This is a genomic window from Cryobacterium psychrotolerans, from assembly GCF_900101115.1.
Lineage (GTDB): Bacteria > Actinomycetota > Actinomycetes > Actinomycetales > Microbacteriaceae > Cryobacterium > Cryobacterium psychrotolerans.
The window spans coordinates 1-57,671 of record NZ_FNFU01000016.1; the positions used below are offsets into that span (position 1 = coordinate 1).

Annotated in this window: 43 protein-coding genes, 1 tRNA gene, 1 rRNA gene and 1 other RNA gene; 12 read left to right on the plus strand and 34 right to left on the minus strand. The window is 70.2% G+C overall.

Features of this window, described 5'->3' with window-relative positions; genetic code table 11:
- From BLQ39_RS12070 to ffs, 13 genes are all read right to left on the minus strand, one after another.
- A 16S ribosomal RNA gene (locus tag BLQ39_RS12070) occupies positions 1 to 109 on the minus strand; the annotation flags it as partial.
- A 612-nt stretch (positions 110 to 721) separates the two neighbouring features.
- Positions 722 to 2,194, minus strand: coding sequence for an adenosylhomocysteinase (gene ahcY / locus BLQ39_RS12075; RefSeq protein ID WP_092324297.1), 1,473 nt, complete (start codon positions 2,192 to 2,194; stop codon positions 722 to 724).
- A 208-nt stretch (positions 2,195 to 2,402) separates the two neighbouring features.
- Complete coding sequence (locus BLQ39_RS12080; RefSeq protein ID WP_092324298.1) at positions 2,403 to 3,482, minus strand: aspartate-semialdehyde dehydrogenase; 1,080 nt, start codon at positions 3,480 to 3,482, stop codon at positions 2,403 to 2,405.
- Between the two features lie 185 nt (positions 3,483 to 3,667).
- A complete protein-coding gene (locus BLQ39_RS12085; RefSeq protein ID WP_092324300.1) occupies positions 3,668 to 4,945 on the minus strand; it encodes an aspartate kinase in 1,278 nt (425 codons plus the stop codon).
- A gap of 143 nt (positions 4,946 to 5,088) precedes the next feature.
- The gene (gene recR, locus BLQ39_RS12090; RefSeq protein ID WP_092324301.1) at positions 5,089 to 5,688 is read right to left on the minus strand and encodes a recombination mediator RecR; all 600 of its coding nucleotides are present in this window, start codon (positions 5,686 to 5,688) and stop codon (positions 5,089 to 5,091) included.
- Positions 5,689 to 5,691: 3 nt separating this feature from the next.
- On the minus strand, positions 5,692 to 8,157 hold the full coding sequence (locus BLQ39_RS12095; protein WP_241986988.1) for a DNA polymerase III subunit gamma and tau: 2,466 nt from the start codon (positions 8,155 to 8,157) through the stop codon (positions 5,692 to 5,694).
- Positions 8,158 to 8,470: 313 nt separating this feature from the next.
- Positions 8,471 to 9,688, minus strand: a complete 1,218-nt coding sequence (gene fdhA / locus BLQ39_RS12100; RefSeq protein WP_092324304.1) for a formaldehyde dehydrogenase, glutathione-independent — start codon at positions 9,686 to 9,688, stop codon at positions 8,471 to 8,473.
- A 462-nt stretch (positions 9,689 to 10,150) separates the two neighbouring features.
- Positions 10,151 to 11,401: an acetate/propionate family kinase gene (locus BLQ39_RS12105; protein WP_092324306.1), complete on the minus strand. Its 1,251-nt coding sequence runs from the start codon at positions 11,399 to 11,401 to the stop codon at positions 10,151 to 10,153.
- A complete protein-coding gene (gene pta, locus BLQ39_RS12110) occupies positions 11,398 to 13,749 on the minus strand; it encodes a phosphate acetyltransferase (protein ID WP_092324307.1) in 2,352 nt (783 codons plus the stop codon). The genes BLQ39_RS12105 and pta overlap by 4 nt, the downstream gene beginning before the upstream one ends.
- Positions 13,750 to 13,942: 193 nt before the next feature.
- Positions 13,943 to 16,474, minus strand: coding sequence for a phosphoketolase family protein (locus BLQ39_RS12115; protein ID WP_092324309.1), 2,532 nt, complete (start codon positions 16,472 to 16,474; stop codon positions 13,943 to 13,945).
- A gap of 87 nt (positions 16,475 to 16,561) precedes the next feature.
- The gene (locus BLQ39_RS12120; protein ID WP_092324311.1) at positions 16,562 to 17,359 is read right to left on the minus strand and encodes an efflux permease Rv1217c-related protein; all 798 of its coding nucleotides are present in this window, start codon (positions 17,357 to 17,359) and stop codon (positions 16,562 to 16,564) included.
- The gene (locus BLQ39_RS12125) at positions 17,352 to 18,431 is read right to left on the minus strand and encodes an ABC transporter ATP-binding protein (RefSeq protein ID WP_092324312.1); all 1,080 of its coding nucleotides are present in this window, start codon (positions 18,429 to 18,431) and stop codon (positions 17,352 to 17,354) included. Before BLQ39_RS12125 ends, BLQ39_RS12120 begins: the two co-directional genes overlap by 8 nt.
- 41 nt (positions 18,432 to 18,472) lie before the next feature.
- Positions 18,473 to 18,569, minus strand: an RNA gene (gene ffs, locus BLQ39_RS12130) — signal recognition particle sRNA small type.
- Between the two features lie 312 nt (positions 18,570 to 18,881).
- Here ffs and BLQ39_RS12135 point away from each other — a divergent pair.
- The 5 genes from BLQ39_RS12135 (at position 18,882) to BLQ39_RS12155 (ending at position 24,751) form a co-directional block, all read left to right on the plus strand.
- Positions 18,882 to 18,969: transfer RNA gene (locus BLQ39_RS12135), tRNA-Ser, on the plus strand.
- 421 nt (positions 18,970 to 19,390) lie between these two features.
- The gene (locus BLQ39_RS12140; protein WP_092324314.1) at positions 19,391 to 20,905 is read left to right on the plus strand and encodes a ThiF family adenylyltransferase; all 1,515 of its coding nucleotides are present in this window, start codon (positions 19,391 to 19,393) and stop codon (positions 20,903 to 20,905) included.
- Between the two features lie 3 nt (positions 20,906 to 20,908).
- On the plus strand, positions 20,909 to 22,273 hold the full coding sequence (locus tag BLQ39_RS12145; RefSeq protein ID WP_092324315.1) for a molybdopterin molybdotransferase MoeA: 1,365 nt from the start codon (positions 20,909 to 20,911) through the stop codon (positions 22,271 to 22,273).
- Complete coding sequence (gene mobA, locus BLQ39_RS12150; protein ID WP_241986980.1) at positions 22,270 to 23,043, plus strand: molybdenum cofactor guanylyltransferase; 774 nt, start codon at positions 22,270 to 22,272, stop codon at positions 23,041 to 23,043. The genes BLQ39_RS12145 and mobA overlap by 4 nt, the downstream gene beginning before the upstream one ends.
- A 394-nt stretch (positions 23,044 to 23,437) precedes the next feature.
- Positions 23,438 to 24,751: an MFS transporter gene (locus tag BLQ39_RS12155; protein ID WP_092324317.1), complete on the plus strand. Its 1,314-nt coding sequence runs from the start codon at positions 23,438 to 23,440 to the stop codon at positions 24,749 to 24,751.
- 600 nt (positions 24,752 to 25,351) lie between these two features.
- Here the strand turns inward: BLQ39_RS12155 and narI are convergent.
- From narI to BLQ39_RS12195, 8 genes are all read right to left on the minus strand, one after another.
- On the minus strand, positions 25,352 to 26,131 hold the full coding sequence (gene narI / locus BLQ39_RS12160; RefSeq protein ID WP_092324318.1) for a respiratory nitrate reductase subunit gamma: 780 nt from the start codon (positions 26,129 to 26,131) through the stop codon (positions 25,352 to 25,354).
- Positions 26,128 to 26,811: a nitrate reductase molybdenum cofactor assembly chaperone gene (gene narJ / locus BLQ39_RS12165; protein WP_241982957.1), complete on the minus strand. Its 684-nt coding sequence runs from the start codon at positions 26,809 to 26,811 to the stop codon at positions 26,128 to 26,130. The genes narI and narJ overlap by 4 nt, the downstream gene beginning before the upstream one ends.
- A complete protein-coding gene (narH, locus tag BLQ39_RS12170; RefSeq protein ID WP_092324320.1) occupies positions 26,808 to 28,481 on the minus strand; it encodes a nitrate reductase subunit beta in 1,674 nt (557 codons plus the stop codon). Before narH ends, narJ begins: the two co-directional genes overlap by 4 nt.
- Complete coding sequence (locus tag BLQ39_RS12175; RefSeq protein WP_241982956.1) at positions 28,481 to 32,251, minus strand: nitrate reductase subunit alpha; 3,771 nt, start codon at positions 32,249 to 32,251, stop codon at positions 28,481 to 28,483. The genes narH and BLQ39_RS12175 overlap by 1 nt, the downstream gene beginning before the upstream one ends.
- Positions 32,252 to 32,516: 265 nt before the next feature.
- The gene (locus BLQ39_RS12180; protein WP_166784499.1) at positions 32,517 to 33,152 is read right to left on the minus strand and encodes a helix-turn-helix transcriptional regulator; all 636 of its coding nucleotides are present in this window, start codon (positions 33,150 to 33,152) and stop codon (positions 32,517 to 32,519) included.
- A gap of 55 nt (positions 33,153 to 33,207) precedes the next feature.
- Positions 33,208 to 33,447 (minus strand): ferrous iron transport protein A, encoded by a 240-nt coding sequence (locus BLQ39_RS12185; RefSeq protein WP_092324323.1) that lies wholly within the window; start codon positions 33,445 to 33,447, stop codon positions 33,208 to 33,210.
- The gene (locus BLQ39_RS12190; RefSeq protein ID WP_092324324.1) at positions 33,447 to 34,103 is read right to left on the minus strand and encodes a potassium channel family protein; all 657 of its coding nucleotides are present in this window, start codon (positions 34,101 to 34,103) and stop codon (positions 33,447 to 33,449) included. The genes BLQ39_RS12185 and BLQ39_RS12190 overlap by 1 nt, the downstream gene beginning before the upstream one ends.
- Positions 34,104 to 34,137: 34 nt before the next feature.
- Complete coding sequence (locus tag BLQ39_RS12195) at positions 34,138 to 35,502, minus strand: TrkH family potassium uptake protein (RefSeq protein WP_241982954.1); 1,365 nt, start codon at positions 35,500 to 35,502, stop codon at positions 34,138 to 34,140.
- A 255-nt stretch (positions 35,503 to 35,757) separates the two neighbouring features.
- On the opposite strand from BLQ39_RS12195, the gene BLQ39_RS12200 reads away from it, so the two are divergent.
- The 3 genes from BLQ39_RS12200 (at position 35,758) to BLQ39_RS12210 (ending at position 37,672) form a co-directional block, all read left to right on the plus strand.
- Positions 35,758 to 36,297, plus strand: a complete 540-nt coding sequence (locus tag BLQ39_RS12200) for a hypothetical protein (protein WP_092324326.1) — start codon at positions 35,758 to 35,760, stop codon at positions 36,295 to 36,297.
- A 152-nt stretch (positions 36,298 to 36,449) separates the two neighbouring features.
- Positions 36,450 to 37,013, plus strand: a complete 564-nt coding sequence (locus tag BLQ39_RS12205) for a hypothetical protein (RefSeq protein ID WP_092324327.1) — start codon at positions 36,450 to 36,452, stop codon at positions 37,011 to 37,013.
- A 182-nt stretch (positions 37,014 to 37,195) separates the two neighbouring features.
- Positions 37,196 to 37,672, plus strand: coding sequence for a hypothetical protein (locus tag BLQ39_RS12210; protein WP_092324329.1), 477 nt, complete (start codon positions 37,196 to 37,198; stop codon positions 37,670 to 37,672).
- A gap of 9 nt (positions 37,673 to 37,681) precedes the next feature.
- Here BLQ39_RS12210 and BLQ39_RS12215 read toward each other — a convergent pair whose 3' ends face one another.
- Positions 37,682 to 39,508, minus strand: coding sequence for a helicase HerA-like domain-containing protein (locus BLQ39_RS12215; RefSeq protein ID WP_092324330.1), 1,827 nt, complete (start codon positions 39,506 to 39,508; stop codon positions 37,682 to 37,684).
- 120 nt (positions 39,509 to 39,628) lie between these two features.
- Between BLQ39_RS12215 and BLQ39_RS12220 the strand changes: the two genes are divergently transcribed.
- Positions 39,629 to 39,922 (plus strand): hypothetical protein, encoded by a 294-nt coding sequence (locus BLQ39_RS12220; protein WP_092324332.1) that lies wholly within the window; start codon positions 39,629 to 39,631, stop codon positions 39,920 to 39,922.
- On the opposite strand, the gene menC is transcribed toward BLQ39_RS12220, so the two are convergent.
- The 7 genes from menC to BLQ39_RS12255 all read right to left on the minus strand — a co-directional run bounded on the left by menC (position 39,919) and on the right by BLQ39_RS12255 (position 48,306).
- Positions 39,919 to 41,043, minus strand: coding sequence for an o-succinylbenzoate synthase (gene menC / locus BLQ39_RS12225; protein WP_092324333.1), 1,125 nt, complete (start codon positions 41,041 to 41,043; stop codon positions 39,919 to 39,921). The two genes, BLQ39_RS12220 and menC, sit on opposite strands and share 4 nt — an antisense overlap.
- The gene (locus BLQ39_RS12230) at positions 41,040 to 41,834 is read right to left on the minus strand and encodes a hypothetical protein (protein ID WP_092324335.1); all 795 of its coding nucleotides are present in this window, start codon (positions 41,832 to 41,834) and stop codon (positions 41,040 to 41,042) included. Before BLQ39_RS12230 ends, menC begins: the two co-directional genes overlap by 4 nt.
- A gap of 77 nt (positions 41,835 to 41,911) precedes the next feature.
- Positions 41,912 to 43,285 (minus strand): NAD(P)/FAD-dependent oxidoreductase, encoded by a 1,374-nt coding sequence (locus BLQ39_RS12235; RefSeq protein WP_092324336.1) that lies wholly within the window; start codon positions 43,283 to 43,285, stop codon positions 41,912 to 41,914.
- A gap of 112 nt (positions 43,286 to 43,397) precedes the next feature.
- Entirely contained in the window at positions 43,398 to 44,669 is a 1,272-nt protein-coding gene (locus BLQ39_RS12240) for a saccharopine dehydrogenase family protein (RefSeq protein ID WP_092324338.1), read from the minus strand.
- 101 nt (positions 44,670 to 44,770) lie between these two features.
- Complete coding sequence (locus tag BLQ39_RS12245) at positions 44,771 to 45,523, minus strand: phosphatase PAP2 family protein (protein ID WP_092324339.1); 753 nt, start codon at positions 45,521 to 45,523, stop codon at positions 44,771 to 44,773.
- A 160-nt stretch (positions 45,524 to 45,683) separates the two neighbouring features.
- A complete protein-coding gene (locus BLQ39_RS12250; RefSeq protein ID WP_422386377.1) occupies positions 45,684 to 46,946 on the minus strand; it encodes a multidrug effflux MFS transporter in 1,263 nt (420 codons plus the stop codon).
- Positions 46,947 to 47,067: 121 nt separating this feature from the next.
- Positions 47,068 to 48,306, minus strand: a complete 1,239-nt coding sequence (locus BLQ39_RS12255) for an ROK family transcriptional regulator (protein WP_092324341.1) — start codon at positions 48,304 to 48,306, stop codon at positions 47,068 to 47,070.
- A 39-nt stretch (positions 48,307 to 48,345) separates the two neighbouring features.
- Here BLQ39_RS12255 and BLQ39_RS12260 point away from each other — a divergent pair, with 39 nt between their 5' ends.
- Positions 48,346 to 49,203, plus strand: coding sequence for an NAD-dependent epimerase/dehydratase family protein (locus BLQ39_RS12260; protein WP_092324342.1), 858 nt, complete (start codon positions 48,346 to 48,348; stop codon positions 49,201 to 49,203).
- A gap of 14 nt (positions 49,204 to 49,217) precedes the next feature.
- Here BLQ39_RS12260 and BLQ39_RS12265 read toward each other — a convergent pair whose 3' ends face one another.
- On the minus strand, positions 49,218 to 50,480 hold the full coding sequence (locus tag BLQ39_RS12265) for an FAD-binding protein (RefSeq protein WP_422386376.1): 1,263 nt from the start codon (positions 50,478 to 50,480) through the stop codon (positions 49,218 to 49,220).
- 374 nt (positions 50,481 to 50,854) lie between these two features.
- Between BLQ39_RS12265 and xylA the strand changes: the two genes are divergently transcribed.
- On the plus strand, positions 50,855 to 52,045 hold the full coding sequence (xylA, locus tag BLQ39_RS12270) for a xylose isomerase (protein ID WP_092324345.1): 1,191 nt from the start codon (positions 50,855 to 50,857) through the stop codon (positions 52,043 to 52,045).
- A gap of 311 nt (positions 52,046 to 52,356) precedes the next feature.
- Positions 52,357 to 53,922 carry an FGGY family carbohydrate kinase gene (locus tag BLQ39_RS12275; RefSeq protein ID WP_092324347.1) on the plus strand — a complete coding sequence of 522 codons (1,566 nt, stop codon included), beginning with the start codon at positions 52,357 to 52,359 and terminating at the stop codon, positions 53,920 to 53,922.
- 122 nt (positions 53,923 to 54,044) lie between these two features.
- Here the strand turns inward: BLQ39_RS12275 and BLQ39_RS12280 are convergent, their stop codons facing one another.
- The 4 genes from BLQ39_RS12280 to BLQ39_RS12295 form a co-directional block, all read right to left on the minus strand.
- Entirely contained in the window at positions 54,045 to 55,295 is a 1,251-nt protein-coding gene (locus BLQ39_RS12280; RefSeq protein ID WP_135109403.1) for a Dyp-type peroxidase, read from the minus strand.
- Positions 55,295 to 55,822 carry a copper chaperone PCu(A)C gene (locus BLQ39_RS12285; protein WP_092324349.1) on the minus strand — a complete coding sequence of 176 codons (528 nt, stop codon included), beginning with the start codon at positions 55,820 to 55,822 and terminating at the stop codon, positions 55,295 to 55,297. The genes BLQ39_RS12280 and BLQ39_RS12285 overlap by 1 nt, the downstream gene beginning before the upstream one ends.
- Before the next feature lie 92 nt (positions 55,823 to 55,914).
- Positions 55,915 to 56,574, minus strand: coding sequence for a copper resistance CopC family protein (locus tag BLQ39_RS12290; RefSeq protein WP_092324350.1), 660 nt, complete (start codon positions 56,572 to 56,574; stop codon positions 55,915 to 55,917).
- 362 nt (positions 56,575 to 56,936) lie between these two features.
- Positions 56,937 to 57,557 (minus strand): hypothetical protein, encoded by a 621-nt coding sequence (locus tag BLQ39_RS12295; protein WP_134474288.1) that lies wholly within the window; start codon positions 57,555 to 57,557, stop codon positions 56,937 to 56,939.
- Positions 57,558 to 57,671: the final 114 nt, after the last annotated feature.

Consider the following 57,671-nt stretch of genomic DNA (forward strand, 5'->3'; position numbering starts at 1 on the left):
CACCCGTTCGCCACTGATCCAAGAAGCAAGCTTCTCTTCACCGTTCGACTTGCATGTGTTAAGCACGCCGCCAGCGTTCGTCCTGAGCCAGGATCAAACTCTCCGTAAATGTTTGATTGCACGAAACCCGAAGGTAACGGCACATCTAGTGCAGAAAGCCGCCGGAATGGGCGAACAATCTGCAAGTTTGAAACTGACAGAACAAATCATTACTGACTTGCTTTGTTGTTTAAATGTTTTCCAAAGGAATCTCTTGGCATTCACCCGCTAGAAACGGGATCCAACCACGAGGTTTTTGGCATTTGACATTGTGCACGCTGTTGAGTTCTCAAGGATCGGACGCACCCAGGTTCAGGCCACGCTGTTTGACCAGCACTGCGGCTTTCGTTTTGGGGCAACCTGTCTAACTTATCTCACCGTTTTGACCCTGTCAAATCGAGCATTTCGCGTTCCTGGCGGTTGAAAAACACACGCAAAAACACGACTCGAACCTGTTAGGTCAGCTTGGTGAGCCGAAATCATCTTAGGCTTCCACGCACGTTCCTACAAGAGGAATCTGTGTGTGTAATGGCTGAGAGTTGGTCCCACTTGAGGCCGGGAAGCGCTGCGGCTTTCCGCACCTTTGGGGTACGTATAGATACATTACGGCGACGCGGAGCAGCCGTCAAAAGCACCGTCTTCTCGGGCGTGTCCGGCCCTTCGGGCCTTTTCCTGTCGCGGATCAGTAGCGGTAGTGGTCGACCTTGTACGGGCCCTCGATGGGCACGCCGATGTAGGCCGACTGCTCGGGGGTGAGCACGGTGAGCTCGACGCCGAGCGCGTCGAGGTGCAGCCGCGCGACCTTCTCGTCGAGGTGCTTGGGCAGCACGTACACGCCGACCGGGTAGTTCTCCGGGTAGCAGTAGAGCTCGATCTGCGCGAGCACCTGATTGGTGAACGAATTGCTCATCACGAAAGACGGGTGCCCGGTGGCGTTGCCCAGGTTCATCAGACGCCCTTCGGAGAGCACCAGTACGCTGCGTCCGCTGGGCAGGCGCCACTCGTGCACCTGCGGCTTGATCTCGACTCGCACGGCGCCGGCGAGCGTCTCGAGGGCGGCCATGTCGATCTCGTTGTCGAAGTGGCCGACGTTCGCGATGATCGCGAGGTGCTTCATCCGCAGCATGTGGTCGGTCGTGATGACGTTGAAGTTGCCGGTGCCGCTGACGAAGATGTCGACCTGGTCGACGACCGATTCGATCCGGGCGACCTGGAAGCCGTCCATGGCGGCCTGCAAGGCATTGATCGGGTCGATCTCGCTCACGATCACGCGAGCCCCCTGCCCGCGGAGCGCTTCGGCGGCGCCCTTGCCGACGTCCCCGTAGCCGGCGACGAAGACGACTTTGCCGCCGATCAGCACGTCGGTGGCGCGGTTGAGTCCGTCGGGCAGGGAGTGGCGGATGCCGTACTTGTTGTCGAACTTCGACTTGGTGACCGAGTCGTTCACGTTGATCGCCGGGAACAGCAGCTGCGAAGCGGCCGCCAGCTCGTAGAGCCGGTGCACTCCGGTGGTGGTTTCCTCGGTGACGCCGGCGATCGCCTCAGCGATCCCGGTCCAGCGGTCCGAGGACTCGGCCACTGACCGGCGGAGCGTCTCGAGCACCACCTTGTACTCGTGGCTGTCGGAGTCGGACGGCGTCGGCACCGCGCCGGCCAGCTCGAACTCCCGGCCCTTGTGCACGAGCATCGTGGCGTCCCCGCCGTCGTCGAGGATCATGTTCGGGCCGGTCCAGGACTCCCCCGCCGCGGCGGCTTCCGCGCTCCAGTCGAAGATCCGGTCGGTGCACCACCAGTATTCGTCGAGCGTCTCGCCCTTCCAGGCGAAGACGGGAACGCCGGCCGGGGCATCCGGGGTGCCGGTGGGACCGACGGCGATCGCGGCGGCCGCGTCATCCTGGGTGGAGAAGATGTTGCAGCTCGCCCAGCGCACCTGGGCGCCGAGCGCGACGAGGGTTTCGATCAGCACGGCGGTCTGCACGGTCATGTGCAGCGATCCGGCGATGCGGGCCCCGGCGAGAGGCTTCGTTTCGCCGAATTCGGTGCGCAGGGCCATCAGGCCGGGCATCTCGTTTTCGGCGAGGCGTAGCTGGTGGCGGCCCGCCTCCGCCAGGGAGAGGTCGGCGATCTTGAACGCGGGGGCGGTGGTCGAAGTCATGCGACCATCTTGCCATCCCGGGCCGAGACGGGCCGTCAGTTACTGGCCGCTCTGGTTTCTCGCTGGTATCTGGCTGGTATCTAGCTGAGTTGCGGAGAAAGTACCTTCGTTTTGCGATTGAGGGTACTTTTTCCGCAACTCAACTTGAACAGGAGCGCAGGAGCACAGGAGCGCAGGTGGCGCCAGGAGACTGCGGGGGCCGTCGCGGCTAGGAGGCTGCGGGGGTCCTCGCGGCAAGGAGGTCGACGGCGACGAGCTCTGCGATCTGCACCGCGTTCAGGGCGGCGCCCTTGCGCAGGTTGTCGTTGCTGATGAAGAGGGCGAGGCCCCGCCCGTTCGGCACGCCCGGGTCCTGGCGGATCCGGCCGACGAAGCTGGCATCCTGTCCCGCTGCCTGGAGCGGGGTGGGGATATCCGTCAGCTCGACGCCGGGAGCGTTCGCGAGCAGTGCCCGGGCGCGCGCGACGCTCAGCGGCTTGCCGAACTCGGCGTTGATGGAGAGCGAGTGGCCGGTGAAGACCGGCACGCGCACGCAGGTGCCGGAGACCAGCAGGTCAGGCAGTTCGAGGATCTTGCGGCTCTCGTTGCGGAGCTTCTTCTCCTCGTCGGTCTCGAATTCGCCGTCGTCGACGATGGAGCCGGCGAGCGGGATGACGTCGAAGGCGATGGGGCGGGCATAAACGACGGGTTCCGGCATGGTCACGGCCGACCCGTCGTGCACGAGCTGGAGCAGGTTCGCATCCTGGGCGGCGACGCGCACCTGGGTCGCCAGCTCGCGGGCGCCGGCGAGGCCGCTGCCCGAGACGGCCTGGAACGTGCTCACGATGAGGCGTTCGAGGCCGGCCTCGTCGTGCAACACCTTGAGAACGGGCATGGCCGCCATCGTGGTGCAGTTCGGGTTGGCGATGATGCCCTTGCCGGCCCGCTTGATCGCGCCGGGGTTGACCTCGCTTACAACCAGCGGCACGTCGGGGTCCATCCGCCAGCCGGAGGAGTTGTCGATCACGGTGACGCCGGCCGCTGCGAACCGGGGCGCCTGCGCCCTCGACAGCGTGGCGCCGGCGGAGAAGATCGCGACGTCCAGCCCGGTCGGATCGGCGGTCGCGGCATCCTCGACGACGATGTCCTCGCCGCGCCAGGGCAGGGTGGTGCCGGCGGACCGGGACGAGGCGAAGAAACGGATGCCGGCCACCGGGAAGTCGCGCTCCTCGAGCAGGCGGCGCACAACGGCCCCGACCTGGCCGGTTGCCCCCACGACGCCGATCTGGATGCCTGTGCTGCTGGTCACTGTGTCTTCCTAACGTGCTCGCCGGTCTTGTAGGCTGGGTTCGGGGGCTAACTCAGGACATTCTCTCAAATCCACCCTGATTCCGGCCGAATCTGCCCGATTCGGCCGGAATCTCCTGAGTTGGCCACAAGGGCGGCCGGGTAAGGAGGGTGCGGGCGGGTTGGGGGCCGGGGGCCGGGTTCGGGCTAGCGGCCGGTGCCGCCGTGGACGACGGCCTCGTCGTCGGTGTCGAGGCCGAAGGCGGTGTGCACGACGCGCAGGGCCTCCTGGATGGTGTCGGCCCGGGTGACGACGGAGATCCGAATCTCACTGGTGGAGATCATCTCGATGTTGATGCCGGCCAGGAAGAGCGCCTCGAACAGCTTCGCCGAGACCCCGGTGTTGGTGCGCATGCCGCCGCCGACGAGCGTGAGCTTACCGATCTGGTCGTCGTACTGCAGGCTCGAGAAGCCGACGAGCTCCTTGTCGTTGGTCAGCGCGGTCAGCGTCTGCTGGCCCTCCGACTTCGGCAGGGTGAACGAGATGTCGGTGACGCCGGTGGCGACGCCGGAGACGTTCTGCACGATCATGTCCACGTTCGCGTTGGCGCCGGCGACGATCTTGAAGATCTGGGCCGCCTTGCCCGGCACGTCGGGCACGCCGACGACCGTGATTTTGGCTTCGCTCAGGTCGGCGGCAATCCCGGCGATGATCGGCTCTTCCACTATCTCTCCATTCGGATCCACGAACTCGGTGTTGTAGACGATCGTGCCCTGGTTGTTGTTGAAGGACGACCGGACGTGCAGGGTCACGCCGTGACGACGTGCATATTCCACGGCTCGTATGTAGAGCACCTTGGCGCCGCCGGCCGCGAGCTCGAGCATTTCCTCGCTCGAGATGCGGTCGAGTTTTCGGGCCTGGGGCACGACTCGGGGGTCAGCCGTGAAGACCCCGTCGACGTCGGTGTAGATCTCGCAGATGTCGGCCGCGAGGGCTGCCGCGAGGGCGACGGCGGTGGTGTCCGAGCCGCCCCGGCCGAGCGTGGTGATGTCCATGGTGTCGCGGTTGAAACCCTGGAAGCCGGCGACGATGGCGACGGCGCCTCCGTCGAGGGCGTCACGGATGCGCCCGGGAGTCACGTCGACGATCCGGGCCGAGCCGTGGCGGGCATCCGTGATCATGCCGGCCTGGCTGCCGGTGAAGGAGAGCGCGTCGTAGCCCATGCTCTTGATGGCCATCGCGAGCAGCGCCATCGAGATTCGCTCCCCGGCGGTGAGGAGCATGTCGAGCTCGCGCGGGGCGGGGATCGGCGCGACCTCGTGGGCCAGATCGAGCAGCTCGTCGGTCGAATCGCCCATGGCCGAGACCACGACGACGACGTCGTTGCCCGCCTTGCGGGTGTCGACGATGCGCTTGGCCACGCGCTTGATGCTTTCCGCGTCGGCGACGGATGATCCGCCGAACTTCTGCACGATCAAGCTCACGTGGCACTCCTGAGGTTGGGTTCGCGGGCGTTGAGCCCAAACATCCATCATAAATGGACTTATATTCGCGGCCCGCCATGTGACGTTGCGGTGCTGCGGGGCGACGGGGCGGCGACCGCTTGGAGCCGTGGCTGGCCGGGCGGTCAGCTCGTAACGACGCGGCGACCCTCGAACGCGCGGCCGAGGGTGACCTCGTCGGCGTACTCGAGGTCCCCGCCGACGGGCAGGCCCGAGGCGAGGCGAGTGACGCGGATCTCGAGGGTGGTGAGCAGGCGCGACAGGTAGGTCGCCGTGGCCTCGCCCTCGAGGTTCGGGTCTGTGGCGATGATGACTTCCTGCACGGTGTTGTCGGCCAGGCGCTGCATCAGCTGGCGGATGCGCAGGTCGTCGGGGCCGATGCCGTCGATCGGGCTGATCGCCCCGCCGAGCACGTGGTACAGCCCGCGGAATTCGCGGGTGCGCTCGATCGCGACGACGTCCTTGGCCTCTTCGACCACGCAGATGATCGCGGGGTTGCGGCGGGGGTCACGGCAGATCATGCAGGTCTGTTGTTCGGACACATTGCCGCAGATGTCGCAGAAGCGCACCTTCTCACGCACCTCGAGCAGCACGTGTGCGAGGCGGCTCACGTCGAAGTTCTGGGTCTGCAGGATGTGGAAAGCGATGCGCTGGGCGGACTTCGGCCCGATTCCGGGCAGGCGGTTCAGCTCGTCGATGAGCTCCTGGACGATTCCTTCGTACATGGCTTAGTCGTTTCTCGGTCGGACGGCCGGCTCATGCGACTGTTCCTCGAGGAAGGTCGCGCCGAGGATCTCGCGCACCACCGACTCGCCGTAGCGCTGCTTCTCGGAGAAGGAGGGGGCGGATGAGGTCGCCGGGCGCTTGGCGGCGGGGGTGGGTGCGGCTGCGGGGGGTGCGGCGGCCTCGGCCGCTGGTGCGGGTGCGGCGGCGGGAGTGGGAGGTGCGGCGGCGGCAGGTGCGGCGGGGGCAGGTGCGGCGGGGGCCGAGGTTGCCTCGGACGAAGCCTCGGCGGGCGCGGTCGTCACGGCCGATACGGACGCAGCAGGGGCGGCGGATGAGGCGCCGCGGTCGTCGTACATCGGGTCTTCCGGCGGGGCGTCGTCGAACGGCGGCGGCTCCTCGTCGAACGGGGGCTCAGGGGCGGGCGCAGACTCGGGTGCCGGAGCGGACTCCCGTGCGGGCGCGGACCCGGGCGCGGACCCGGCTGCGGGCGCGGACCCGGGGATGGCGACCGTCGCCCAGCCGGTGGCGCCGGCCGGGGAGCCGACCGCCGGGGGCGACGCCGCAGAAGCCTGCGCCGCTGACTGGGCCGACGCTGCCTTCGCCGTCGACGCCGCGGATCGCGCGGGCTGCACGGCCGGCGCAGGTGCAGGTGCGGATGCAGGTGCGGACGCTGATGCAGGTGCGGTCGGCTCAGCGACGGCGGTCGGGGTTGCCGGCCGGCCCTGCTGCCCGGAGTGTCCCGCCGAGCCGGCGGGAGCATCCGCGTCGCCGCGGGCGATGAACTTGACCCGCAGGCCCAGCACGCTCACGATGGCCGCGCGCAGGTAGTCGCTGACGCCCTGGCCGGGGGCCGTCTGCTGTTTGAAGCTGGCGACGTCCGATTCGCTTGGGAAGGACATCACGAGCACGTCGTTCTCGCGCAGTTCGGCCACGCTCGCCGTGAAGACGACGAGCCAGGCGCTGAGTTTGGCCGCCTTGACGGCCTCGAGCACCTCGGGCCAGGCATCCTTCACCTGCTGGAGGGTGACGGGTCCGACCTGCTTGGGAGCGGCGGGGGCGGACGCGGCGGGGGCGGCTGCTGCCGGCGGGGATGCGGCGGCACCGCGGGCGGGCGGAGCGGCCGGCGGGGTCACGGAAGCCTGCCGTTCGGTCTGGGTGTCGGCGGAAACCGGAGTTGCCGTCCGGTTCACGGCGCGCGCGCCGGCGTTCGCGTTCGCGTTCGCTTCGGTGCTCGCGTTAGCTCCGGGGGTCGCGCCCGACGGGGCATCCGTTCGGCTTGCCGCGGGCGTCTGCATCGGCGCGTCGACGGGCACCTGGCCCGTGACTTCCTGTCCAGCAACTTCCTGTCCGGCGACGCCGATGCGCCGCTCGAGCCGCTCGACCCGGGCGAGCGCGCCGCGGTTCGAGTCGTCGCTGGCCGGGATGAGCGAGCGGGCGACCATGAGTTCGAGGTGCAGGCGCGGCGAGGTGGCGCCGGTCATTTCGGTGAGGGCGGCGTTCAGGATGTCCGCGGTGCGGGACAGCTCGGCCGGTCCGAACTTCGCGGCCTGCACGGCCATGTGGTCGAGCTCGTCCTGCGGCACGCCGCGGAGCACGGCCGCAGCGCCGGCCGCCGAGGTCGCGGCGACGACGATGAGGTCGCGCATCCGCTCGAGAAGATCTTCAACGAAGCGGCGTGGGTCCTGGCCGGTCTGGATCACGCGGTCGACGGCGTCGAAGGCAGAGGCGGAGTCGCGCGCGGCGATGGCGTCGATGGCCTCGTCGAGCAGGGCGCCGTGGGTGTAGCCGAGCAGGGCCACGGCGCGTTCGTACTCGATGACTTCCGAGTCGGAGCCGGCCATCAGCTGGTCGAGCAGCGACAGGGTGTCGCGGGGGGATCCGCCGCCGGCGCGCACGACGAGCGGCAGCACGCCGGGTGCGACCTGCATGCCTTCGGCGTCGCACATCTTCTGCACGTATTCGAGCATCGGGGCGGGCGGAACAAGCCGGAACGGGTAGTGGTGGGTGCGCGAGCGGATGGTGCCGATGACCTTCTCGGGCTCGGTCGTCGCGAAGATGAACTTGATGTGCTCCGGCGGCTCCTCGACGATCTTGAGCAGCGCGTTGAAGCCCTGCGGCGTGACCATGTGCGCCTCGTCGAGGATGAAGATCTTGTAGCGGTCGCGGGCCGGCGCGAAGATGGCGCGCTCACGGATGTCGCGGGCATCGTCGACGCCGTTGTGGCTGGCCGCGTCGATCTCGACGACATCGAGCGAGCCGCCGCCGTCGCGGGAGAGCTCGACGCAACTGGGGCAGACGCCGCAGGGCGTGTCGGTGGGGCCTTCGGCGCAGTTCAGGCAGCGGGCGAGGATGCGCGCTGACGTGGTCTTGCCGCAGCCGCGGGGTCCGCTGAACAGGTACGCGTGGTTGACGCGGTTGGTGCGGAGCGCCGTCATGAGCGGATCGGTCACTTGTGACTGGCCGATCATTTCGGCAAACGTCTCTGGCCGGTAACGGCGATACAGTGCGGTGACCACAGGTCAATGGTAGTCGGCGCCGCTGACAAAGAGCCCCGGCTGCGCGCGGCGGGCGGGCGGGGGCGGGGCGCGGGTGGGGGCGGGGCGCCCGGGGCGGATGCGGCGTCGAGAGTCGCCGAATACGCCGAGAATCGCCGGCGCAACGGCGACTCTGGGCGGAAACGGCGATTCTCGGCGGATTCGGCGGGCTGGGGAATCTCCCCGGGCGGACGGACGGCCCGGGCGAGGGGGTTCCCCGGCCGGGCCGCCTGACGTGCCGGTCGGACTAGCCCTTGACGTACTGGTTCGGGTTGAGCACGTACTTCGTCGCCGCTCCGGCGTCGAATTCCGCATAGCCGCGCGGGGCATCCTCGAGGGTGATCGCCTTGGCGTTCACGGCCTTCGCGATCTGCACCTTGTCGTGCAGGATCGCCATCATCAGCTGCCGGTTGTACTTCATCACGGGGCACTGCCCGGTCGTGAAGGAGAGCGACTTCGCCCAGCCGAGGCCGAGCCGCAGCGACAGGTTTCCGGTCTGGGCGGCCGCATCGGCCGCACCCGGGTCGCCCGTGACGTAGAGCCCCGGGATGCCCATCGCGCCGCCGGCCGCGGTCACGGTCATCAGCGAGTTGAGCACGGTCGCGGGAGCCTCGGTGGACGCATCCTTGCCGTGTCCGCGGGCCTCGAACCCGACGGCGTCGACGCCCGCGTCGACCTCCGGCACACCGAGGATCTGCTCGATCTGGTCCTGCGGCTCCCCCTTGGTCAGGTTCACCGTCTCGCAGCCGAAGCTGCGGGCCTGGGCCAGTCGCTCCTCGTTGAGGTCGCCCACGATGACGACGGCTGCGCCGAGCAGCTGTGCGGACACGGCGGCGGCCAGCCCGACCGGGCCCGCCCCGGCCACGTAGACGGTGGAGCCGACGCCGACGCCGGCCGTCACGGCGCCGTGGAAGCCGGTGGGGAAAATGTCGGAGAGCATGGTCAGGTCCATGATCTTCTCGAGGGCCTGGTCGCGGTCGGGGAACTTCAGCAGGTTCCAGTCGGCGTAGGGAACGAGCACGTACTCCGCCTGGCCGCCTACCCAGCCGCCCATGTCGACGTAGCCGTAGGCGCTGCCCGGCCGGTCCGGGTTGACGTTGAGGCAGATTCCGGTCTTTCGTTCCTTACAGTTGCGGCATCGGCCACAGGAAATGTTGAACGGCACGGAGACAATGTCGCCAACCTTGATGAATTCGACGTCCGGGCCAGCCTCGACAACCTCGCCGGTGATCTCGTGGCCGAGCACCAAATCCGCCGGGGCTGTGGTGCGGCCTCGGACCATGTGCTGGTCGGATCCGCAGATGTTGGTGGTTACCGTCCTGAGGATCACCCCGTGCGGTACTTTTCGACCGACGTTCGCCGGATTGACTCCCGGCCCGTCTTTCAATTCAAAGGTGGGATAGTCGATGTCGATGACCTCGACGACTCCCGGGCTCTTGTAGGCAACGGCTCTATTCCCGGTCATGAAAGTACCTTCCTAGTTCGCTCAGCCGACCGGGGGTTATCGCCCGATCCGCGCATGGATTCCTCTAGTTGGTGCCCTTTGACTCCACTACACGTCGGCCGGATGCGCAACCCTTCGGCGATTCGAATCGCGGCCCGGCGGCGTGACATCCGCCGAGATTGACACTTGCGGCCGAGATCGCCTGGTGCGCCGGGCGATCTCGACCGGAACCGGCGAGCTCGGCGGATGCGGCGGCGGTCGGCGTGGCGGCGGGCGGCGAGAGTCGCCGAATACGCCGAGAATCGCCGGTGGACGGGGGACTCTCGGCGGAAACGGCGACTCTCGGCGTGAGCGGGCGCGCGGCGTGGGACGGGCAGGCGGCGGAGGGGCAGCGCGGCCCGCGACGCCGAGCGCGTGGCCGTGGCCGAGTCCGTGGCCGTGGCCGTTGCCGAGCCCGAGCGCGCGGCCGTGAGGAGGTACGCGCTAGAGGGCCGAGAGGGTCTGGCGGGCGATCTCGAGTTCCTCGTTGGTGGGGATGACGAGCACGGCCACGTCCGAGTCATCCGTTGAAATCAGGCGCGGGCCGCGGGCCGGCGACGCGTTACGCCCTGGATCGATCCGGATGCCGAACGCCTCGAGGCCGCCCAGCGAGCGTTCCCGCACCAGCGCATTGTTCTCGCCGACGCCGGCCGTGAACGAGATCACGTCGACCATGCCGAGCTGCGCGAAGTAGTTGCCGACATAGCCCTTGAGCCGGTGCAGATAGACGCCGAGCGCGAGCTCCGCCGGTCCGTCGCCGGCCGAGGCGGCCGTGATCACGTCGCGCATGTCACCGCGCCCGGTCAGGCCCAGCAGCCCGCTCCCCCGGTTCAGCAGCTCGTCGAGCTCGTCGATGCCGATGCCGGCCTTCCGGTGCAGGTGGAACAGCACACCCGGGTCGATGTCGCCCGAGCGCGTGCCCATCACGAGGCCCTCGAGCGGCGTCATCCCCATGCTCGTTTCGACCGAGAGCCCGCCGCGCACAGCGCAGACGGATGCCCCGTTGCCGAGGTGAAGGACGATCTGGTTGAGCTCTCCCAGCGGCCGGCCCAGGAACGCGGCCCCGGCGTGGGCGACGAAGCGGTGCGACGTGCCGTGGAAGCCGTAGCGGCGGATCCGGAAGCGCTCGGCCAGGTCGGCGTTGATCGCGTAGGTGAAGGCTTCGGCCGGAAGCGTCTGGTGGAAGGCGGTGTCGAAGACCGCGACGTGCGGCACGTCGGGGAAGCCCTGCTCCGCGGCCACGATGCCCTGCAGCGCGCCGGGGTTGTGCAGCGGGGCGAGCGCCGAGAGGTCGTCGATGTCGCGCCGCACGCCCGGGGTGATCCGGGTCGGTTCCTGGAACCGGGCGCCGCCGTGCACGACGCGATGGCCGACCGCGACGGGCGCGTGTTCACTGAGCGACGGACCGTGCTGCTCGAACGCGTCGAGCATGACCTGGAAGCCGATCGTGTGATCGGGAATCGGCAGTTCGCGGGTGAAGCGGGCCGAACCGGCGGATGCCGCGGAGCCGGACGAACCGGCGGATGCCGGGGAGCTCGCGGCCGCGTTACCGTCGCCGACCGTGTGCGTCGACTGCCCCATCGTCTCGCCGATGCGCTCGACGAGGCCGCCGGCCAGGACGGACTCCGTGTCCATCTCGATCAGCTGGTATTTGAAGGAGGACGACCCCGAGTTGACGACCAGGACCGCGGTCATGCGCTCGGCGCCGACAGGCCGGTCACCCAGTGGCTCTCGGTCGGCACCGTGGCCGAGTCCGAGTCCGAAGCCGCCGCCGTGGCCGAGTCCGAGTCCGAGAGCGAAACCGGCACCGCGGCCGAGCCAGAACCCGGCGCCGCGGCAGCAGCGGACGTCAGGGCCTGCTCGTCCGACAGCGCGGCGGCCTGGATCGCGGTGATCGCCACCGTGTTGACGATGTCCTGCACGAGCGCGCCACGGGAGAGGTCGTTGACCGGCTTCCGCAGGCCCTGCAACACGGGGCCGATCGCGACGGCTCCGGCGCTGCGCTGCACTGCCTTGTAGGTGTTGTTGCCGGTGTTGAGGTCGGGGAAGATGAAGACGGTGGCGCGGCCGGCCACGGCGGAACCGGGCATCTTCGTGGCCGCGACGGCGGCATCCGCTGCGGCGTCGTACTGGATCGGCCCCTCGACCGGCAGGTCGGGACGGCGTGCCCGCACGAGCGCGGTCGCGGCGCGCACCTTCTCGACGTCGGCGCCCTCACCGGACTCGCCGGTCGAGTACGACAGCATCGCCACGCGCGGGTCGATCCCGAACTGCCTGGCCGTCTCCGACGCGGAGATGGCGATGTCGGCGAGCTGCTCCGCGGTGGGGTCGGGGATGACCGCGCAGTCGCCGTAGACGAGCACCCGGTCGGCGAGCGCCATCAGGAACACGCTCGAGACGACGGATACGTCCGGCCGGGTCTTGATGATCTGCAGGCCGGGCCGGATGGTGTGCGCCGTCGTGTGCCCCGCGCCGGAGACCATGCCGTCGGCCAGGCCGAGCTGCACCATCATGGTGCCGAAGTAGGAGACGTCGGTGACGACATCCCGCGCCTGCTCGAGCGTGACGCCCTTGTGCGCCCGCAACTTCACGTAGGCCTCGGCGAACTTCAGCCGGAGCACGTCGTCGAAGGGGCTCAGCACGTGCGCCTTGGAGATGTCCAGGCCGAGCCCGATCGCGCGGGAGCGCACCTCGAACTCTTCGCCGAGGATGGTCAGTTCCACGACGTCGCGGGCGAGCAGGGTCGCGGCGGCGCGCAGGATCCGGTCGTCGTCGCCCTCCGGCAGCACGATGTGCTTGCGGTTCTGCCGGGCCCGCTCGAGCAGGGTGTACTCGAACATGAGCGGGGTGACGACGTCGGCCCGGCTCACCTTCAGCCGGTCGAGCAGGGCGGATGCGTCCACGTGCTTTTCGAACAGGGCCAACGCGGTGTCGTGCTTGCGCTGCGAGTCGGCGGCCAGCCGCCCGCGAGTGTGCGTGATCCGCAGCGCCGTCTCGTAGGAGCCCATGTCGGTGCGGATGATCGGCACCGAGGGCGCGAGGCCGTCGACGAGCCGCTCGATGACCTCCGGCAGCTCGAAGCCGCCATTCAGCACGACGCCGGCGATCGACGGGAAGGTGGCGGAGGAGTTGGCCAGGAGCACGGCGAGCAGCACGTCGGCGCGGTCGCTCGGGATGACGACGACCGACCCCTCGATCAGGCGCGGCAGCACATTGGCCATCGACATCGCGGCGACGACGACGCCGAGCGCCTCGCGCGAGAGCATCTCCGGTGCCCCGGTGACCAGGGTGCCGTCGATGGCCTCCATGATGCTGCGCATGCTCGGCGCCACGAGGTACGGGTCTTCGGGGATGATCCAGACCGGCACGTCGCTGGCCCCGGTGGGGAGCAGGGCCGGGTCGACGGCGACCGAGCGCACGGCGGCGACGAGTTCGTCACTGCGGTCCGGGTCGGCGCGGTTGACGATCATGGCCAGGAGCGAAACGTGCTCGTCGCGGAGTTCGGCGAGTGCGACATCCGTCAGCTGGCGGATGTCTTCCGGCGAGCGCGGATCGCTCTGGCCGAGCCGTTCACCCTTGGCGAACTGCTCGCCCTGGTTGGGGCCGACGCGGCCGCCGAGCACGAGCAGCACCGGGGCGCCGAGGTTCGCGGCGATGCGGGCGTTGAAGGCGAGTTCGGTGGGGCTGCCGACATCCGTGTAGTCGGAGCCGATCACGACGACGGCGTCGCACTGGGCCTCGACGGCCTTGTAGCGGGCCACGATCCGGGCGAGGGCCACCTCGGGGTTGGCGTGCACATCGTCGTAGGTGACGCCGACGCACTGCTCGTAGCTCAGCCCGGGCGCCGCGCCGGGGGCGGCACCGGCGGCGAGGTGGGCGCGAAGCAGTTCGAGCACGTAGTCGGGCTCGTGGGACGACCGGGCGATCGGCCGGAAGACGGCGACCCGCTCGATCGAGTGCGAGAGCGTGTCGAGCACGCCCAGGGCGATGCTCGACTTGCCGGTGTTCCCCTCCGCGGAGGTGATGTAGATGCTTCGTGCCACCCCTCTACAGTATCCGGCGCACGCGCTCGAGGCTGTCGGGCCCAAGCTCCGCCCGGGGCGCTGCGGTTTGAGTTGCGGAAAAAGTACCTTCAATTCGCCAACGAAGGTACTTTCTCCGCAACTCAGCGCGGGATCAAGAGGGAGGGAGGGAGGGAGGGAGGGAGGGAGGGAGGGAGGGAGGGAGAGCGCCAGGCTAGGTGTTGTCCCCGCCCGTGGCATCGGACGTGCCCGCGGCCTCTGAGCCGGCGCCTTGCCAGGTCCACTCGGTGACTTCGGGGATGTCTTCGCCGAAGTCGCGGGTGTACTGCGTGGCGCGGAGGCGGGCATCCTCCATGTCCTGCCGGAGCATCCCGGCGCGGGCGCCGAGCCCCGGCACCCGGTCGATCACGTCGATGACCAGGTGGTAGCGGTCGAGGTCGTTGAGCATGACCATGTCGAACGGGGTCGTGGTCGTGCCCTTCTCCTTGTACCCGCGCGCATGCAGGTTGTCGTGCCCGGTGCGGCGGTAGGTGAGCCGGTGGATCAGCCACGGGTAGCCGTGGTAGGCGAAGATGATCGGCTTGTCGGTGGTGAAGATGGAGTCGAACTCGCGGTCGCTCATCCCGTGCGGATGCTCGCTCTCCGACTGGAGCACCATCAGGTCGACGACGTTGACGACGCGCACCTTGAGCTCGGGCATCCGTTCGCGCAGGATGGATGCGGCGGCGAGCACCTCGAGGGTCGGCACGTCGCCGGCGGCGGCGAGCACGACATCCGGCTCGGACCCCGGCTCTTCGGTGCCGGCCCAGTCGAAGATGCCGGCGCCGCGGCTGCAGTGCGCGATCGCCTGGTCCATGGTCAGCCAGTTCGGGCCGGGTTGCTTGCCGGCGACGACGACGTTGACGTAGTCGACGCTGCGCAGGCAGTGGTCGTAGGTGGAGAGCAGGGTGTTCGCGTCGAACGGGAAATAGACGCGCACGACATCCGAACTCTTGTTGACTACGTGGTCGACGAAGCCGGGGTCCTGGTGCGAGAAGCCGTTGTGGTCCTGGCGCCAGACGTGCGAGCTGAGCAGGTAGTTCAGGCTCGACACCGGGCGGCGCCACGGGATCTCGCGGCTGACCCCCAGCCACTTCGCGTGCTGGTTGAACATCGAGTCGATGATGTGGATGAAGGCCTCGTAGCAGTTGAACAGGCCGTGGCGCCCGGTGAGCAGGTAGCCCTCGAGCCAGCCCTGGCACTGGTGCTCGCTGAGCATCTCCATCACCCGGCCGGCGCGGGCCAGGTTCGTGTCGCCGGGCAGCAGCTGCGCGCCCCACTGCTTGTCTGTCGCCTCGTAGACCGCCGGCGCGAGACGGTTCGACGCCGTCTCATCCGGCCCGAAGATGCGGAAGTTGTCGGGATTGTCACGGATGACGTCGGCCAGCCAGGTGCCGAGCACCCGGGTGGCCTCGCCGACGGTCGCGCCCGGCGAGGGCACGTCGACGGCGTAGTCGCGGAAGTCCGGCAAGCGCAGGTCGCGGCGGAGCACGCCGCCGTTGGCGACCGGGTTCGCGCTCATCCGCAGGTCGCCGCCGGGAGCATGGGCCGTGATCTCTGCGCTCGGCGCCCCGGACTCGTCGAAGAGTTCCTCCGGGCGGTAGGAGGCCATCCAGTTTTCCAGCAGCGCGGTGTGCGCCTCGGTGTCGCGGGCGTTGGCGAGCGGCACCTGGTGCGCCCGCCACGTGCCCTCGACCTGCACGCCATCGATGACGGGCGGGCAGGTCCAGCCCTTCGGCGTGCGCAGGATGATCATGGGCCAGCGCGGACGTTCGGTGTCGCCGGCCGCGGCGCGAAGCTTGATCGCGGCGATCTCGTTGAGCACCAGGTCGAGGGTCTGCGCCATCCGCTGGTGCACGATCATCGGGTCTTCGCCGTCGAAGCCGCCGGAGACGATGTGCGGCTGGTGCCCGTAGCCGCGCATCAGCTCGAGCAGCTCCGACTCGGGGATGCGGGCGAGCACGGTGGGGTTGGCGATCTTGTAGCCGTTGAGGTGAAGGATCGGCAGCACGACGCCGTCCTGCAGCGGGTTGACGAACTTGTTCGAGTGCCAGCTGGTGGCCAGCGGCCCGGTCTCGGCCTCGCCGTCGCCGACTACGGCGGCGACGAGCAAATCCGGGTTGTCGAAGGCCGCGCCATACGCGTGGCTGAGGGCGTAGCCGAGCTCGCCGCCCTCGTGGATCGAACCCGGCGTCTCCGGCGCGACGTGGCTCGGGATGCCGCCGGGGAAGGAGAACTGCCGGAACAGCCGCCGCATCCCGTCGACGCTCTGGTCGATGTCGGAGTACACCTCGGAGTAGGTGCCGTCGAGCCAGGCGCTCGCGACCAGGCCGGGGCCGCCGTGGCCGGGGCCGGTGACGTAGAGGGTGCTCTGGCTGCGCTCCCGGATGACCCGGTTCAGGTGCGCGTAGAGGAAGTTGAGGCCGGGGGTCGTGCCCCAGTGCCCGACCAGGCGACGTTTGACGTGTGCCGCGGTGAGCGGCTCACGCAGCAGCGGGTTGTCGAGCAGGTAGATCTGGCCGACCGAGAGGTAGTTGGCGGCCCGCCAGAACGCGTCGAGGCCGGCGAGCGCCGCGTCGTCGAGGGGCGCCGGCTGCCGGGTCGGCCAGGGGGTGGAAGCTGGGGCGGAAGCGCCGCGGGTTCCGGGGGTTCCGGGGGCGGAAGCGCCGGGGGAAGGCGGGGTGGAAGCTGTGAACGGGGAAGACATGGAGTCCCTTCGGCCATCGTGCAACGCGTGAGCCCTGCCCCGCCATCCTAGGGACGACCCTGCCCGGCGGGAAAGGGCGCGCGTCGGTCAGACGGAGACGTCCCGGCGGTTCAGCCCCACCACGGCGAGCGCGACGAGCAGGGCGCTGAGGCCGGCCAGCAGGGCGAACCCTCCCCAGTCGACCCCGTTGATCAGCGGCTGGTTGCCGTAGGCCCAGTGGTACGGGGAGAGCGTGTGCATCCATTCGAGGTTGTCGTCCTGGTTGCCGAGGGCGTTGAGCGTGTAGCCGAGCACCGCGACGGCGGCCCCCGCGACGAGCGCCGGCACGCGGCGACCGGTCCATGCCCCCACGCACAGCGCCATCGTGCCGGGCAGCAGGGCCAGCGCGGCAAAGATGACGGATGTCTCCAGCGCGTTGCCGACGTCGATGCCGAGATCCGATGGGCCGTTGAGCGCCAGCACGAGGGCGAGGGTGACGCCGGCGAGGATGATCACCTTGAGGGTCATCGCCAGGGCCCGCTCGAGCACGACCCGGCTGCGGGAGACCGCGTGGGCCAGGGTGAGTTCGAGCCGGCCGGCCTCCTCGTCGCCGCCGACGGCCTGTCCGCCCCAGCCGACCGCCGCGATGGTCAGGAACGCGAACCCCAGCAGGCCGTAAATCGTGGCCTGGACGTAGCCCGGGCCGGAGGCCATGAGGTCGTAATTCAGGGCCTTGATCAGGGCCTGCGGCATGCTTTCGATGACCTGGGCGATGCTCGCGTCGCCGAACGAGCGGTGCAGCGGCAGGTAGACGAGCGTCGTGCCGGCGATGGCCGCAGCCCAGCCGACAAGCCCGGGCCAGGTGTCCCTGGCCACCTTGGCGAAGAGGGGCAGGGAGCTAGACATGGCCCGCGCGGTCCGACGTCGGGGGTTCGGTCGGGGGTTCGGTGTCCGACTCCGCATAGAGAGTCAGCACGGCCTCCTCGAGGTTGGGTTCCTCGATCACGAGGTCCTGCAGCGGCAGCCCGGCGACGGCGGCCACGAACGGCCCGACCGCCCCGACCGCCCCGCTGAGGGTTGCCCGGCACTCGATGACCGGGCCGGTTTCCGCGCCGGTTTCCGCGCCGGTTCCCGCGCCGGTTCCCGGGCGGGTTCCCGGGCGGGTTTCCGGGCGGGTTTCCGGGCCGGGGGAAAGCCGGCGGGTGTCCAGACGACCGACGCCGGGGATCCCGGCCACGCGCAGGGCGACCTCCGTCTCCGACAGCCCGACGGTGACGATCCGCGCGTGGCGGACGGCGGACTCCCGCAGTTCGGCCACGGTGGCGGTCTTCACGACACTGCCCTGGCGGAGGATGGCCACCGAGTCGGCGGCATCCTGCACCTCGCTCAGCACGTGCGAACTGAGGAATATGGTCTGGCCGTTGGCGGTGGCTTCGCGGGCCATGGCCTGGAACTGCTGCTGCACCAGCGGGTCGAGGCCGCTGGTGGGCTCGTCGAGAACGAGCAGCCGCGGGCGGTGCATGAAGGCCTGGATCAGGCTGAGCTTCTGCTTGTTGCCCTTGGACAGCCGGCGCACGCGCTCGTCGAGGTCGAGCCCGAGGGTCGCCGCCAGCTCGTCGATGCGGCCGGGCTCCACCGGGCCGCTGATCGACGCGAAGTCGTTCAGCAGCCTTCTGGCGGTGAGCCCGCTCTGCAGGTGAAGCTCCCCGGGGAGGAAGCCGATCCGGCTGCGGAGGTCCGACCCTCCCGCGCGCGGCGAGACGTCGAGCACGCGGATCTCGCCCGACGTCGGACGGATGATGTCCAGCAGCAGCCGCATCAGGGTGGTCTTGCCCGCCCCGTTGGGGCCGATCACGCCGAAGACGCAGCCGGTCGGAATGGCCAGGTCGATGCCCGCCAGCGCGACGGTGCGGCCGAAGCGTTTCACCAGGCCTCGGGTCTCGACGGCGTAGTCGCCGGAGGATGTCGGGAGAGTCACGCCGACATCATGACACCGGCGCTGGCGGGCCAGAAGGGCACAAAAATGACTCCTCGCGCACCCACCAGAGCCCAGTTACCCTTGCTACGTTTCCGTCCTGGGGGAGTTGGCTGAGATAGCGCCACGCGAGGAGCCGCCCTTAGTTTAGGCGGGACAAGCGCGGCAGCCCAAACCGGGCGCGCGTGCCGGCGGTCGCGACGTGCGAGTTCGGCCTGCGGTGCGGCATCCGCGGGGGGCGCGTGGGGCTTGCGCGAGGCTCGCGTGCGGCCCTCGCGTGGCTCGCGTGCGGCCTGCGCGGGGCTCGCGTGCGGCTTTCAGGGGCCCCGGGACGGCCCTCGAGGAGCTCCGGGACGGCCAAACGAACCGGCGCGGCGGCATGCGGCGGAAACGGCCTCCGGAAACAGGTAAGATTCTCTGGTGCCGTTCCTCTCTCCGAGGATCGGCCGGCCAGGAGAATTCGCCTAGTGGCCTATGGCGCACGCTTGGAAAGCGTGTTGGGTGAAAGCCCTCGGGGGTTCGAATCCCCCATTCTCCGCCAAAGCAAATGCGTGTTGGGTGAAAGCACAGCGCCCACTCGCGGGGTTCGAATCCCCCACTCTCCACCAAAGCACATGCGTGTTGGGTGAAAGCACAGCGCCCACTCGCGGGGTTCGAATCCCCCACTCTCCACCAAAGCACATGCGTGTTGGGTGAAAGCACAGCGCCCACTCGCGGGGTTCGAATCCCCCACTCTCCACCACGTAGTCCCCGCGAAACTGCAGTTGTGCGCGCTAAAACACGCTGAGAACGCGCACAACTGCGGTTTCGCGGCGGGTGGGACGGCCGCGCCACGTTGAGTTGCGGAGAAAGCACCTTCGTTGGCGCGGGGAAGGTACTTTGTCCGCGACTCAGTTGCCGGCGGAGGCAAATGGCGGGCGGGCGATCGGGCAGGCCCCAGCCGCACGCCGTAGCGTGGGGGTATGACGATTTCTCCCCTTGTCGAGCCGGGCGCCGAGCTCAGCGCCGCCGAGTCCGCACGCACCGTCCGCCAGCGCGGGCTTCCCCCGCTCACCGAGATCGACCGCCGCCGGCTGGCCAGCGCCCGCGTGCTCGTCCTCGGAGCCGGACGGCTCGGATCTCCCGCCGTGCGCAACCTGGCCTCCGCCGGGGTCGGCACGATCGGGATCGTCGCCGCCGACGACATCGAGATTGAGCTTGACCCGAACACTGAACCGAACACCGGGGGCAACACCGCGCTTGCGCCCGTGTCTGCACGCGACTCGGTGCTCGAGTTCGCACCGGTGTCCGCACGCGCTTCTGCCACCGAGGCGGCGCCCGGATCCGGGTCCGCGCCCGAGTCCGCATCCGCGTCCGGGCCCGCCCCCGCGCCCGCAGTCGCGCCGGCGCAGCCCAGCAGGCGAGCCGGTCGCCACGCGGCGGAACCGGCGAAGGAGGCCCCGGCCGAGACCCCCGCCGACGCCGCTGCCGACGAGGTGGCCGAGCTCGCCGCCGAGGCCGCACCGGAGGCCGACATCATCCGTCACCCCGGCCGTCTCACCCCGGCCAACGCGTTCGAGATCCTCGCCGGCTACGACCTCGTGATCGATTGCGCCGACGACTTCCCCGCGCCGTTCCTCGCCAACGACACCTGCGCGGCCCTCGGACTGCCGCTGGTCTGGGCATCCGTGCTGCGCGGCGACGCCCAGCTGTCGGCCTTCTGGGCCCACCCTCCCGCCGGCAGCGACGTCACCGGCGTTCACCTGCGCGACCTCTACCCGGCCCCGCCCGCACCGGGCGAACGACCGGTCTTCCCCGATGCCGACGTGCTCGGCGCGCTCTGCGGCCAGGTCGGATCGCTTATGGCCGGCGAGGCGATCAAGCTCATCACCGGCATTGCCGAGCCGCTGCTCGGACGCCGCCTGGTCATCGACGCTCTGTCCGGTCGGTTCACCGAAACCCCGCTACTCGGCACGGGCGTGCCCGCGGCCTGCGCGATGCCGGCCGTGCCGACCGTCGGAGCGGTGCCCGCCGTCGGAGCCGTGCCCGCCGTCGGAGCCGTGCCCGCCGTCGGAGCCGTGCCCGCCGCCGGAGCCGCTCCGGCCGCCCTGCCCACGCTCTCCCCGGTCGAGCTCGTCGAACGGATGACGGCACTCGCGGCCGGCACGGACGCCCTGCTCGTCGTCGATGTGCGCGAGCCCGCCGAGCACGCCGAGAGCGCCGTGCCGGGCTCCCTGCTGCTGCCGCTCGACCGGATCCTCACAGCGGAGGGCAGGGAAGAGCTCCCCCGCGACATCTCGCTCGTGGTGCACTGCCACCGCGGAACCCGGGCCGACCGCGCCGCGACCGCCCTCCGCGACGCGGGCTTCACCGACGTGTCGGTGCTCTCCGGCGGAATCGTCGCCTGGGACCACGCCGTCGCCGGCGGCACCGCCCCCGGCCGCGGCAGCGAATGGGCCGACGCCCTGACGTCCCAGCCCGCCCCGGCCCAGGGCTGAGACATGACCGGCCACGAGCACAACGCCAGCCATGAACACGAGCACGACGGCCGGCGCGGCGACGCGCATCCGCACGGCCGCGACCACGAACACGCGCACCCCGCCCCCGCGGATGACTGCGCGATTCCGGCATCCGCCCGCAGCGTCGCCGAGCAGCAGGGCGCCGTGCTGGCAACCGTGGCGCCCCTGCCCCCGGCCCGCGTGACCCTCGACGAGGCGCGCGGCCTGGTGCTGGCCGAGGACATCCGCAGCGCCACCGACATTCCCCCGTTCGACAATTCGGCCATGGACGGTTACGCCGTGCGCCGGGTCGATGTGCAGCAGGCCTCCGCCGCGGCGCCGGTCACCCTGCCCGTGATCGCCGACCTCGCCGCCGGCACCGCCGACAACCCTCGGATCGGGGCCGGCCAGGTCGCCCGGATCATGACCGGGGCGCCCATGCCCGATGGCGCGGATGCCGTGGTGCCGATCGAAGACACCGACCGCGGCACCGACACGGTCACGATCGTTCGAGCGCCGGCGCCCTCCGCGCACCTGCGCCGAGCCGGCGAGGACGTGCGCGCGGGCGACACCGTGCTCGTGGCCGGCGTGCGGATGGGGCCGACGCGGCTGGCCGCAGCGGCGAGCGCCGGGGCGGGAACCGTTTCGGCGCATCCGGCCCCGCGAGTGGCCGTGATCTCGACCGGCAGCGAGCTCGTGCCGCCCGGCCAGGCCACCGGGCGCGGGCAGATCCCCGATTCCAACTCCTTCCTGCTCGCCGCCGCCGTCGCGGAGGCCGGCGGGGTGCCGGTTCGCCTCGGCTCCGTGGCCGACGACGAAGACGCACTCCGCGAGTTGCTGGCCGCGCAGGCCGGACTGGTGGACGCGTTCGTGCTCTCCGGCGGCGTCAGCGTCGGGGCCTACGACGTGGTCAAGGCGGTGCTCGCCCCACTCGGCACGATGCGTTTCGGGCCGGTCAGGATGCAGCCGGGCAAGCCCCAGGGCTTCGGCCGCTGGATGCCCGGACCGGACGGCTCTCCCGGGCCGGTCATCTTCGCCCTGCCCGGCAACCCGGTGAGCGCCTACGTCTCGTTCGAGGTGTTCGTGCGGCCGGCGCTGCGCCGGATGCAGGGCCACACCGACCTGCACCGGCCCACCGTGACCGCGACCGTGGCCGACGGCTGGACGTCGCCGTCCGGCCGGGCCCAGTACATGCCGGTCACCGTGGAGCGTGACGACGCGCTGACCCGGGTGCGCCGGGCCACCTCCGGCGGCTCGGGCTCGCACCTCGTCGCCGGGCTCGGCCAGGCGACCGGGCTGGCCATCGTGCCGGAGGATGTCACCCTGGTGGCCGCCGGCGACCTCGTCACGGTCATGCTCACGTCATGAGGCGCGACGGGGTCGTGCCCGCGGGGGTCGTGGCCGCTGGGGTCGTGCCCGACCTGATCGTGCTCGCCGGCGGCAGCGGCAGCCGGCTCGGCGGCGTGGACAAGGCGGCAGTCACGATCGCCGGACGCACGCTGCTCTCCCGCGCGCTCGATGCCCGCGCCCTGACCGCGCGCACCGTCGTCGTCGGGCCCGAATCCAGCCGGCCGGCCGCCGGGGCCGCCGCCGCAAAGGTGCTCTGGGCGCTCGAGGATCCGCCCCTCGGCGGGCCCGCGGCCGGCGTCGCGGCCGGCCTGGCCGCGCTCGAACGCGACGCGGCGGCCGGCGCCGACGCGGCAGCCCCGACCGCCGACTGGGTGCTGCTGCTGGCCTGCGACCTGCCCTGGGCTGCGGATGCCGCGCGCATCCTGCTCGACGCGGCGGAAGACGCTGCCGATGCCCCAGCCGACGCCGGCGCGCCCGACGCGCTCGACGGCATCCACCTCGTCGACGCCGACGGCCGGGACCAGTGGCTCGCCGGCCTGTACCGGGCGTCCGCCCTCCGCGCGGCCGTGCGGCGCGCCGGCGCCGACGTGCGCGGGGCGCGCATGCGCGACCTGCTCGCCGGTTTCAGGCTCCGCGGCATCCGCGACGACTCGAACGCCGGGAAGGACGTCGACACCTGGCAGGCTGTCGCCGCCACCGAGGTGCTCCTGGCCTCGCCGGCGAACACACCAGCGAACCCGCCGGCACCCGGATCCGACGCCGCCGCATCCGGCCCCGCCTGCGGGTAGTCCTCCGCGGTGCGGTTCCCAACTGCGGAGAATCTCGGGATCGGGTAGCGCATCCGCCGAACGGCGCCGCCCCTGGCGTTCCGCGACCGGAATCTTCGCAGTTTGGTACGCCGTCTGCGCATAACTCCGCCAAAAATTCAGGCGCGCGCCCTGAACCCGCGGAATCACGGGGTTGCTGCGGCGATCGCCGCGGATCTGGCGGAGTTATGAACCGCGGGCGCGACGAAAGCCCGGGCAAGCGGCGTTTCAGGGGGCCCAAACCTGCCGTTTCCCACGGTTCTTTCACACGAGTGCACTTTTCACGGCGTTCCTTGCTTGCCACGGCCATGCGGACCCGCCATGCTGACACTCAAGCGGGCCCCCGCGCCCGATCGCGTTGACGGCGAGGACGCACATGACGCCTGCAGTAACGTCCACTCTCAGCTCCGACCTCTCGAATTGGGACCCGGAGAACGAAGCGACCTGGGATTCCAGGCTCGCCTGGCGCACGCTGTGGATCACCACGTATTGCATGCTGCTCGGCTTCGCCACCTGGTACCTCGTCAGTGCGATCGCCCCGCGGCTAAACGACATCGGCTACGACCTCAGCCAGGAGCAGCTGTACTGGCTCGTCGCCGTCCCCGGGCTCGCCGGCGGCCTGCTGCGGCTGGTCTTCATGTTCCTCCCCCCGCTGATCGGCACCCGCGCCCTGGTCGCGATGTCATCCGCGCTGCTGCTGCTGCCCATGCTCGGCTGGACGCTGGCCGCCCGGGACACCTCGACCCCCTACTGGGTTCTGCTCGCGCTGGCCTTCGCGGCCGGCGTCGGCGGCGGCAGCTTCTCCGGGCTGATGGCATCCACCAGTTATTTCTTCCCCAAGCGCCTGGCTGGAACGGCGCTCGGCCTGCAGGCGGGCCTCGGCAACTTCGGCATCGGCCTGATCCAGGTGCTCACGCCGTGGATCGTCGGTTTCGGCCTGCTCGGCACGGCCGCGCTCACCCCGCAGAGCACCGCCGAAGGACAGTTCGTCTGGCTGCACAACGGCGGACTCGTGCTCGTCCCCTGGGTGCTGCTCGCCGTCGGGCTGTCCCTCTTCTACCTGCGCCGGGTGCCGATCAAGGCGAACTTCCGGCAGCAGATGGACATCTTCAGGATCAAGCACACCTGGATCATGACGGCCATCTACCTGATGAGCTTCGGCGCGTTCAGCGGGCTCGCCGCCCAGATGGGGCTGATGATCCTCAGCATCTACGGCGACTTCGAGAACGCGCCCGACCCGCTCGCCTTCGCCTTCATCGGGCCGGCCATGGGCGCCCTCGTGCGGGCCGGTGCCGGCCCCCTCTGCGACAAATGGGGCGGGGCGATCTTCACGTTCATCGGCGGGGTGGGGATGACAGTCGGGACAGTCATCACGATCTTCTTCCTCAGACCAACGAGCGTCGACCAGTTCTGGGGCTTCCTCATCGGGATGCTCATCATCTTCTTCTTCGCGGGGCTGGCCAACGCCGGTACGTTCAAACAGATGCCGATGATCTTCCCCAAGCGTCAGGCCGGCGGGGCCATCGGATGGACGGCCGCGATCGCGGCCTTCGGCCCGTTCATCGTGGGCATGGCGCTCACGGCCGTCAGCCCGACGGCCTTCTTCATCGGCTGCGCCGTCTGGTGTGCGTTCTGCACCGGCCTCGCCTGGTTCTTCTACGCCCGTCCCGGCGCCCCGAACCCCGGCTGACCCGCCCAAATCACGCCGTGAGATCAGGGTGCGGCGCCGGATTCTGGCACCGGCGAGCCCTCACGCATGTGGCACGCCCCGCCAGCGCGGGCTCCTGGTGCTCCTGTGGCGTCGGCCGGCCCCTGCCGGCTCCCGCGGCTCCGGCCGACTCCCGTGGCTCCGGGCCGACTCCCGTGGCTCCTGCCGGCTCCTGCCGGCTCCCGGCGGGGGCCAACTCAGGAGATCCGTGCCGCGCCGGCCCGACAGCCCTGGAATCCCGCGGTGCGCTACAGCGGCGTCCCCGATTCTCCTGAGTTCGCCACACACCCGCGCGGCGCGACCCGCGGCCGACTCGCCCAACCCGGCCCAACCGCCCGTGAGGGGTCGCAAATCGACCTTCCCGGGCCCAACGAAGGTCGATATGCGACCCCTCACGCGGGGAGAGTGGCGGGGTGCGGTTGGTGGAGGCGGCGAGCGGGCGCGGCGGGCGGGGGCGGAGGCGGGGGCGGCTAGCGGGGGGTGCGCTGGCGGGGGCGGAGACGGAGACGGAGACGGAGACGGGGGCGGGGACGGAGACGGAGACGGAGGCGGGGACGGAGACGGAGACGGAGGCGGGGGCGGCTAGCGGGGGGTGCGCTGGCGGGTGCGGGTGGGGGCGGCGGGGCGCTCGCTCTTTTCCCAGCCGCGGCGAGGGCCCCGGGAGCCCGAGCCGACAGTGTGCGCGTCGCGGGATCGGTAGACGATATACGGGCGCACGATGTAGCCGAGCGGCGCCGAGAACACGTGCACCAGCCGGGTGAACGGCCAGAGCAGGAACAGGGCGGTCGCCGAGAGCACGTGCAGCTGGAAGAAGAACGGCACGTTGGCCATCAGCGACGGGTCCGGCTGCAGGATGAGCAGCCCCCGGATCCACGGCGAGATCGTGCCGCGGTAGTCGTAGCCCGCGCCGAAGATCTGGTACATCACGGTCGCCAGCGTGCCGAAGCCGATCACCAGCGCGAGCAACAGGTACATCGTCTTGTCCATCACCGTCGTCGCCAGCATCACCCGGGGGGTCAGCCGGCGGCGGATCAGCAGCAGCACGATGCCGGCGATCGTGAGAACCGCAGCCACCGTGCCCAGCCAGGTGGCCCCGAGGTGGTACCAGTGCTCGGTGACCCCGAAGAACTCCAGCCACGCCTTCGGCACGAGCAGGCCCACGACGTGCCCGCCGAAGACCATCAGGATGCCGTAGTGGAACATCGGCGAGCCCCAGCGCAGCAGCCGATTCTCGTAGGTCTGGCTCGACCGCGAGGTCCAGCCGAACTGGTCGAAGCGGTAGCGCAGGATGTGCCCGACCACGAAGACCGCCATCGCCACGTACGGGAACGCGACCCAGAGCAGGATGTCCCAGGTGTTCATCGCCGTGCTCCCTCGCTTGATGCGGTCGCCCCGAACGGCGCCAGGTTGCCGAGGAAGGTCAGGCCGACCGTCTCGGTGGGCGGCCCCTCGTTGACCAGGGCCAGGTAGCGCTTCCGCGTCTCCTCGTCGATCTTCGGCAGCGACAGCGACACGGCCTCCAGCACATGCGCGTACGGGCTGGAGATCGTTTCCAGCGCGGTGCGCAGCACCTCGATGCCGTCGCGGTGGGCGGACAGCAGCTCCCGCGCGATCGGCGAGTCCGAGAGCGCCGAGAACTCGAGCACCATCGGCAGGTAGTCGGGCAGCTCGTCGGCAGCGGGCTCCCAGCCGGCCGCGCGGTACGCCTCGACGAAGCGCACGAGCGCCATGCCGCGCCTTCTCGTGTCGCCGGCGGCGTAGTAGCTCAGGTACGGGCAGCACTTGCGCTTGGTGTCGAAGGTCTGGATGAAGTGCACCTCCAGCTCCTGCCGGCCCATCGCATCCGCGGCCGCCAGGAACGTTTCGAACGCGGTGCGCAGCGGATGCGGCAGCCGCGTCACCGACTCGGCCACAACCGGAAAGCGCGCCCGGCGCTCCTCGCTCGGATAGTCGAGCAGGATCGACGCCGCCATGTGCGCGACGGCGGCATCCGTCTTCGACAGCGGGAGCGCCGCGACCTTCCGCACCGGGAGGAGCTTCACGCCGGGGCCCCCGAATCCTTCGGCGGGAACATGCCCGGCGGCACGGTGCCGCCGGTCCAGTTGAGCAGGTTCAGCCGCCCGGGCGTGGTCGGTTTGGTCTTCTCTCCGGTCTCTCCGCGCATCTCGTTGTAGTTGTCCACGGTCGAGTTCAGCGGCATCCCCGGGGTCTTCGCGTACGGGCCCCGCGCATGCGACGCATCCGCGCCCGGCCCGCCCATCCCCGGCCCGCCGTCGGTGTCGAGCGAGCAGGCCAGCTCCTCGAGCTCCCGCGCCGTCTCCAGGTGCGCCGCCGGGATCACGTACCGGTCCTCGTACTTGGCGATCGCCAGCAGCCGGTACATCGCCTGCATCTCGGTGCCGGTCATGCCCACGGATGCCGCGATCGCCTCGTCCGGCTCCCCGCCGAGGTTGATGTCGCGCATGTACGAGCGCATCGCGGCGAGCTTCCGCAGCGACGCCTCGACCGGAACCACGTCGCCGGCGGTGAACAGCCCGGCCAGGTACTCCACCGGGATGCGCAGCTTGTCGATCGCCGCGAACAGGGTGCGCGCGTCCTCGCCGTCGCTGCCGGTGCTCTTGATCACGTCGACCACCGGCGACAGCGGCGGGATGTACCAGACCATCGGCATCGTGCGGTACTCCGGATGCAGCGGCAGCGCGATCTTGTATTCGGAGATCATGGTGTAGATCGGGCTGTTCTGCGCGGCGAGGATCCAGTCGTCGGCGATCCCGTTTGCCGTGGCCGCGGCGATGACCGCCGGGTCGTGCGGGTCGAGGAACACGCCGCGCTGCGCATCGAGCAGGTCGTGGTCGTTCTCGATCGACGCCGCCGCGAGCACCGCGTCGGCGTCGTAGAGCATCAGGCCGAGGTAACGCAGCCGGCCCACGCAGGTCTCCGAGCAGATCGTCGGCTTGCCCTGCTCGATCAGCGGGTAGCAGAGCGTGCACTTCTCGGCCTTGCCGGTCTTGTGGTTGAAGTAGACCTTCTTGTACGGGCAGGCGGACACGCACATGCGCCAGCCGCGGCATCCGTCTTCGTCGACGAGCACGATGCCGTCTTCCTCGCGCTTGTACATCGCGCCGGAGGGGCAGGCGGCGACGCAGGAGGGGTTCAGGCAGTGCTCGCAGATGCGCGGCAGGTAAAACATGAAGGTCTCTTCGAACTCCATCTTCACGTGCTCGCTCATGGTCGCCAGGATCGGGTCTTCGGCGGCGGTCTCCTGCGAGCCGCCGAGGTTGTCGTCCCAGTTGCCCGACCATTTAATGTCCATGTTCTTGCCGGTGAGCAGCGACTTCGGCCGGGCGACGGGGCTCTGCGTGCTCAGCGGGGCCTTCGTGAGCATGTCGTAGTCGTAGGTCCACGGCTCGTAGTAGTCGTCGATGCCGGGCAGGTCGGGGTTGTTGAAGATGTTCATCAGTTTCTTCAGCCGGCCGCCGCCGCGCAGGCTCAGCCGTCCGCGCTTGTTCCTGGCCCAGCCGCCCTTCCACTTCTCCTGGTCCTCGTACCGGCGCGGATAGCCCACGCCCGGCCGGGTCTCCACGTTGTTGAACCACACGTATTCGACGCCGGTGCGGTTGGTCCACACCTGCTTGCAGGTGACCGAACAGGTGTGACAGCCGATGCACTTGTCGAGATTCATGATCATCGACATCTGGGCCATGACGCGCATTAGTAGACCACTTCCTGGCTGCGACGACGGATCACGGTGACCTCGTCTCGTTGGTTCCCGGTCGGACCGAGGTAGTTGAAGGCGAACGACAGCTGGGCGTAGCCGCCGATCAGGTGGCTGGGCTTCAGCAGGATGCGGGTGAGCGAGTTGTTCGTGCCGCCCCGCTGTCCGCTCGTCTCGGCGATCGGCACGTTGATCGTGCGATCCTTCGCGTGGTACATGTACACCGTGCCCTCCGGCATCCGGTGCGAGACGATCGCCCGGGCCACGACGACGCCGTTGCGGTTGTACGACTCGATCCACTCGTTGTCGCGCACGCCGATCTTGTCGGCGTCGAGCGGCGACATCCAGATGGTCGGTCCGCCGCGGGAGAGCGAGAGCATCATCAGGTTGTCCTGGTACTCGGAGTGGATCGACCACTTCGAGTGCGGGGTGAGGTAGCGCACGGCCACCTCCGCGCGGCCGGCCGACCCGGTCGCGCCGGTGGGAGCCGTGGACCCGACGATCGAGTCGTTGAACAGGCGGTGCATGTCCAGCGGCGGCCGGAAGATCGGCAGCTGTTCGCCGAGTTCGATCATCCAGTCGTGGTCGAGGTAGAAGTGTTGCCGCCCGGTGAGGGTGTGCCAGGGCTTGAGGTGCTCCACGTTGATCGTGAAGGCGCTGTAGCGGCGCCCGCCGTGCTCACTGCCCGACCACTCCGGGGAGGTGAGCACCGGCACCGGCGCGCCCTGAACATCCGGGTAGGAGAAGCGCCGGCCCTCGTTGTCGCTGGCGAGGTGCGCGAGCTTCATGCCGGTGCGTTTCTCCAGCTGCCGGAAGCCCTGCGTGCCGAGCCGGCCGTTGGTCGTGCCGGAGAGGGCGAGCACCATCTCGCAGGCGTGGATGGCGGTGGTCAGTTTCGGCCGGCCGACGGCCGTGCCCGACTCGACCAGGCCGTTCTTCGTGCCGAGGTAGGCGACCTCGACGTCGGGGGTGAACTTCACGCCCTTGGTGACCATGCCGAGTTTCTCGGTCAGCGGGCCGAGCGCGCCGAGCATCTCGGCGAAGGCCGGGTAGTCGCGTTCGACCACGACGAGCTTCGGCATCGTCACGCCGGGCACGAGCGGCTGGTCGTGCCGCACGATCCCGTGCGGGGTGGCCATCGCGTCGGGGGTGTCGTGCAGCAGCGGGGTGGCCACGAGGTCCTTCCGCACGCCGAGGTGGCCCACCGACATCTCCGAGATCTTCTTCGCCAGGATGTGGAAGATGTCGAAGTCGGTCTTCGCCTGCCACGGCGGGGAGATCGCCGGGTTGAAGGAGTGGATGAACGGATGCATGTCCGTCGTCGAGAGGTCGTTCTTCTCGTACCAGGTGGCCGGCGGCAGCACCACGTCGCTGAACAGCGTGGTCGAGGTCATCCGGAAGTCGCTCGTGACCATCAGGTCGAGCTTTCCCTCCGGGGCGCTCTCGTGCCATTTCATGGTGTTCGGCCGTTTCTCCGGCGGCGATTCGGCCCCGCGGATCGCGCTCGTCGTGCCAAGCAGGTGCTTGAGGAAGTACTCGTTGCCCTTGCCGGAGGAGCCGATCACGTTCGCCCGCCAGATCACGAGCACCCGCGGGAAGTTCTCCGGGGCATCCGGGTCTTCGCAGGCGTAGGCCAGGCTGCCGTCGGTGAGCGAGTCGACCACGTACTGCGCCGGCTCGACCCCGGCCGCCGCGGCGTCGTCGACGAGGTCGAGCGAGTTGCGGTTGAAGGTGGGGTAGCTGGGCATCCAGCCCCGCTTGGCCGAATCGACCAGGCAGTCGGCGGTCGTGCGGCCGGCGAAGGCGCCGGTGCCGAGCGGGCTGGCCAGCGTGTCGGCGGCGAGGCCGTCGTAGCGCCACTGGTCGGTGGCGAGGTAGAAATAGCCCGTCCCGATCATCTGCCGGGGCGGGCGCACCCAGTCGAGCCCGAAGGCGTACTGCGCCCAGCCGGTCAGCGGGCGCACCTTCTCCTGGCCGACGTAGTGCGCCCAGCCGCCGCCGTTGACGCCCTGGCAGCCGGTCATGGTGGTCAGCGCGAGGAAGGCGCGGTAGATGGTGTCGGAGTGGAACCAGTGGTTGGTGCCGGCGCCCATCAGGATCATCGAGCGCCCGCCCGAATCCTCGGCGTTCTGCGCGAACTCGCGGCCGATCCGCTCGGCGGCCTGCATCGGCACCGAGGTGATCTCCTCCTGCCAGGCCGGGGTGCCCGGGCAGCTCGCGTCGTCGTAGCCGGTCGGCCAGACGCCGGGAAGACCCGGGCGGCCGACCGCGTACTGGGCCAGGAGCAGGTCGAAGACGGTCGTCACCAGCTGGCCGGCCACCTCGCGCACCGGCACGCCGCGACGGATGACGCCCGCGCCGCCGGCGTGCTGCTCGCCCTCGGTCTCCGGGGCGAGGTCGAACCGGGGCAGGTCGATCAGGGCGGCGGCCCGGTCATAGTCCGGGGCATCCATGATCGAGAGCAGCGGGTCGACGCCCTCCAGATCGAGGTTCCACTTGCCGACGTCGGCCTCGGAGAAGCGGTGGCCGATCGACCCATTGGGCACGACCGCGGTGCCGTCCTGGTCGAGCAGCACGGGCTTGAACGCGGCGGCGGCCAGCCCGGCCGGCGACCCGGGCAGGGCGTCGGCGGTGAGGAACTTGCCCGGAACGTACGCGTCGCCGCGCTTGACCAGCGAGATCAGGTAGGCCGAGTCGCTGAACTTCTTCAGGTAGTCGACGAAGCGGGGCGTGCGACGGTCGACCAGAAACTCGGTGAGCACGACGTGGCCCATGGCCAGCGCGAGGGCGCCGTCCGTTCCCGGGTGCACGGCCAGCCACTCATCGGCGAACTTGGTGTTGTCGGCGTAGTCGGGCGAGACGGCGATGACCTTCTGGCCGCGGTAGCGGGCCTCGACCATGAAGTGCGCGTCGGGCGTGCGGGTGACCGGCACGTTCGAGCCCCACATGATCAGGTAGGAGGAGTTCCACCAGTCGGCCGACTCCGGCACGTCGGTCTGGTCGCCGAAGACCTGCGGCGAGGCGACCGGCAGGTCGGCGTACCAGTCGTAGAACGAGAGCATCGTGCCGCCGAGCATGGAGATAAACCGGTTGCCCACCCCCTGCGAGACGATCGACATCGCCGGGATCGGCGAGAACCCGGCGATCCGGTCGGGCCCGTAGGTCTTGATCGTGTGCACGTGGGCGGCGGCGACGATCTCCGCCGCCTCGTCCCAGTTCGCACGCACCAGACCGCCCTTGCCGCGGGCGCTCTTGTAGGCGCGGGCGGTCTCCGGGTTGCCGGTGACCTCGGCCCAGGCGAGCACCGGGTCGCCCGTCTTCGCCTTCGCGGCGCGGTAGGCCTCCAGCAGCACGCCGCGCACATAGGGGTACTTCACCCGGGTCGGCGAGTAGGTGTACCAGCTGAACGCGGCACCGCGGGGGCATCCGCGCGGCTCGTACTCCGGGGAGTCGGGGCCGACCGTGGGGTAGTCGGTCTGCTGGGTCTCCCAGGTGATGATGCCGTCCTTGACGTACACCTTCCAGGAGCAGGAGCCGGTGCAGTTGACGCCGTGGGTGGAGCGCACCTCTTTGTCGTGGGTCCAGCGGTCGCGGTAGAACGAGTCGGCGTCGCGGCCGCCCTTGTGGAAGACCGAGCGCAGGTCGCTCGAGGTCTCACCGCGGCGCAGGAAGCGCCCGAGCTTCAGGATCGCGTCGGTGGCGGGGCCGTCTGTGCCGGCTCGGTTCGCCCCGGTTCGGGTGGAAATTGATCCGCTTCGATCTGTCACGTCGCACTCCCTGGAACTGAGGTGAACTTCCGACTGCTGTGCTTCCGAACTGCCGTGCTTCCGAACTGCCGGGCGAGCGAAATCCGGTGGCGTCGCAACGGCCGCGGCGACGACCCTGTCGTTCGACAGTGTCCTCGCTCGCGCGGAGGGAGACAAGCACAAAACACCGTGAATAATATTTCAGCGCCCGTTCGGGTCGCTCAGCCCTGGCTGAGTTGCGGAGAAAGTACCTTCATTTCGCGCGGGAAGGTACTTTCTCCGCAAGTCAGTGCTGCGGACCGGTGTCGGAGCAGTGCAGGTCGAGCGTGCAGGTGTTGGGGCTACTGAACGGATGCAGCTCCTCCGCCGAGAGGGGGCCGTCCGCTTGCTCGAGGATGCCGCGCAGCAGCCCGAAGTGCACCCGGCAGACCTCGGGATGCTCCGTGACCAGGTCGGCGAACGGGCAGCCGTGCAGGTGGACGTGCAGCCCGTCCTCGGACACGCTGCCGTCGAACCCGACGTCATCCAGGTGGTCGTCGAGCGCATCCAGTTGTCGGCTCAGCGACGGCGACGGCCGGCACGGCGCCGGCTCGGCCGACAGCATGCGCCGCACCTGCTCTCCGTGGCGCAGCGCCGCGGCGACCTTCGCTTCCCGGATCGATCCGGCCCGGTGGTCCGCGCCACGGGGCGCGGCGTAGACGATCCGCGGGCGCCCCTTGCCGTCGCGCGGTTCGGTCTCGGAGGTGACGAAGCCGGCGTCGATCAGGCGGTGCAGGTGCTCCCGCGCGGTGTTGGGGTGCAGGCCGGTGGCCTCGGCCAGCTGCTCGACGGTCATCGCCCCCTGCCGCTGCAGCAGATCGAGCAGGGTGATCCTGCGCAGCGACGCGAGCGTGCGGTAGCTCGGGGCGCGGGCGGGGCACATCTGCCCATTATGCGCCAGCGGGCGTTCGGGAGGTAAGGCGGCGGGCCGGAGCGGACTATTCGGTTCCCGCGCGCGGTGCCCGCCGCGGGGGCGGCGGCGGAACATTCTTCGCCAGGGCGATGTCGGCCAGCAGGATCGTGACGAGGCCGCGCCGGGTCTCGACCACGCAGCTCGCGTCGTCGACGGAGCGCAGGTAGCCGACCGCATCCGTGAACCCGCCCTCGATGCGGCGGCGCACGACGATGCGCGTGCCGGGGAGCGTGCCCGAGACGAACCGCACGGCGTCGGCGGACATCAGCGCAGCAGGCTGAACGCTTCGACCCGCCTGGACTCGCCGGCGACGAGGATGGTGTCGCCCGCCTCGAGCACCGTGTCGACGGTCGTGTAGCTCCAGCCCGAGCCCGGCCGGTTGTAGGCCGTGACGGTGACGAAGTGCGTCGCCCGCACCCGGGCCTGGCCCAGCGGCACGCCGACGAGGTCCGGCGGCGTCGCCATCTTCACGAGGGCGAAGTTCTCGCCGATCTCGATGTAATCCTGCATCACCCCTCGAACGAGGTGCGCGACCCGCTTGCCCATCTCCTTCTCCGGCCGCACGACGTGGGCGACGCCCAGCTGCTCGAGGATCTTGCCGTGCGGCTCGCTCACCGCCTTGGCCCAGATGTTGGGGATCCCCATCTTGAGCAGCAGGGAGGCCGTGAGGATGTTGGCCTGGATGTCGCCGCCGATGGCCACGACGACGCTGCTGAAGTCGGGCACCGACAGCTGGCGGAGGGTTTCCTCCTTGGTCGAGTCGGCGCGCACGACGTGGGTGAGCAGGCCGTTGTGCGCCTGCACGATGTCCTCGTCCGCGTCGATGCCGAGCACCTCGGTTCCGCTCTCCATGAGTTCGATGGCGAGCGAGCTGCCGAACCGGCCGAGGCCGATCACGACCACGGCGTCTTCCTCGGCCATGCGGGCGGGCTGGCTGTGACCAAAAAGCGAAAACTTAGCCAATGATGGGCCTCTCCTTCGGGAGTTCGTACGTGCTGCGGCGCTGCCGGAGGGCGAGCGCCGATGCCAGGGCGACCGGCCCGAGCCGGCCAATGAACATGAGCAGCATCAGGATGACCTGGCCGGCCGCGGGCAGCCCCGCCGTGATCCCGGTCGACAGGCCGACGGTGCCGAAGGCCGAGATCGACTCGAAGAGCAGCCGGTCCAGTGAAATGTCGGTGAGGAGCATCAGGGCGGCGGTGGAGATGACGACCACGCCGACGGCGAGCAGAACGATCGCGATGGCCTGGCGGTGCACGGCCCGGGAGAGCCGCTTGCCGAACACGTTCACCGAAACCTCGCCGCGAACCTCCGCGAGCAGGATGAAGAACAGCACCGCGAAAGTGGTGACCTTGATGCCGCCCGCGGTTCCGGCCGGACCACCGCCGATCAGCATGAGCACGTCCAGGCCGAGCAGGCTGGCCGAGTCCATCGCGCCCGTGTCGACGCTGTTGAAACCCGCCGTCCTCGCCTGCACCGACTGGAAGAACCCGACGAGGATCTTGTCCTGCCAGACCAGCGGGCCCAGCGTTGCGGGGTTGGACCACTCCACCGCGGTGAGGTAGACCGTGCCGGCCACCAGCAGGGTGATCGTCGCCGCGAGCACGATCCGGGTGTTCATGTTCCAGAGCAGCGGCGAGCGGAGGTGCTTGCGCAGCTGCACGATGACCGGGAAACCGATGCCGCCGAGGATGACCGCGAACGCGATCGGGAGGCAGACGAACGGATCCGTCGCAAACGAGATGAGGTTGTCGCTGAACAGCGCGAATCCGGCGTTATTGAACGACGAGACGGAGTGGAACACGCCGAGCCAGATCGCCCGCCCGACCGGTTCGCCGTAACCGGTGAGGAACCGCAGGCTGAGGATCAGCGCCACCGCGAACTCGATGGCGAGGGACATCACGACGACGCCCCGCACGAGGCCCTTGACATCCTCGAGTCCGACGCTCTTGATCTCTGAGGCGGCGTTGATCCTCGACCGGAGCGACATCTTGCGCGCGATCGTGAGGCCGACCACCGAGGCGAAGGTCATGATCCCGAACCCGCCGACCTGGATCAAAAGCAGGATGACGACCTGCCCGAACGGGGTCCAGTAGGTCGCGGTGTCGACGACGGTGAGCCCGGTCACGCACACGGCGGAGGTCGCGGTGAAGATGGCCTCAAGGAACGTCGCGCCGCCGGCGCCCGCCTTCGCGATCGGCAGCATGAGCAGGGCCGTGCCGATCAGGATGGTGCCGGCGAATCCGCCGGCGACCACCTGTGCCGGGTGAGGCCGCCGGCGCGTCTTCACTCCGCCCGGGGGGCTCGACCGTAGGTGCACTGGCCTACTCTACGCCGGGAATCCGTCCGCGCAGGCCGCCTTTCTCGCCTCGGATTCCGCCGGGTTCCGTCGCCGCCCGATCGCAGGCCACGACCGCGATCCGAGCCTCCGTGGCGGCCCGGCCACCGGCATCCCCACCAGCATTGCCCCCGAAAAGGGCAGATCCGACCAAACCGGATTGCGGCGGGCTCCGGACCACTTATGCGGCCCGGGTGAAACCGAGGCCGGGACAGAACTAACGAATAGGAGTTCAACATGAAGAACATCACCAGGAAGATCAGCGTTTTCGGAGCAACCGGTGCCGCGGCAACCGCCCTCATCGTCGGCGGCATGATCGCCCCGGCCCAGGCTTCGACCCTCGACGACGCGCAGGGGTCCAACGCGACCAGCGCGACCTCATCGATCGACGGCGCCCTCTCCGGGAACGCGAACGGCAACGGTGCCTCGACCGGCCCGCTGCTCGGCGGCTCCGTGCTCAGCGGCCCCGTGCTCAACGGCCCCGTCGTGGACCGCTCGCTGACCAGCGACATCAATGATGTGGCTTCGGGCAACGCCATCGCCAGCGGCAACGATGTGCCGGTGGCCTCGGGGAATGACACCTCGGTGAGCGCACCCGTGACCGCTCCCGTCACGGCCCCCGTTGATGCTCCGGTCGACGCTGCGGTCGATGCTCCGGTCGGCTCCGCGAACGACACCGACCTCGGTGGAGTGTCGGGCGACATCGGAGCCGGTGTCACCGACGTCGTCGACGGCGCCCTGGGCGACCTCGACCTCGGTGCCGTGCTCGGCGACTAACAGATCCGCGCCGGCCGATCCGGTGGCGACAGGGCGGTTTCCTCCGGGGAGCCGCCCTGTCGCGTGCCCGCGTGCCCCCCCCCGTTCTGTGGCTACGCGCCGCGGCCCCCGTGCGCCAGACTGGGTGCGGGGCGGAAGAACAGGGCGAAACAATGACGGTTCAGCTGGGAGAACGCACCCGTGCCGCCGCCGTGCGCCCGCACCCCTACCCGTTCCAGCAGTGGACCATCGCGATCCTCCTGCTGATGGCCCCGATCTTCGCCGTGTTGTACTGGCTCACCGTGCCGACGGGGTCCTGGCTGCCGGTCGCCGTGGCGCAGGCCGCCCTGACCCTGTTCTTTGGGCTCGCCGTGATCTCGTACTACCTGACCGCCATCTGGGCTGATGACGCCGGGCTGACCACCCGGGACGTCTTCGGCCGCCGACGCACCTACCCGGTCGACGGCATCGGCGGCGTGGTCCGGCTCGACCTGTACCGGAGTGGCTCCCTCGACGTTCGCCCCCAGCTATTCCTCGTCGACCCTGACGGTCGCCTGCTGACCCGGATGCACGGAACCTGCTGGGAAATCGAGGCCATGGATGCGGTCGCGAACGCGCTCGGCGTGCCGGTGATGCAGGGACCGGAGCCCCTGACCCTGCGCGACCTCAGCCAGAGCCGGCCCGAGCTGCTGCACTGGTTCGAACGGCGATTCGCCGCGCTTTCGGTAGATTACTGACCGAACTGGGGGTGCCCGGTGCGGGAAACCCCCCCGAACGGTGTCTACGCGCCGGCCTGTCGATGGGTCATACTTCCATAAGCCGGATGGGGGGAGCCAGGGTGAGATTCACTGGGGTGAGAGGGGTGCGCCAGCACGCTCTCCGACCCCGCGGGCGTCTCCTCCGGCATTCGGCGATCGCCATGCTGGCCCTCTTCTCCCCTATCTTCGCCGTGCTCTACTGGCTGACCATCCCCGAAGGCACCTGGCTGCCCGTTGTGGTGGCCCAGGCCGGCGTGACCGCGGTGTTCGGCCTCGGCGTGCTTGCGTACCATCGCACCGGCATTTGGGTGGACCACTCGGGCATCACCGAACGCGGGTTCTTCGGGCGCGTCGACAGCTTCCCGGCTGCCAGCGTCGGCAGCATCCTGATGCTCGACCTGTACCTGGGCGACGCGCTGGACACGAACGCGCACCTCTTCGTCGTGGGCGTCGACGGACGGCGCCTCGTTCGGATGCGCGGGCAGTACTATTCCCACGCCGCGATGGACACCGTGCTCGAACAGCTCGGCGCGCCGGTCGTGCGCGTGACGGAGCCGATGACCCTCCGCGAGCTGAACCGGGCACGCCCGGAGCTGCTCTACTGGTTCGAGCGCCGCCTGGTCGACCGCACCGCCTGACCCGGACGTCTAGCGGCGCCGCCGGGTGCCGAAGATGCCGGTCACAATCCCGGTGAGGATCGTCCTGGTCGCCCGGGAGCCGAGCACCTCCTCGAGCACGGTCTTCTGCGGCTTCGACGTGGCTCGGGTACGGGTGCGCGACTGCGTCCGGGTCTGGCGCATCAGGCGGTCGTATTCGGCCTGTGCCTTCTTTTCCGCCCTGGCCTGCTCGGTCGCCGCGGCCTGCTCGGCCTTCTCCTGCTCGGCCGCAGCCCTGGCCCGGTCGAGCTGCTCCTGCGCGTCGACCGCGGCCTGGTTTGCGGCGGCCAGTTTCTTGGCCAGCATCTCCCGGGCCGAATCGCGGTCGATCGCGGTGCCGTACCGGGCGAGCAGTGGCGAGGCCAGGACCGACCGGTCGATCTGCTCCGGCGCCGTCGGCGACATCAGGCCCTGCGGGGCCCGTAGCCGGGTCCACGCCACCGGGCTCGGCGCGCCCTTCTCGTTCATCACGGTCACGATCGCCTCGCCGGTGCCGAGTCCGGTGAGCACCTCGTCGAGGTCGTAGCCGGAGTTCGGGAACGTCGACACGGTCGCCCGCAACGCCTTCGCGTCATCCGGGGTGAACGCCCGCAGCTGATGCTGCACGCGCGAGCCGAGCTGGGCGAGCACGTCGCCCGGCACGTCCTTGGGGGTCTGGGTGACGAAGAAGATGCCCACGCCCTTCGACCGGATCAGGCGCACCGTCTGCGTGATCGAGGCGAGGAAATCCTTCGACGCGTCGTTGAACAGCAGGTGCGCCTCGTCGAAGAAGAACACCAGCCTGGGCTTCTCGAGGTCGCCGACCTCGGGCAGGTCGTTGAAGAGGTCGGCGAGCAGCCACATCAGGAAGGTCGAGAACAGGGCGGGCCGGTCGGCCACGCCGGGCACCTCGAGCAGACTGACGATCCCCCGGCCGTCGGCGGCGGTGCGCAGGAACTCCATCGTGTCGATCTCGGGCTCGCCGAAGAACACGTCGGCGCCCTGGTTGGCGAAGGTGATCAGTTCCCGCAGGATCACCCCGACCGTGGCCGCGGACAGGCCGCCGAGCTCGGTGAGCTCGCCCTTGCCCGCGTCGCTGACCAGGTAGCTGAGCACGGCCCGCAGGTCGGTCAGGTCGAGCAGGGGCAGGCCGGCCTGGTCGGCGTAGTGGAAGACGAGGCCGAGGCTCGACTCCTGCACGTCGTTCAGGCCGAGGACCTTGCTCAGCAGCAGCGGCCCGAAGCCGGTCACGGTCGCGCGGATCGGGATGCCCCGGCCGATGCCGCCGAGGGAGAAGTACTCCGTGGGCGAGGCCGCGGGGACCCAGTCCTGGCCGATGGCGGCGGTGCGGGCGAGGAGCTTCGCGCTCGGGGTGCCGGCGCTGGCGATGCCGGACAGGTCGCCCTTGATGTCGGCCGCGAAGACCGGCACGCCGTGGGCGGAGAGCTGCTCGGCCAGCACCTGGAGGGTCCTCGTCTTGCCTGTTCCGGTGGCGCCGGCGACGAGGCCGTGCCGGTTGGTCATCGCCAGAGGGATCCGGATCGGCACATCGGGGCGGGCATCACCGTTGACCAGGGCGCCCAGCTCGAGCGCTGGGGCGTCGAACGCGTACCCGGCCCGGATCCGGTCGACCTCGGCGTCGTCGAGCGGTGCGGGCGCGCCGGGGAGCGGCGCGGGCGCGCCGGCCGGGCGTTGCGCCGCGGCCGCCGCGATCGCGGCATCCTGTGCCCGCTTGACGGCGGCCTCTGCGTCCGCCTGGGCCTTCTTCGCTGCGGCGAGCGCGAGCTCCGCCTGGGCCTGCAGCTCGGCCACCGGATCCACGGAATCGCTCGGAGTCATGGCGGCAGCCTAGACCCGCTGCCGACCGGGAGACCAGCCAGTTCGCGCGGGAGCCGGCCTTGTGCGGGAACGTCGTTCGGTCCTTACTGGTGGGACCAGACCAGACGGAAGGACACCTCGATGTTCGCACGAGTCAGCACCTACGAGACCAGCCCGGAGAGCAGGCTCGACGAAGCCAGTACCAAGGAAATCACGGACCGCGTGCTCGCTCTCCCCGGGAACCGCGGCATCTATTTCCTGACCAGCACCGAGCCGGGCAAGGCCCTCTCGATCACGCTGTGGGACAGCGCGGACAGCCTCTCCGCGAGCCAGCAGGCCGCGAACACGATCCGCGCCGATGCCAGCTCCGAGCAGGCAATGCGGATCGTCGGCGTCGAGGAGTTCGAGGTCTCCGCGAGCAGCCTGAAGGATTAACCGCGGAGGGTGACCGGGGCGACGAGCGCCCAGTCGCGCACGAGATCCTCCCGCACGGTGACCCCGGTGCCGGGCCCGGTGGGCACGGCGAGCTGACCGGCGTGCTCCCCCGTGCCGAGCACGAAGGGCTCCTCGACCAGGTCCTCGGCGAAGTAGCGGCTGCTCGCCGAGGTGTCGCCGGGCAGGATGAAGCCGGGCAGCGCCGCGAGCGCCACATTCGCCGCCCGGCCGACGCCGGTCTCCAGCATCCCGCCGCACCACACCGGCACCTCGTGCGCCACGCAGAGGTCGTGGATGCGCACCGATTCGAGGTAGCCGCCGACCCGGCCCGGCTTGATGTTGATGACGGACGTCGCGCCGCGTTCGATGGCATCCAGGGCCACGCCCACGCTGACGATCGACTCGTCGAGGCAGACCGGCGTCTCGATCGCCCTGGCGAGGGCCACGTGGGTGGCGATGTCCTCCTCGACGAAGGGCTGTTCGATCAGCACGAGGTTGAACGGATCGAGCCGGCCCAGGTGGGCGATGTCGGCGGCCGAGTAGGCGGTGTTCGCGTCGACCTGCAGGAGCATGTCCGGCCCGATCAGTTCGCGTACCGCGTATACCGGGATGAGGTCCCAGCCGGGTTTGATCTTGAGCTTGATCCGCCGGTAGCCCTCGTCGACATAGCCCGACACCTCGTCGAGCAGGGTGTCGAGGTCGGGGCTGATCCCCACCGAGACGCCGCAGTCGACCCAGTCGGTGACGGCGCCGAGGTAGCCGCCGAACGAGACGCCGGATGCGCGGAGCTGTGCGTCGAGGACGGCCGCCTCGAGCGCGGCCTTCGCCATCCGGTGGCCCACGACGAACGCGGTGAGCGGACCTACCGTCTCGGCGGTGACATCCGTCGCCTTCAGCAGGGCCGGGGCCAGGTAGCTGCGGATGACGTGCTCGGCGCCCTCGACGTACTCGGAGCTGTAGAGCGGCCCCTCCATCGCGACGCACTCGGCCCAGCCCTCGGCCTCGCTCGTGCGCACATGCACGAGCAGGAGCACGCGCGTGGTCTGCCGGGCGAAGGACGTCTCGAACGGCCGCACGAGCGGCATCGCCACGCGGTGCAGGGTGATCGATTCAAGTTTCATTGACGGGCTCCGTCGGTCGGGTCGGCCGGGTCCGGGGTGAACACGTAGTCGTTGTCGGCGTTGAGCTCCGGGCGCAGGCCCTGGGCCATCGCGGCGTGGAACATCACCCTCGATTCCTCACGGAGCAGCTCTGCGGCACGGGGATCGTCGGCCCGCAGGTGTTCGAAGTCGACGTTCAGCGGAAGACTGCCGGTCGTCGACCAGGCCTGCTGTGGCCGGCCGGCGAGCGCCCGGCGCACGCGGGGCGAATCCAGCCGCCACTTCACCTCGAAGCGGTCGCTGCGGTCGCTGCCGCTGACGGCGTCGTCGAGGCGCCCGTAGAAGTCGGGCAGGAACTTGACCACTTCGGCGCCCAGTTTGACCAGGTTGAAGTGGGCGTTGCGGCGGATGAGCGGGTCGAAGGTCCACCGCATGTCGGCGACTCCCTGCTGCAGGCACACGGACCGCTGGAAGAGCTTGAGGGCGTAGCCGACTCCGCCGCTTCGTCGCCACGGCACGACGGCCGCCATGTGCGAATGCAGGTGGACTCCGTCGGACCAGCCGAGGAAGCCGAGCGTGGCCCCGACCGGCTTCCCGGCCGCGGTCGCGATCAGCACGGTGTTGCCCGCGTAGTCCAGGGCGAGCAGCATCGACCGGTCCGGGCTGCGGCCGGGACCCCAGGTGCGCTCGAACATGCCGATGATGGCGTTCATATCGCCGGGGTCGGCCATCCGCACGACCACGCCCGCGGCCTCGGCCGCCGCATCGGCCTGGCGGCCGGCTTCGGCCACGATTTCCGGATCAACTGACATGCAACGAGTAGACCACATCCGGCCGCCCGGGTCAGCCCCGCGTCCTGCCGAATCCGACGGACATTCCGGCCGGGAGGCTAGTGGCCGCGGCCGGAGACGACGTCGGCGATCGAGGCGAGGGGCGATGTGGTGCGGCGGCGGGTCAGCTCGGCGCGATCCGCCCGGGAGTAGGCCTGGTACAGCGCGTGCACCGCGAGCCAGCGCAGCGGCTCGGGCTCCCAGTTGCGCACCCGGTGGTTCACCCAGGGCAGCCCGGTGAGCGCGCTCTGCCGGCCGAGGATGAGGTCCCGCAGCGTGCGGCCGGCCAGGTTCGTCGTGGTCACCCCGGTGCCGACGTAGCCGCCGGCCCAGGCCAGGCCGGTGCCGCGGTCGAGGCCCACGGTGGCCGCCCAGTCCCGGGGCACGCCCAGCACACCCGACCAGGCGTGGTCGATGGCCGCGCCCTTCGTCGCCGGGAAGAAGCGGGTCAGGATGCCGCGCAGCGCCTCGACCGTGCTCGCCGGGGTCTGCCCGTCCGAGTCCGTCTTCGAGCCGAACCGGTACGGCACGCCGCGGCCGCCGATCGCGATGCGGTCGTCAATGGTGCGCTGCGCGTACATGTAGGCGTGGGCCATGTCGCCGAGGGTTTCGCGGCCGGTCCAGCCGATCCGCTCCCAGACGTCGGCGCCGAGCGGCTCGGTGGCGATCAGCGAGGAGTTCATCGGCAGCCAGGCGCGGTGCAGGGCCTTGAGCCCGGCCGTGAAACCCTCCGTGGCGCGCACGACGAACTCGGCCTCGACGGTGCCATGCTCGGTGATCGCCCGGTGCGGGGCGATCTCGCTCACGGTGGTGTCCTCGAAGATCTCCACGCCCAGCGCCTCGACCACCCGGGCGAGCCCGAAGGCGAGCTTGGCCGGCTGGATGCGCGCGCAGTGCGGGTGCCACATCGCGCCGGTGGTGCCGACCACGTTGATCCGGGCGGTGGCTTCCGCCCGGGAGAGGAGTTGGACATCCGCCATCGACCACTGCTGTTCGGCGCGCGCGGCGGCCTCGAGCCGGCGTTGCTGCGGTTCGTCGTAGGCGACCGTGAACTCGCCGCCCTTGACGATGTCGGCGTCGATGCCCTCGGCCGCTGCGACCCGGATCACCTCGTCGACGGTCTCGTTCATCCGGGCCTGGAACCGTTCGGCGGCCTCGCGCCCGTGGCTCTTCACGTACTGCTCGCGGCCGCCGGTGATCGAATTGGTGAGCCAGCCGCCGTTGCGCCCGGATGCCCCGTAGCCGGCGAACCGCTGCTCCAGGATCACGATCCGCAGCGCCGGGGCGGCCTTCTTCAGGTAGTACGCGGTCCACAGCCCGGTGTACCCGGCGCCGACGATGCAGACATCGGCGCGCGTCGAACCCGGCAGGGCCGCGCGCGGCGCGGGCCGCCCGATCTGCTCCCACCAGAACGACACTTCCCCGTTGATCACGTCGCTCCTCCCCCGCAAACGCGCCCCCGGCATCCCGCGAAACCGCAGTTGTGTGCGTTATAACGACGTTTTAGCGCGCACAACTGCAGTTTCGCGGGGGTGGGGAGGGGGGTCACAGGCGGTCCTGGAGGCCCCAGGGCTGGCCGTAGCCGCCCTCGGACTCCGGCGCGGACATCAGGTCGAGGAACGGTTTCGCGTCGAAGGCCTCCGGGCCGAGCACGCCGATGCCGCCCCAGGTGCCCGCGGCGAGCAACTCGAGCGCGATGACCGGGTTCAGCGCGGTCTGCCAGACGACGCACTGGGCGTCGTACTCGGCCATCGTCCACTCGTTGTCGGCCACGTGGTACAGGTACACCTCGCGCGGGGCGCCGTCCGGGCCGGTGCCGGTGACCCACACGCCGGCGCAGGTCTTGCCGGTCATCCGCGGGCCGATCGTGGCCGGGTCGGGCAGGCAGGCGGCGACGACATCTCGCGGCGCCACCATGGCCGGGCCGGAGGCGGTGCGCACGCGCACCGGGTCGACGCTGTCGAGGCCGAGCAGGTGCAGGGTCTTCAGCACGCCGATGAACTCCTCGCCGAGACCGTACTTGAAGGTGACCCGTTTGGCGTCGAGCCAGCGCGGCATCAGAAGCACCTCCTCGTGCTCCACGTTGACGCACTCGACCGGGCCGATGCCCTCCGGGAAGTCGAACATCTCCGGCTCGCTGAACGGCGGGGTGGTGAACCAGCCCCTGTCCTTCTCGAAGATGACGGGCGGGTTCAGGCACTCCTCGATCGTGGTCCAGATGCTGAAGGACGGCGCGAAGATCTCGTTGCCGGCCTCGTCGCGCACCACCAGGTTGGCGCCGTCGCGGGTGCCGAGCTCGTCGATCTCGCTGAACAGGTGATCGGATGCGTAGCGCGCGAACACGTCGGAGAGCCCGGGCTCCACGCCCATGCCCACCAGGGCGAGACGGCCGGCGGTTTCCCAGTCGCCGGCCTGGGCGAACTGGTCGTCGCCGAGCTTGACCCCGGTCTGCGCCGTCGGGTCGGTCGGGTGCGGCTCGGAGAGGCTCATCGCCATGTCGAGGTAGTCCGCGCCCGCGGCCAGCGCACCGGCGAAGATGGTGGGCACGAACTTGGGCTCGACGGCGTTCATCACGTGCGTTGCGCCGTGTTCACGGGCGACGGATGCGACCCGGTCCGGGTCGGAGGCGTCGATCTGCGCGGCGGTGAACCGACCGGCGACATCCGCCCCGTGCCGCGCCAGGATCGCCGCGATCGTACGCTCGGCGCGGCCGAGGTCGTAGTCGCTGACGATGACGTGCTCGTAAAAGGAACGGCGGGCGATGATCTTCGCGAACGCGTCACCGACGCCACCCGCACCGACAAGAAGAATCTTCATCCCTCGACGCTATCGTGCGGCATCCGTCGCTGTCTGCCCCGCCTACTGCCGAATTCGACGGAGATTCTGACCGCCAGCGAGCTTTTACGACGTTTCGGGGCTTATTTCGGAGTTTCTCCGTCGAAATCGGCGGGTTTGGGCTGCGTCGTCGCGGGCGGCGGATGCGCGGCCGACCGGCGGTGCAGGGCCAATTCGTGCTCGCCGTCGAGTTTCGCGGCGAACGGCGCCCAGACCACGATCGCGACGCCGACGCCGAGCAGGGCGCCGCCGATCGTGTCGGAGAGCCAGTGGGCGCCGAGGTAGGTGCGGCTGAACATCATCAGGACCACGTAGGCGGCCCCCGCGATCCAGACCCAGAGCCGCGGAAAGATGATGGCCAGGGTGACGGCCATGGTCGCGGCGTTGCCGACGTGTCCGGAGGGGAAAGACCCGAAGTCGACCTGCACAAGGATGTCTTCCGGCCGCGCCCGGCCGAACGACTTCTTGAGCAGCTGAACCATGCCCGAGCTCACCAGCGTGGCCGCGAGGTAGTACCCGGCCGCCCAGGGACGCTTCATGATCAGCAGCACGACGATGATCACGGTCGGGATCACTAGGATTCCGAGGAGATTGCCGCCGAGGGAGTTCATCAGGTACGACAGGAAGTCCAGGACCGGCCCGCGATCTTCGGCCACCTCGGTCATCCACTGGGTGTCGAAGGGGAACGGCGCGCCCTTGTCCCGGACCACGACGATGAAGCCGATCAGGGCGGCCAGGACCACCGCCACGACTCCGCTCACGATCCACCACCAGTGAGCGACGCGCTTCGCTGGCGGTCGGGCGGCGACTTCCGGGTGTTTCTGGCTGTCGTCCATCCGTCAATGGTAGAGCGGCGGCTGCGGGTACTGCCACCCTCAGCGTCGTCCCGCGAGCTGAGTCGCGGACAAAGTACCTTCGTTCGGCCCGGGAAGGTACTTTGTCCGCAACTCAGCGAAGTGCAGGGCAGGGGCAGGGGGCAGGGGGCCAGCGCTGCGGCTAGTGCGAGAGCGCGGCCACCCGGTGCGGCCGCACGACAAACCACAGCGCGAGGATCGAGACGAGGGCGGTCGACCCCATCACGGCGCCCATCGGGATGGCGTTGCCCACGCCGAGAAGCCCGACGACCGGGGAGATGAGGCCGGCAACGCCGAAGTTCCCGGCGCCGAGGAGGGAGGCCGCGGTCCCGGCCTCGTGCCCGTGCGCGTTGAGGGCGATCACCTGAACGCTCGGCAGCGTGAAGCCGCAGGCGGCGATGAAGAACCACAACGGAACGAGGATGCCCCAGAGCCCGGCGCCGGCGGAGTCCAGCAGCACGATGGCCGCCGCGGTGACCGCCAGTACGACGGTCGACACGGTGAGGATCCACTGCGGTCCCACGTTCCACCGGTGCATCAGCCGCGAGCTCAGCTGCACGCCGAGAACGATGCCGAGGGAGTTGACGGCGAAGAGCATGCCGTACTGCTGCGGGCTGAAGGAGTACACCTGCTGGAACAGGAAGGAGGAGGCCGACAGGTAGGAGAACAGCCCGGTGAAGGTCATCGCGCCGATGATCGCGACGCCGACGAACGTGCGGTCACCCAGCACCGACCGGTACCGCTGCGCCAGCGAGTTGTGCCCAACGGCGTGGCGTGCGCTCTCCGGCAGCGTCTCGACGATCCAGAGCGCAACGGCCACGATCACCACGGCGCCATAGGCGGCGAGCACCCAGAAGATGCCGCGCCAGCTCATCACGAGCAGCAACTGCGAGCCGATCACCGGGGCGAGCACGGGCGCCAGCCCGCTCACCAGCGCAAGGCGGGACAGCATCCGCACCAGCGGCTTGCCGCCGAAGAGGTCCCGCACCATCGCCAGCGCGACGACCGCGCCGGCCGCTGCGCCGAAGCCCTGCAGCAGGCGGAAGACCCCGAGCCAGACGATGTCCTGCGACAGCGCCGCGCCCACGCTGGCCAGGATGTGGAACCCGGTCGCCAGCATGAGCGGCAAACGCCGCCCGACCTTGTCGCTCCACGGCCCCACGACCAGCTGCCCGAAGCCGAAACCGATCATCGTTCCGGTCAGGGTGAGCTGGATGGCGGCGGCCGAGACCCCGAGTTCGTTCTCCAGGGTCGGGAAGGCCGGAAGGTACAGGTCGATCGTGAACGGACCGAGTGCCGTGAGCGCGCCCAGCACAATGATGTAGACCAGTCGCTGGCCGCGGGAGAGCGCATCCCCCGGGTGGCGCGCTGTCGAGGCCAGCTGCGCCTTCGAAATCACAGGGATGATGCCAGTAGTCAATTCGGGGACCTCGGTCTTGATGGGGGAAACGCACGGATGCGCGGCGAGCACGCGGCCCGGGTCACAGGCGTCGGCACCAGCAGCGGAAAGAGGACCGCCCGTTGAGTCAAGGCGAGACCCACTCCCGGTATTCCCGTTCGGGGGCCGGGAATCCGTTCGGATTGTCCAGCAGCCGCTCGAAAGCGAGCTCGGCCGCGCCGATCATGAGCAGGTTGGAGCCGAGCTCAGCGGCGCTGATCCGCACGCTGCCAAAGGATGCGCCGAGCGCCATCGACGACACCCTGGCGAGCAGGCGCTCCGGGTCGACGGCGTGGAGCGCGGCGAGGAAACCGCCCAGCACCACGAGCTGGGGGTTGAGGATGTTCACGGCACCCGCGAGCGCGACCGCCAGGTGGCCCTGCTGGCGATCGACCTCGGCCCGGACGGCGGGCGAATCGGAGGCCAGCAGCGCCTGCTCCAGCTCGTCGGCATCCGCGCTCACCAGGCCGAGCGCATCCAGCAGCTCGCGCCGGGTCACCTCGGCCTCCAGCGTTCCGGCGATCCCGGCGGAATCCGTGCGGTCGCTCGCGCTCACCCGCGTGTGCCCGAATTCCCCTGCGTAGCCGGCGACGCCGCCCACTGCGTTCCCGCCGACGATCATGCCGCCGCCGATTCCGCTCGCGCCGCCGTTGAGGTAGATCACATCCGCCATGCCCCTGCCCGCACCGAAGTAGCGCTCGGCCATCGCTCCCAGGCCGGCGTCATTCGCGGCGCGAACCGGGTAGCCGGTGGCCCGCTCGAGCATCTCGGTGAGCGGCGCATCCACCCAGCCGAGGTGCGGCGCGTGGCGCACGAGGCCGTCGTGAGCCCGCACGAGCCCGGGAACGGCGACGCCGATTCCGACGACCCGGAAGGCCGACTCAAGTTCTCCGCGCATCCCCTCGATGACCGCCGCGGCAATGTTCACGGCCTCCGTCACGCTCGGCGAGCGTTCCGTGGGGTAACGGATGCGCCGGTGCACGCTCCCGTCGAGCCCGACGATGCCGATGGTGACGGCGTCGATCTCGGGGTTCACGGCGAGCGCGACGACCCGCCCGCTGACGGCCACGATCGGGCTGGGCCGGCCGACCCGATTGGTGGCGTCCGGCTCGCGCTCCTCGACCAGGCCCAGGTCGGTCAGTTCGCCGACGAGCGCGGCGATGGTGGAGCGGTTCAGTCCGGTCAGGCGGGTGAGCCGGGAGCGCGAGGCTGCGCCGTCGCGGTGCACGAGCCGGAGGATGACGGAGAGGTTGCGCCGGCGCACGTCGTCATGGCTGGATCCCTGCACCTGTCCTCCGCCGCTGATCGTTCCACCCCGGCTCCCCATGATACGTTGCCACTCTCAACAAATCAGGGAGAGCATCGAATGAGAATTGTTGTCACCGGCGGAAGCGGAAAACTCGGCCGCAGCGTCGTCACTCGCCTGCGGGGCGAGGGCCACCAGGTCGTCGTCTTCGACAAGGAAGGCGCGCGCGGGCCCGGTTTCCTCGGCATCGACCTCACCGACTACGGCCAGGTCGTCGACGCGATCTTCGGCATCGACGACGTGGCGCCCGGCTTCGATGCCATCGTGCATCTGGGGGCGATCCCGGCCTCCGGCCTCCGCCCCGACGTGGCGACCTTCCACAACAACATGCTCGCCACCTACAACGTGTTCCAGGCGGCCCGGCGGGCGGGCATCAAGAGCATCGTCTACGCCTCGAGCGAGACCGTGCTCGGACTGCCGTTCGACATCGACCCGCCGTACCTGCCGGTGGACGAGGAATACCCGGCCCGCCCGGAGAGCACCTACTCGCTGGTCAAGCACCTCGAGGAGCAGCTCGCGATCCAGCTCGTGCGCTGGGACCCCGAGCTCAGCATCAGCGCCCTGCGGTTCTCCAACGTGATGGACCCCGAGGACTACGCGGCGTTCCCCGCCTGGGACGCCGACCCGATGCTCCGCAAGTGGAACCTCTGGGGCTACATCGACGGCCGCGACGGCGCCCAGGCCGTGTCGCGGGCGCTGGCCACGGCCAGGCCCGGCTTCGAGGCGTACATCATCGCGAACGCCGACACGGTGATGAGCCGCTCGAGCGCGTCGCTGGCCGCGGAGGTCTTCCCTGGCGTGCCGGTCGCCGCCGGCCTCGGCGAGCACGACACGCTGCTCTCGATCGGGAAGGCGAAACGGATGCTCGGCTACGCGCCCGAGCACAGCTGGCGGGACCACGAGGCGCCGACCGGCTGACGCGGGCCGCGGGTCTACACGCCGAAGACCGTCCGGTCCAGGAAGTCGTTCCGGAACTTCCACTCGGGGTCCAGCCGCGCGGCGAGCGCCCTGAAGTCGGGCAGCTTCTCGTACAGCGGCGCCAGCGTCGCGGCTTCGGCGTGGAACAGCTTTCCCCAGTGCGGCCGGGCCGCGAACGGAGCCAGCCGCGCTTCGATCAGCGGCAGCAGGTTCTGCACCGCTTCTGCTTCCGGCTTCCAGGTGAGGTGGAGGCCGATCCCGGCCCGCCCGTAGTTCGGGCTGAGCCAGAGGTCGTCGGCCGCCACCGTGCGGATTTCACTCACCTGCAGGAGCGGTGAGATCTGCCCGGCCAGGTCCCGCATGACCTCGATCGCGGCGACGGCATGCTCGCCGGGCAACAGGTATTCGCTCTGCAGCTCGTCGCCGCTGCTCGGCGTGAATCCCATCCTGAAGTGCGCCAGCCGGTCCGACCACGGGCCGGGCACGCCGAGCTGCTTCGTGCAGTTTTCCGCGCTGACCCCGGGCAGGGGATGCCGGTCGCTCGTGGCCGCCGTGCCGCCGAAGAACTCCGGGCGGCCCTCGAAGCGCGCCCCGGCATCCGTTCGACTCTTCAGCCACGCCTGCCCGACGGTGTCGCCGCGCCAGTCGGTGAACAGGCTGACGCTGTAGGCGCTAGCGGACACCTCGTCGAAGCGCTCGAGCACCCGCGCCCAGGGCAGGTTGTCGAAGACGTCCTGGCGCACCTCGAAGGCGGGCTGGATGTCCAGGGTCACCCGCGTGACGACGCCCAGGGCGCCGAGCCCGACGACCATCCCGGCGAAATCGGGGGTGTCGGCGCGGGAGACGGTGAGCAGGTCCCCGCCGGACGTCACGAGCTGCAGGGCGCGGACGGCGGTGGCCAGGTTGCCGTTGCGGTTGCCCGACCCGTGGGTGGCCGTGGCGATGGCGCCGGCCACGGAGATGTGGGGCAGGGAGGCGAGGTTGTGCAGGGCGAACCCCTGCCGGTTCAGGGCCTCGGCGAGCACGCCGTAGGTGGTTCCGCCGCTGACGGAGACGGTGGCGGCCCGGCTGTCCACGACGATGTCGGGGGCCAGGTTCTCGAGTGAGATCAGCACCCCGGCCGAGTCGGCGCCGTCGTTGAAGGAGTGGCGCGAGCCGAGGGCGTGCACGTGCGCCGCTGATGCGACGACCTCCCGCACCTGGTCGAGCGTGGCCGGTCGCCGGATGGCCGTCGCGCCGTAGCGGTGGTTGCCCGCCCAATTGCGTACTTCGGTCACGGCTTGCGCCTCCACTCGGTTCATCCTGGTTCCAGCCGGGTCGATTCCAGCGGGGTCGATTCCAGCCGGGTCGATTCCAGCGGGGTCGATTCCAGCCGGCACATTTGATGCAACTCACAACATAACAACAAGGCCGCGGGATGGGGGGCGTGACGCCCTGGCCCGCGACCCTCCCGCTACCCACCCGTAACCCTCTCGGGGTCGGCCCCGGCGCGTTCGCCCGCGTCGGTTCCGGCGCGCTCGCCCGCGGCAGCCTTGGCGCGTACGCCGGCCGGCGGACATTGACATCGCCCGGGAAAGGAATATGTTTATACCCAGAACATTTACCGTGGGCGGTCCCGCCCGCGCCGATCCCGATTCCCCAGGAGCACTCGATGGCGATCGCCCCCACCCCCGACGACAGGTTCTCTTTCGGCCTCTGGACGGTCGGCTACACCGGCGCCGACCCGTTCGGCGGTCCGACCCGGCCGCCCCTGGACACGGTCGAGGCCGTCACCCGCCTCGCCGAACTGGGCGCCTACGGGCTCACCTTCCACGACGACGACCTGTTCCCCTTCGGCTCGTCCGACGCCGTGCGGCAGACCGAGATCGACCGCCTCAAGCAGGCGCTCGCCGACACCGGCCTGGTCGTTCCGATGATCACCACCAACCTGTTCAGCGCGCCCGTGTTCAAGGACGGCGGTTTCACCTCCAACGACCGCGCGGTGCGCCGTTTCGCGCTGCGGAAGGTGCTGCGCAACATCGACCTCGCCGCCGAGCTCGGCGCGCAGACGTTCGTGATGTGGGGCGGGCGTGAGGGCGCCGAGTACGACGCGGCCAAGGACATCCGCTCCGCGCTCGCCCGCTACCGCGAGGCCGTCAACCTGCTCGGCGACTATGTCACCGATCGCGGGTACGACATTCGGTTCGCGATCGAGCCGAAGCCGAACGAGCCGCGCGGGGACATCCTGCTGCCGACCGTCGGGCACGCCATGGCGTTCATCGAGACGCTCGAGCGGCCGGAGCTGGTCGGTGTGAACCCCGAGGTCGGGCACGAGCAGATGGCCGGGCTCAACTTCACCGCGGGCATCGCCCAGGCGCTGGATGCCGGCAAGCTGTTCCACATCGACCTGAACGGCCAGCGCGGGATCAAGTACGACCAGGATCTCGTCTTCGGCCACGGCGACCTGCACAATGCGTTCTCCCTCGTCGACCTGCTCGAGAACGGCGGCCCGGGCGGCGGGCGCGCCTACGACGGGCCGCGCCACTTCGACTACAAGCCCTCCCGCACCGAGGACACCGCCGGCGTCTGGGATTCGGCCGCGGCGAACATGCGCACCTACCTACTGCTCAAGGAGCGCGCGGTCGCGTTCCGCGCCGACCCGGAGGTGCAGGAGGCGCTCGCGGCGTCGCGCGTGCCGGAGCTGGCGCAGCCGACCCTGGCGGCGGGCGAGAGCTACGACGACCTGCTCGCCGACCCGGCGTCGTACGAGTCGTTCGCGCCGGACGCCTACTTCGGCGCCCGGGGCTTCGGCTTCGTGCGGCTGCAGCAGTTGGCGCTCGAGCACCTCCTCGGCGCCCGCTGACCCGACTGCCGGCCGCCCGTCACCCCTTCCCTCCCCGTGGCCAACCCGGTGAAGGGGTGCCGGTGCCCTCCCCCTTCCCCCCGGGGGCCAACTCAGGAGATTCGGTATCCGCGGCGCCGGCAGCCGCGGAATCCTGCGGGAGTCGGTCGGCGGCATCCGGATTCTCCTGAGTTCGCCACAGGAACCAGCGCACCACAGGAACCAGTTCGCCACAGGAACCAGCGCACCACAGGAACCAGTTCGCCACAGGAACCAGTTCGCCACAGGAACCAGCCCACAGACGCACCACCCACTGAGCGGAGAATGACGCCATGACGCTGGTTGCCGGAGTCGACTCGTCGACGCAGAGCTGCAAGATCGTGATTCGGGATGCCGCGACCGGAGCCTTCGTGCGGAGCGGGCGCGCTCCGCACCCGGCCGGCACCGAGGTCGACCCCGCCGCCTGGTGGGACGCCCTGCTGCTGGCGATCGCCGACGCGGGCGGCCTCGCCGATGTCGCCGCGATCTCGGTCGCGGCGCAGCAGCACGGCATGGTCGCCCTCGACGACGCCGGGCGGGTCATCCGGCCGGCCCTGCTCTGGAACGACACCCGCAGCGCCCCGGCAGCCGCCGCGCTGGTGGCCGAGGTCGGCGCCGGCGAGTACGCGCGCCGGGCCGGCTCCGTGCCGGTCGCCTCGTTCACGGTGACGAAACTGCGCTGGCTGCGGGACGCCGAACCGGCCCATGCCGCGCGCGTGGCCGCCGTCGCCCTCCCCCACGACTGGCTCGGCTGGCGGCTGCGCGGATTCGGCCCGGCGGGCGAGAGCCCGCTCGGCCCGGTGCTCACCGAGCTGACCACCGACCGCTCCGACGCGAGCGGCACCGGCTACTGGTCGCCCCGCACCGGCCAGTACGACCTGGACCTGTTCGAGCGCGCGCTCGGGCACTCCGCGTTCCTCCCCCGCGTGCTCGGCCCGGCCGACAGCCCCGGCGCCACCGCCGCCTTCCCCGTGCGCTCCCCCTTCCCGGGTTCCCAATTCGACGGAGATTCCGGCTGGAGCGCCCAGGACACGCAGGACACGCAGGACACGCAGGACACGCAGGACACGCAGGACACGCAGGACCACCCTCCCACCCCCGGCAGCCGGAGCGAGGTGCCGGCCGGGATCGTCGTGGGGGCCGGCGCCGGCGACAATGCGGGCGCGGCGCTGGGCCTCGGCTCCGGAGCGGGCGACGTGGTCGTGTCCATCGGCACGAGCGGCACCGTCTTCGCCGTCACCGACGAGCCCGCGGCGGATGCGACCGGCACCGTCGCCGGGTTCGCCGACGCGAGCGGCCTGTTCCTGCCTCTCGTGGCCACGCTCAACGCCGCCCGGGTGCTCGACTCGATCGCCGGGCTCCTCGGCGTCGACCACACCGAGCTCGGCCGGCTCGCCCTCAGGGCGGAGCCCGGCGCGGGCGGCTTGGTGCTGCAGCCCTGGTTCGAGGGCGAGCGCACGCCGAATCTGCCGGATGCCACGGCATCCGTGTTCGGGATGACCCTGGCCTCGACGACGAGGCCAAACCTCGCGCGCGCTGCGTTCGAGGGGCTGCTCTGCGGGCTCGCCGAGGGTCTCGACGCCGTTCGCGGGCAGGGCGTCGAGGCCGAGCGCATCCTGCTGATCGGCGGGGCCGCGCAGAACCCGGCGCTCCAGGCGATCGCCGCGCAGGTGTTCGACCGCCCGATCGTGGTTCCGGCGCCCGGCGAGTACGTGGCCGACGGCGCGGCGACTCAGGCCGCCTGGGCTCTCACCGGCGAGCGCCCGGCGTGGCCGCTGGCCCTGGCGGCGCGGCCGGCAGGCGACTTCCGTCCCGTCATCCGGGCCCAGTACGCCGAGCGCGCCCGGCACATCCGATAGGCCGCCGTCCGCCGGCGGCCCCTGTCATCATGCCTCCAGCACCGCACCCTGGGCCGCTTCCGACCGCCACCGGCCAACGCGCCGCGCGCCGCCCCGCGCGCCGCCGCAACCGCGCGCCGCCCCTAGACCAGCGTCTCGCCGATGTACCCGCCCTCCGCGCACCCCGGCGGGATGGCGAACACCGCCGAACCGATCGGGGTGGTCCACTCGCCCAGCAGGTCGAGCTCGTCGAGGCGCCGCTGGATCGGGACGAACTGCCGGTCGACATCCGCCTGGAACGATGCGAAGAGCAAACCCGCGTTGGAGATGCTGCCGCCGGTCGGGGCGTCGTTGTAGTTGTAGCCGCGGCGCAGGATGCGTTCGTTCGGGTCGGCGGATCGGGCGCGGCGCAGGTGCGAGAACTCCGGGATCACGGGGAACCCGATCGCGGTCTTCGCGGCGAAGTCCGGCTCGTCCGTTTCCCGGCTGCCGGTCAGCGGAGCACCGTTGGTCAGGGTGCGCCCGACGGACGCCTCCCGCCCCGGCCGGTCGAGCCCGTCCCACTTGTCGAGGTCCATCCGGATGCGCCGCAGCACGAATCCGGTGCCGCCCGCCAGCCAGCCGGGGCCGTCCGCCGCGCCCCAGACCAGCTTCTCGAAGTCCGGCGTGCCCGGGACCAGGTTGACGGTCCCGTCGACCTGGCCGAAGAGGTTGCGCATCGTCGTGCCCGGTTTCTCCGAGCCTGACGCCCGGCGGAATCCGGTCTGAACCCAGCGCAGCGCCCCGAACGACCGGCTGTCCTTCAGGAGCATCCGGGTCGCGTGGGCGACCGTGAGCGGGTCGTCGGAGCCCACCTGGAGGAGCAGGTCCCCGCCGCCCCAGGCCGGCTCGAGCCGGTCCACGCCGAAGGCGGGCAGCGGCCGCAGCCAGCCGGGCGCCGCGCCGCCGGCCCGCTCGACGAGGCGTCGGCCGAAGCCGATCGTCACCGTGAGCCGGGCCGGCCGGACCGCGAGTTCGGGCTCCGCGTCAGCCAGTGCACCCTCCCCCTGGCTGAGCCGCGCCGCGTCGTCCGTGAGGATCCGCAGCATCCGTCGCAGCGCCGCCTTGTCGGTCTGGTCGGCGAGGTCGAGGGCCAGGTAGGTGACGTGCGCCTGCGGGGCGGTCTCGATGCCGGCCTGATGCGCCCCGTAGAAGGGTACCGTCGCCGCCCCGGTGAGGGCCGCCTCGGCCGGGGGCTCTGCCGCCTGGCCGCCTGCACGGCCGGCCAGGTCGATGCCGATGGCCCCGGCCGCGCCGATGCCCGCTGCCGCGCCGCCGAGGAGGAGGTGCCTCCGGCTGAGGCGGCCGCCGGCCGCCGGCTGCTGGTCGGCCGCCGGTTGCTGGCCGGCCGGCACTAGTTGCCCATGTCCGTGTCGCCCTCGTAGGACTCGTTTCCGCCGGAGAAGTCCTTGGCGGGGGCGTCGAACTCGAAGGTCGATCCGTCGGACAGGGTCAACGTGAACGTGACCTCGTCGCCGGCCTTCACCGGGTTCGCGAGGCCCATCAGCATGATGTGGTTCGCGCCAGGGGCGAGTTCGAACGAGTCGCCGGCCGGAACGACGTAGCCGCCGTCCGTCTCCTGCATGACCGTCTCGCCGGAGTCGTTGGCGACCGTTTCGTGCAGCTCGACCGTGGCCGACGCCGGGGTGGCCGCGGACACGATGGTCACGTCCTCGTCACCCGTGTTCTCGAGCACACCGAATGCGGCCGACATGCCGCCGTCTGCGGCCTTCATCCAGGCCCCGTCAATGGCCAGCGAGTCGGCCTGCTTCGTGGCGGTGGTGGCGGGGGCCGCGGGGGCGGCTGTGCCGGCGCAGCTCGTGAGCGTGAGCACGACCGCGGCGGCGACGACGGCGAAACGGGTGGCGGGGGTGATCTTCATGTGCTGGTTCTCCTGGGCAGGTCGGTGTGCGCGTCGGTGTGCGGGGTCGATTGTGTTGTGAATGAGTGGGTTCCGGGCCGGCGATGTGCGGGTCACGGGCGGCTCTTCTTCCTGCGCAGCACGGCGAAGACGGCGAAGGCGGCGAGCCCGATGCCGGCCCCGATGAGGCCGACGCCCCACAGGGGCAGCCCGCCGGTTTCGGCGGCGGATGCCTCGGCGCGCGCATCCGGGTGCTCGGACTCCGAGTGCGTCCCGGCTTCCTCGTCCTCGCCGGCTTCCTCACCGGTGGAGCTGCCTGCTCCCGGCGCCTCCGCCGGCGGCTCGTCCCCCACGGAGAAGCGGAAGGATCCCGAGATGGGGTGTCCGTCCGCGGACACCACCCGCCAGCGCACGTCGAAGGTGCCGTCGGGCAGGCCGGTCTTGAGCGGCTGCACGACGGTTGCGCCGTCGATGGCCATCGGCCCGTCTACCCAGTCCTCTCCGCTCTCGTCGACGACGAGCATGAGCGCGCCGACGGCGATCACCTCGTCCGTGAACTGCATGGTGACGTCGGCGGGTGCCGTGTCGAGCTGCTCGGACTCGGCCGGAGCGGTATAGGTGACCTGGTCGTGCGCGTTGGCGGCAGGCACGAAGGGGCCCAGCACGGCGAGGGCGGCCAGCGCCAGGGCGGCGGCGGCGCGGCGTTTGCGATGGGGGTGAGGGTGGGGATGGGGATGGGGATGGGGGTGGGAATGGACATGGAGCTGGGTCATGAGGCTGTTCCTCCAGAGAGGGGTGGAGCCAGGGTCGCGGGACCCCGGGCTTGCGGGCTTGCGGGCTTGCGGGCTTGCGGCTCGCGGATGCGGTGCGCGGAACGACCGTCCGGGGCCGGAGGTGGCCTGAGGTGGCCTGAGTTCACCCGAGGGCGCCGAATTCGCGCCGGTCAGTCCCGGTGCCGGCCGATAGGGGCGCGTAGCCCCCGGCGGACCAGTCGGGCGAGGCGAGGTGAGGGGCGAGGCCAGACGCGGCCAGCTCGAGCCAGGCGAGGCCGGCTCAGGCCGGGCGAGGTCGGGCTCAGGTCAGGCCGGGCGAGGCCGGACTCAGGTCAGGTCAGGTCAGCCCAGGTCAGGTCAGGTCAGAAGACGGGACGCGGCCGCGGCGGTCCGCGATGGGGCGTGCTCGAGAGCAGAACGCCCAGGTCGGTGGGAACGAATACCGCCGCGAGCGCGGCGCGCACGGCGCCGGCATCCAGTCGCACCGGCACGACGGCGAAACCGGCGATGAGCACGGCGGCCAGCCTGGTCCGGGTGAATTCGACCAGCGACCAGAACGTCTTCTCGCCACGGCGGAGGGCGACGATCGTCACGACGGCGGCGAGCGCGTGGGCGACCCACATCCAGGCTCCGAGGTGCGCGAGGCCATGGGAGGCGACGGCCGGAGCGGCCGCGGCCACGGATACCACTCCCGCGTGGTGGGACGCGCCCGTCTGCGTCAGCGTGGGGGCGCCGGCGGCGCCCATGCCGAACAGGAGGTGGAACAGGAACTGGCTGAAGCCGACGGACACCGACAGCCGCACCAGCGAGAGGGACTTGCCGGCCAGGGCGATGCTGACCGGCACGGCGAACGCCATCGCGAGCGCGACGCCCATCAGCCCCGGTGTGCTCCCGCCGCCGACGAGATGCGAGAAGGCCGCGACGAAGACGGCCACGGATGCGGTCAGCCATCCCCTGGCCAGCCTCGCCCACCTGGTAGTCATCACATGTCTCCAACACGGCAGCACCCTCGCCTGTGGAGGGGCTCTTCACTGTCCATCCTACCGACGCGGCCCGCGTCGGCCCGAACGTACACTGGCAGGGACGGGAGGCACGGC

What these genes read in the sequence shown, in the direction of transcription:
- BLQ39_RS12140 (WP_092324314.1), top strand. Translation starts at nt 19,391, where the DNA reads ATGACGATTTCTCCCCTTGTCGAGCCGGGCGCCGAGCTCAGCGCCGCC.
- BLQ39_RS12145 (WP_092324315.1), top strand. Translation starts at nt 20,909, where the DNA reads ATGACCGGCCACGAGCACAACGCCAGCCATGAACACGAGCACGACGGC.
- narH (WP_092324320.1), bottom strand. Translation starts at nt 28,481, where the DNA reads ATGCGCGTCATGGCCCAGATGTCGATGATCATGAATCTCGACAAGTGC.
- BLQ39_RS12200 (WP_092324326.1), top strand. Translation starts at nt 35,758, where the DNA reads ATGAAGAACATCACCAGGAAGATCAGCGTTTTCGGAGCAACCGGTGCC.
- BLQ39_RS12255 (WP_092324341.1), bottom strand. Translation starts at nt 48,306, where the DNA reads ATGGGGAGCCGGGGTGGAACGATCAGCGGCGGAGGACAGGTGCAGGGA.
- xylA (WP_092324345.1), top strand. Translation starts at nt 50,855, where the DNA reads ATGGCGATCGCCCCCACCCCCGACGACAGGTTCTCTTTCGGCCTCTGG.
- BLQ39_RS12215 (WP_092324330.1), bottom strand. Translation starts at nt 39,508, where the DNA reads ATGACTCCGAGCGATTCCGTGGATCCGGTGGCCGAGCTGCAGGCCCAG.
- BLQ39_RS12155 (WP_092324317.1), top strand. Translation starts at nt 23,438, where the DNA reads ATGACGCCTGCAGTAACGTCCACTCTCAGCTCCGACCTCTCGAATTGG.
- BLQ39_RS12295 (WP_134474288.1), bottom strand. Translation starts at nt 57,557, where the DNA reads ATGACTACCAGGTGGGCGAGGCTGGCCAGGGGATGGCTGACCGCATCC.
- narI (WP_092324318.1), bottom strand. Translation starts at nt 26,131, where the DNA reads ATGAACACCTGGGACATCCTGCTCTGGGTCGCGTTCCCGTACGTGGCG.
- recR (WP_092324301.1), bottom strand. Translation starts at nt 5,688, where the DNA reads ATGTACGAAGGAATCGTCCAGGAGCTCATCGACGAGCTGAACCGCCTG.
- BLQ39_RS12240 (WP_092324338.1), bottom strand. Translation starts at nt 44,669, where the DNA reads ATGAAGATTCTTCTTGTCGGTGCGGGTGGCGTCGGTGACGCGTTCGCG.
- BLQ39_RS12230 (WP_092324335.1), bottom strand. Translation starts at nt 41,834, where the DNA reads ATGTCAGTTGATCCGGAAATCGTGGCCGAAGCCGGCCGCCAGGCCGAT.
- BLQ39_RS12190 (WP_092324324.1), bottom strand. Translation starts at nt 34,103, where the DNA reads ATGGCCGAGGAAGACGCCGTGGTCGTGATCGGCCTCGGCCGGTTCGGC.
- BLQ39_RS12105 (WP_092324306.1), bottom strand. Translation starts at nt 11,401, where the DNA reads ATGACCGCGGTCCTGGTCGTCAACTCGGGGTCGTCCTCCTTCAAATAC.
- menC (WP_092324333.1), bottom strand. Translation starts at nt 41,043, where the DNA reads ATGAAACTTGAATCGATCACCCTGCACCGCGTGGCGATGCCGCTCGTG.
- BLQ39_RS12180 (WP_166784499.1), bottom strand. Translation starts at nt 33,152, where the DNA reads ATGTGCCCCGCCCGCGCCCCGAGCTACCGCACGCTCGCGTCGCTGCGC.
- fdhA (WP_092324304.1), bottom strand. Translation starts at nt 9,688, where the DNA reads ATGACCGGGAATAGAGCCGTTGCCTACAAGAGCCCGGGAGTCGTCGAG.
- mobA (WP_241986980.1), top strand. Translation starts at nt 22,270, where the DNA reads ATGAGGCGCGACGGGGTCGTGCCCGCGGGGGTCGTGGCCGCTGGGGTC.
- BLQ39_RS12095 (WP_241986988.1), bottom strand. Translation starts at nt 8,157, where the DNA reads ATGATCGGCCAGTCACAAGTGACCGATCCGCTCATGACGGCGCTCCGC.
- BLQ39_RS12290 (WP_092324350.1), bottom strand. Translation starts at nt 56,574, where the DNA reads ATGACCCAGCTCCATGTCCATTCCCACCCCCATCCCCATCCCCATCCC.
- BLQ39_RS12185 (WP_092324323.1), bottom strand. Translation starts at nt 33,447, where the DNA reads ATGTCCGCCGACGCCGTGCGGTTCGTCTCGGGCACGCTCCCCGGCACG.
- BLQ39_RS12220 (WP_092324332.1), top strand. Translation starts at nt 39,629, where the DNA reads ATGTTCGCACGAGTCAGCACCTACGAGACCAGCCCGGAGAGCAGGCTC.
- BLQ39_RS12275 (WP_092324347.1), top strand. Translation starts at nt 52,357, where the DNA reads ATGACGCTGGTTGCCGGAGTCGACTCGTCGACGCAGAGCTGCAAGATC.
- BLQ39_RS12120 (WP_092324311.1), bottom strand. Translation starts at nt 17,359, where the DNA reads ATGTCTAGCTCCCTGCCCCTCTTCGCCAAGGTGGCCAGGGACACCTGG.
- BLQ39_RS12260 (WP_092324342.1), top strand. Translation starts at nt 48,346, where the DNA reads ATGAGAATTGTTGTCACCGGCGGAAGCGGAAAACTCGGCCGCAGCGTC.
- BLQ39_RS12245 (WP_092324339.1), bottom strand. Translation starts at nt 45,523, where the DNA reads ATGGACGACAGCCAGAAACACCCGGAAGTCGCCGCCCGACCGCCAGCG.
- BLQ39_RS12205 (WP_092324327.1), top strand. Translation starts at nt 36,450, where the DNA reads ATGACGGTTCAGCTGGGAGAACGCACCCGTGCCGCCGCCGTGCGCCCG.
- BLQ39_RS12210 (WP_092324329.1), top strand. Translation starts at nt 37,196, where the DNA reads ATGCTGGCCCTCTTCTCCCCTATCTTCGCCGTGCTCTACTGGCTGACC.
- BLQ39_RS12115 (WP_092324309.1), bottom strand. Translation starts at nt 16,474, where the DNA reads ATGTCTTCCCCGTTCACAGCTTCCACCCCGCCTTCCCCCGGCGCTTCC.
- ahcY (WP_092324297.1), bottom strand. Translation starts at nt 2,194, where the DNA reads ATGACTTCGACCACCGCCCCCGCGTTCAAGATCGCCGACCTCTCCCTG.
- BLQ39_RS12285 (WP_092324349.1), bottom strand. Translation starts at nt 55,822, where the DNA reads ATGAAGATCACCCCCGCCACCCGTTTCGCCGTCGTCGCCGCCGCGGTC.